General features: G+C 36.8%; 51 protein-coding genes, 9 tRNA genes, 1 riboswitch and 1 other annotated feature (1 of these 62 only partly in view). Of the genes, 12 read left to right on the top strand and 48 right to left on the bottom strand.

Features of this window, described 5'->3' with window-relative positions:
• The 20 genes from IGI65_RS04405 to IGI65_RS04310 form a co-directional block, all read right to left on the bottom strand.
• A protein-coding gene (locus IGI65_RS04405; protein ID WP_438773348.1) for a MarR family winged helix-turn-helix transcriptional regulator crosses the window boundary here: on the bottom strand, nucleotides 1-448 show its 5' portion. The gene continues 383 nt to the left of window position 1, outside the view; only the first 448 of its 831 coding nucleotides appear in the window; it begins with the start codon at nucleotides 446-448; the stop codon falls past the left edge of the window.
• Between the two features lie 397 nt (nucleotides 449-845).
• Nucleotides 846-2,255: a YfcC family protein gene (locus IGI65_RS04400; protein ID WP_071864598.1), complete on the bottom strand. Its 1,410-nt coding sequence runs from the start codon at nucleotides 2,253-2,255 to the stop codon at nucleotides 846-848.
• Between the two features lie 59 nt (nucleotides 2,256-2,314).
• Nucleotides 2,315-3,808, bottom strand: a complete 1,494-nt coding sequence (locus IGI65_RS04395) for an amidohydrolase family protein (protein ID WP_438773347.1) — start codon at nucleotides 3,806-3,808, stop codon at nucleotides 2,315-2,317.
• 34 nt (nucleotides 3,809-3,842) lie between these two features.
• Nucleotides 3,843-4,553 (bottom strand): GntR family transcriptional regulator, encoded by a 711-nt coding sequence (locus IGI65_RS04390; RefSeq protein ID WP_438773346.1) that lies wholly within the window; start codon nucleotides 4,551-4,553, stop codon nucleotides 3,843-3,845.
• A gap of 75 nt (nucleotides 4,554-4,628) precedes the next feature.
• A complete protein-coding gene (locus IGI65_RS04385; protein ID WP_438773345.1) occupies nucleotides 4,629-5,444 on the bottom strand; it encodes a fructoselysine 6-kinase in 816 nt (271 codons plus the stop codon).
• Between the two features lie 109 nt (nucleotides 5,445-5,553).
• Complete coding sequence (locus IGI65_RS04380) at nucleotides 5,554-6,522, bottom strand: SIS domain-containing protein (protein ID WP_438773344.1); 969 nt, start codon at nucleotides 6,520-6,522, stop codon at nucleotides 5,554-5,556.
• Between the two features lie 330 nt (nucleotides 6,523-6,852).
• On the bottom strand, nucleotides 6,853-7,572 hold the full coding sequence (locus IGI65_RS04375) for a GNAT family N-acetyltransferase (protein ID WP_438773343.1): 720 nt from the start codon (nucleotides 7,570-7,572) through the stop codon (nucleotides 6,853-6,855).
• Nucleotides 7,573-7,661: 89 nt separating this feature from the next.
• Nucleotides 7,662-8,843 (bottom strand): acetate/propionate family kinase, encoded by a 1,182-nt coding sequence (locus tag IGI65_RS04370; protein WP_071864591.1) that lies wholly within the window; start codon nucleotides 8,841-8,843, stop codon nucleotides 7,662-7,664.
• Between the two features lie 20 nt (nucleotides 8,844-8,863).
• Complete coding sequence (locus tag IGI65_RS04365; protein WP_438773342.1) at nucleotides 8,864-9,865, bottom strand: class I SAM-dependent methyltransferase; 1,002 nt, start codon at nucleotides 9,863-9,865, stop codon at nucleotides 8,864-8,866.
• Nucleotides 9,866-10,052: 187 nt separating this feature from the next.
• A complete protein-coding gene (comGG, locus tag IGI65_RS04360; protein ID WP_438773341.1) occupies nucleotides 10,053-10,436 on the bottom strand; it encodes a competence type IV pilus minor pilin ComGG in 384 nt (127 codons plus the stop codon).
• Entirely contained in the window at nucleotides 10,414-10,833 is a 420-nt protein-coding gene (comGF, locus tag IGI65_RS04355; RefSeq protein ID WP_438773340.1) for a competence type IV pilus minor pilin ComGF, read from the bottom strand. Before comGF ends, comGG begins: the two co-directional genes overlap by 23 nt.
• Nucleotides 10,823-11,143 (bottom strand): hypothetical protein, encoded by a 321-nt coding sequence (locus IGI65_RS04350; RefSeq protein WP_438773339.1) that lies wholly within the window; start codon nucleotides 11,141-11,143, stop codon nucleotides 10,823-10,825. The genes comGF and IGI65_RS04350 overlap by 11 nt, the downstream gene beginning before the upstream one ends.
• Nucleotides 11,115-11,573: a competence type IV pilus minor pilin ComGD gene (gene comGD / locus IGI65_RS04345; protein WP_438773338.1), complete on the bottom strand. Its 459-nt coding sequence runs from the start codon at nucleotides 11,571-11,573 to the stop codon at nucleotides 11,115-11,117. Before comGD ends, IGI65_RS04350 begins: the two co-directional genes overlap by 29 nt.
• On the bottom strand, nucleotides 11,542-11,859 hold the full coding sequence (gene comGC / locus IGI65_RS04340) for a competence type IV pilus major pilin ComGC (protein WP_438773337.1): 318 nt from the start codon (nucleotides 11,857-11,859) through the stop codon (nucleotides 11,542-11,544). Before comGC ends, comGD begins: the two co-directional genes overlap by 32 nt.
• Before the next feature lie 15 nt (nucleotides 11,860-11,874).
• A complete protein-coding gene (comGB, locus tag IGI65_RS04335; RefSeq protein ID WP_438773336.1) occupies nucleotides 11,875-12,888 on the bottom strand; it encodes a competence type IV pilus assembly protein ComGB in 1,014 nt (337 codons plus the stop codon).
• Complete coding sequence (gene comGA, locus IGI65_RS04330; protein WP_438773335.1) at nucleotides 12,860-13,798, bottom strand: competence type IV pilus ATPase ComGA; 939 nt, start codon at nucleotides 13,796-13,798, stop codon at nucleotides 12,860-12,862. Before comGA ends, comGB begins: the two co-directional genes overlap by 29 nt.
• Before the next feature lie 372 nt (nucleotides 13,799-14,170).
• A complete protein-coding gene (trmB, locus tag IGI65_RS04325; RefSeq protein ID WP_412256090.1) occupies nucleotides 14,171-14,830 on the bottom strand; it encodes a tRNA (guanosine(46)-N7)-methyltransferase TrmB in 660 nt (219 codons plus the stop codon).
• Nucleotides 14,831-14,908: 78 nt separating this feature from the next.
• On the bottom strand, nucleotides 14,909-15,688 hold the full coding sequence (locus tag IGI65_RS04320) for a phosphotransferase family protein (RefSeq protein WP_071864581.1): 780 nt from the start codon (nucleotides 15,686-15,688) through the stop codon (nucleotides 14,909-14,911).
• A 117-nt stretch (nucleotides 15,689-15,805) separates the two neighbouring features.
• Nucleotides 15,806-17,017 carry an ABC transporter permease gene (locus IGI65_RS04315; RefSeq protein WP_438773334.1) on the bottom strand — a complete coding sequence of 404 codons (1,212 nt, stop codon included), beginning with the start codon at nucleotides 17,015-17,017 and terminating at the stop codon, nucleotides 15,806-15,808.
• Nucleotides 17,010-17,753 carry an ABC transporter ATP-binding protein gene (locus IGI65_RS04310; RefSeq protein WP_071864579.1) on the bottom strand — a complete coding sequence of 248 codons (744 nt, stop codon included), beginning with the start codon at nucleotides 17,751-17,753 and terminating at the stop codon, nucleotides 17,010-17,012. Before IGI65_RS04310 ends, IGI65_RS04315 begins: the two co-directional genes overlap by 8 nt.
• Nucleotides 17,754-17,923: 170 nt before the next feature.
• On the opposite strand from IGI65_RS04310, the gene IGI65_RS04305 reads away from it, so the two are divergent.
• The 3 genes from IGI65_RS04305 (at nucleotide 17,924) to IGI65_RS04295 (ending at nucleotide 19,872) form a co-directional block, all read left to right on the top strand.
• A complete protein-coding gene (locus IGI65_RS04305; protein WP_071864578.1) occupies nucleotides 17,924-18,349 on the top strand; it encodes an HIT family protein in 426 nt (141 codons plus the stop codon).
• Nucleotides 18,350-18,733, top strand: a complete 384-nt coding sequence (locus IGI65_RS04300; protein ID WP_438773333.1) for a YtxH domain-containing protein — start codon at nucleotides 18,350-18,352, stop codon at nucleotides 18,731-18,733.
• A 122-nt stretch (nucleotides 18,734-18,855) separates the two neighbouring features.
• Entirely contained in the window at nucleotides 18,856-19,872 is a 1,017-nt protein-coding gene (locus IGI65_RS04295; RefSeq protein WP_071864576.1) for a peptidylprolyl isomerase, read from the top strand.
• Nucleotides 19,873-19,956: 84 nt separating this feature from the next.
• Here IGI65_RS04295 and IGI65_RS04290 read toward each other — a convergent pair whose 3' ends face one another.
• The 5 genes from IGI65_RS04290 to IGI65_RS04270 form a co-directional block, all read right to left on the bottom strand.
• On the bottom strand, nucleotides 19,957-22,251 hold the full coding sequence (locus IGI65_RS04290; RefSeq protein ID WP_438773332.1) for a cation-translocating P-type ATPase: 2,295 nt from the start codon (nucleotides 22,249-22,251) through the stop codon (nucleotides 19,957-19,959).
• Nucleotides 22,252-22,474: 223 nt separating this feature from the next.
• Nucleotides 22,475-23,419: a 3'-5' exoribonuclease YhaM family protein gene (locus tag IGI65_RS04285; protein WP_071864574.1), complete on the bottom strand. Its 945-nt coding sequence runs from the start codon at nucleotides 23,417-23,419 to the stop codon at nucleotides 22,475-22,477.
• 56 nt (nucleotides 23,420-23,475) lie between these two features.
• The gene (locus IGI65_RS04280; protein ID WP_438773331.1) at nucleotides 23,476-26,088 is read right to left on the bottom strand and encodes an ATP-binding protein; all 2,613 of its coding nucleotides are present in this window, start codon (nucleotides 26,086-26,088) and stop codon (nucleotides 23,476-23,478) included.
• Nucleotides 26,088-27,272, bottom strand: coding sequence for a metallophosphoesterase family protein (locus IGI65_RS04275; RefSeq protein WP_438773330.1), 1,185 nt, complete (start codon nucleotides 27,270-27,272; stop codon nucleotides 26,088-26,090). Before IGI65_RS04275 ends, IGI65_RS04280 begins: the two co-directional genes overlap by 1 nt.
• Nucleotides 27,273-27,552: 280 nt before the next feature.
• The gene (locus tag IGI65_RS04270; protein ID WP_438773329.1) at nucleotides 27,553-28,419 is read right to left on the bottom strand and encodes an ROK family protein; all 867 of its coding nucleotides are present in this window, start codon (nucleotides 28,417-28,419) and stop codon (nucleotides 27,553-27,555) included.
• A 236-nt stretch (nucleotides 28,420-28,655) separates the two neighbouring features.
• Here IGI65_RS04270 and IGI65_RS04265 point away from each other — a divergent pair, with 236 nt between their 5' ends.
• Nucleotides 28,656-29,711 carry a GntR family transcriptional regulator gene (locus IGI65_RS04265; protein WP_438773328.1) on the top strand — a complete coding sequence of 352 codons (1,056 nt, stop codon included), beginning with the start codon at nucleotides 28,656-28,658 and terminating at the stop codon, nucleotides 29,709-29,711.
• Nucleotides 29,712-29,893: 182 nt separating this feature from the next.
• On the opposite strand, the gene IGI65_RS04260 is transcribed toward IGI65_RS04265, so the two are convergent.
• Both IGI65_RS04260 and IGI65_RS04255 read right to left on the bottom strand, forming a co-directional pair.
• Nucleotides 29,894-30,232, bottom strand: coding sequence for a YlbF family regulator (locus tag IGI65_RS04260; RefSeq protein ID WP_071864569.1), 339 nt, complete (start codon nucleotides 30,230-30,232; stop codon nucleotides 29,894-29,896).
• 50 nt (nucleotides 30,233-30,282) lie between these two features.
• On the bottom strand, nucleotides 30,283-32,436 hold the full coding sequence (locus IGI65_RS04255; protein WP_438773327.1) for a PBP1A family penicillin-binding protein: 2,154 nt from the start codon (nucleotides 32,434-32,436) through the stop codon (nucleotides 30,283-30,285).
• A 216-nt stretch (nucleotides 32,437-32,652) separates the two neighbouring features.
• Here IGI65_RS04255 and IGI65_RS04250 point away from each other — a divergent pair, with 216 nt between their 5' ends.
• Nucleotides 32,653-33,507, top strand: coding sequence for an RluA family pseudouridine synthase (locus IGI65_RS04250; protein WP_438773326.1), 855 nt, complete (start codon nucleotides 32,653-32,655; stop codon nucleotides 33,505-33,507).
• Between the two features lie 313 nt (nucleotides 33,508-33,820).
• On the opposite strand, the gene IGI65_RS04245 is transcribed toward IGI65_RS04250, so the two are convergent.
• Together IGI65_RS04245 and IGI65_RS04240 are read right to left on the bottom strand one after the other, a co-directional pair.
• Nucleotides 33,821-34,810 carry a M23 family metallopeptidase gene (locus tag IGI65_RS04245; RefSeq protein ID WP_071864566.1) on the bottom strand — a complete coding sequence of 330 codons (990 nt, stop codon included), beginning with the start codon at nucleotides 34,808-34,810 and terminating at the stop codon, nucleotides 33,821-33,823.
• Between the two features lie 269 nt (nucleotides 34,811-35,079).
• Nucleotides 35,080-35,799 (bottom strand): pseudouridine synthase, encoded by a 720-nt coding sequence (locus tag IGI65_RS04240; protein ID WP_438773325.1) that lies wholly within the window; start codon nucleotides 35,797-35,799, stop codon nucleotides 35,080-35,082.
• Nucleotides 35,800-35,972: 173 nt separating this feature from the next.
• On the opposite strand from IGI65_RS04240, the gene IGI65_RS04235 reads away from it, so the two are divergent.
• Complete coding sequence (locus IGI65_RS04235) at nucleotides 35,973-36,398, top strand: 8-oxo-dGTP diphosphatase (RefSeq protein ID WP_438773323.1); 426 nt, start codon at nucleotides 35,973-35,975, stop codon at nucleotides 36,396-36,398.
• A gap of 104 nt (nucleotides 36,399-36,502) precedes the next feature.
• Here IGI65_RS04235 and IGI65_RS04230 read toward each other — a convergent pair whose 3' ends face one another.
• The 4 genes from IGI65_RS04230 to IGI65_RS04215 all read right to left on the bottom strand — a co-directional run bounded on the left by IGI65_RS04230 (nucleotide 36,503) and on the right by IGI65_RS04215 (nucleotide 40,307).
• Nucleotides 36,503-37,234 (bottom strand): hypothetical protein, encoded by a 732-nt coding sequence (locus IGI65_RS04230; protein WP_438773322.1) that lies wholly within the window; start codon nucleotides 37,232-37,234, stop codon nucleotides 36,503-36,505.
• A 1-nt stretch (nucleotide 37,235) separates the two neighbouring features.
• Nucleotides 37,236-38,090, bottom strand: coding sequence for an ATP-binding cassette domain-containing protein (locus IGI65_RS04225; RefSeq protein ID WP_438773321.1), 855 nt, complete (start codon nucleotides 38,088-38,090; stop codon nucleotides 37,236-37,238).
• Nucleotides 38,087-38,455 carry a GntR family transcriptional regulator gene (locus IGI65_RS04220; protein WP_071865708.1) on the bottom strand — a complete coding sequence of 123 codons (369 nt, stop codon included), beginning with the start codon at nucleotides 38,453-38,455 and terminating at the stop codon, nucleotides 38,087-38,089. The genes IGI65_RS04225 and IGI65_RS04220 overlap by 4 nt, the downstream gene beginning before the upstream one ends.
• 211 nt (nucleotides 38,456-38,666) lie before the next feature.
• Entirely contained in the window at nucleotides 38,667-40,307 is a 1,641-nt protein-coding gene (locus IGI65_RS04215) for a putative polysaccharide biosynthesis protein (RefSeq protein WP_438773320.1), read from the bottom strand.
• Nucleotides 40,308-40,517: 210 nt separating this feature from the next.
• On the opposite strand from IGI65_RS04215, the gene IGI65_RS04210 reads away from it, so the two are divergent.
• From IGI65_RS04210 to IGI65_RS04200, 3 genes are all read left to right on the top strand, one after another.
• Nucleotides 40,518-42,029 carry a UDP-N-acetylmuramoyl-L-alanyl-D-glutamate--L-lysine ligase gene (locus IGI65_RS04210; protein ID WP_438773319.1) on the top strand — a complete coding sequence of 504 codons (1,512 nt, stop codon included), beginning with the start codon at nucleotides 40,518-40,520 and terminating at the stop codon, nucleotides 42,027-42,029.
• Nucleotides 42,030-42,211: 182 nt separating this feature from the next.
• Nucleotides 42,212-43,072 (top strand): sialate O-acetylesterase, encoded by an 861-nt coding sequence (locus IGI65_RS04205; protein ID WP_438773318.1) that lies wholly within the window; start codon nucleotides 42,212-42,214, stop codon nucleotides 43,070-43,072.
• A 19-nt stretch (nucleotides 43,073-43,091) separates the two neighbouring features.
• Nucleotides 43,092-43,331 (top strand): hypothetical protein, encoded by a 240-nt coding sequence (locus IGI65_RS04200; RefSeq protein WP_438773317.1) that lies wholly within the window; start codon nucleotides 43,092-43,094, stop codon nucleotides 43,329-43,331.
• Nucleotides 43,332-43,400: 69 nt separating this feature from the next.
• On the opposite strand, the gene IGI65_RS04195 is transcribed toward IGI65_RS04200, so the two are convergent.
• From IGI65_RS04195 to IGI65_RS04185, 3 genes are all read right to left on the bottom strand, one after another.
• Nucleotides 43,401-44,933 (bottom strand): WD40/YVTN/BNR-like repeat-containing protein, encoded by a 1,533-nt coding sequence (locus IGI65_RS04195; RefSeq protein ID WP_438773316.1) that lies wholly within the window; start codon nucleotides 44,931-44,933, stop codon nucleotides 43,401-43,403.
• Nucleotides 44,934-45,252: 319 nt separating this feature from the next.
• Nucleotides 45,253-47,664 carry a leucine--tRNA ligase gene (leuS, locus tag IGI65_RS04190; protein ID WP_438773315.1) on the bottom strand — a complete coding sequence of 804 codons (2,412 nt, stop codon included), beginning with the start codon at nucleotides 47,662-47,664 and terminating at the stop codon, nucleotides 45,253-45,255.
• Between the two features lie 73 nt (nucleotides 47,665-47,737).
• Nucleotides 47,738-47,947: a binding site (T-box leader), on the bottom strand.
• A 47-nt stretch (nucleotides 47,948-47,994) separates the two neighbouring features.
• Entirely contained in the window at nucleotides 47,995-49,770 is a 1,776-nt protein-coding gene (locus IGI65_RS04185; protein ID WP_438774409.1) for a LysM peptidoglycan-binding domain-containing protein, read from the bottom strand.
• Nucleotides 49,771-50,230: 460 nt separating this feature from the next.
• On the opposite strand from IGI65_RS04185, the gene IGI65_RS04180 reads away from it, so the two are divergent.
• The 3 genes from IGI65_RS04180 to IGI65_RS04170 are packed head-to-tail and all read left to right on the top strand — an operon-like array spanning nucleotide 50,231 to nucleotide 52,414.
• Nucleotides 50,231-50,881: a phosphatase PAP2 family protein gene (locus IGI65_RS04180; RefSeq protein ID WP_438773314.1), complete on the top strand. Its 651-nt coding sequence runs from the start codon at nucleotides 50,231-50,233 to the stop codon at nucleotides 50,879-50,881.
• A gap of 14 nt (nucleotides 50,882-50,895) precedes the next feature.
• A complete protein-coding gene (locus IGI65_RS04175; protein WP_438773313.1) occupies nucleotides 50,896-51,861 on the top strand; it encodes a TIGR01212 family radical SAM protein in 966 nt (321 codons plus the stop codon).
• Nucleotides 51,854-52,414, top strand: coding sequence for a class I SAM-dependent methyltransferase (locus IGI65_RS04170; RefSeq protein WP_438773312.1), 561 nt, complete (start codon nucleotides 51,854-51,856; stop codon nucleotides 52,412-52,414). Before IGI65_RS04175 ends, IGI65_RS04170 begins: the two co-directional genes overlap by 8 nt.
• A gap of 470 nt (nucleotides 52,415-52,884) precedes the next feature.
• Here IGI65_RS04170 and IGI65_RS04165 read toward each other — a convergent pair whose 3' ends face one another.
• The 12 genes from IGI65_RS04165 to IGI65_RS04110 all read right to left on the bottom strand — a co-directional run bounded on the left by IGI65_RS04165 (nucleotide 52,885) and on the right by IGI65_RS04110 (nucleotide 57,667).
• The gene (locus tag IGI65_RS04165; protein ID WP_438773311.1) at nucleotides 52,885-53,655 is read right to left on the bottom strand and encodes an alpha/beta hydrolase; all 771 of its coding nucleotides are present in this window, start codon (nucleotides 53,653-53,655) and stop codon (nucleotides 52,885-52,887) included.
• 19 nt (nucleotides 53,656-53,674) lie between these two features.
• Nucleotides 53,675-55,138 (bottom strand): MDR family MFS transporter, encoded by a 1,464-nt coding sequence (locus IGI65_RS04160; RefSeq protein WP_438773310.1) that lies wholly within the window; start codon nucleotides 55,136-55,138, stop codon nucleotides 53,675-53,677.
• Between the two features lie 148 nt (nucleotides 55,139-55,286).
• A complete protein-coding gene (gene metK, locus IGI65_RS04155; RefSeq protein WP_095005826.1) occupies nucleotides 55,287-56,477 on the bottom strand; it encodes a methionine adenosyltransferase in 1,191 nt (396 codons plus the stop codon).
• A riboswitch (SMK box riboswitch) is annotated at nucleotides 56,475-56,551 on the bottom strand. (Overlaps the previous gene by 3 nt.)
• Nucleotides 56,552-56,803: 252 nt before the next feature.
• A tRNA-Glu gene (locus tag IGI65_RS04150) sits at nucleotides 56,804-56,875 on the bottom strand.
• Between the two features lie 9 nt (nucleotides 56,876-56,884).
• Nucleotides 56,885-56,958, bottom strand: a tRNA-Ile gene (locus IGI65_RS04145).
• A 46-nt stretch (nucleotides 56,959-57,004) separates the two neighbouring features.
• A tRNA-Phe gene (locus IGI65_RS04140) sits at nucleotides 57,005-57,077 on the bottom strand.
• Nucleotides 57,078-57,081: 4 nt separating this feature from the next.
• Nucleotides 57,082-57,154: transfer RNA gene (locus IGI65_RS04135), tRNA-Asp, on the bottom strand.
• A 17-nt stretch (nucleotides 57,155-57,171) separates the two neighbouring features.
• Nucleotides 57,172-57,245: transfer RNA gene (locus tag IGI65_RS04130), tRNA-Met, on the bottom strand.
• 52 nt (nucleotides 57,246-57,297) lie between these two features.
• A tRNA-Ser gene (locus IGI65_RS04125) sits at nucleotides 57,298-57,387 on the bottom strand.
• 10 nt (nucleotides 57,388-57,397) lie between these two features.
• A tRNA-Glu gene (locus IGI65_RS04120) sits at nucleotides 57,398-57,469 on the bottom strand.
• 8 nt (nucleotides 57,470-57,477) lie between these two features.
• Nucleotides 57,478-57,565: transfer RNA gene (locus IGI65_RS04115), tRNA-Ser, on the bottom strand.
• A gap of 28 nt (nucleotides 57,566-57,593) precedes the next feature.
• Nucleotides 57,594-57,667: transfer RNA gene (locus IGI65_RS04110), tRNA-Ile, on the bottom strand.
• Nucleotides 57,668-57,671: the final 4 nt, after the last annotated feature.

Genomic DNA, 57,671 nt, shown 5'->3' with positions numbered 1-57,671 from the left:
GATCGACAAAAGCCTCTGCTTTTTGCTTCATTTCATCACTCCAACCGTCCATTATTTTTTGCAACAAAGTAGCTAATTCTGCCATTTCAGCTTCTGTTAAGCCATCAAAAAAATGTTCACTTACAATAGTATCTGCCACTTGTGCTGATGCTTCAGCTTGCTTCTTGCCTTCAGCGGTTAAAAATACCATTTTAATTCGTTTATCCTGCTCGTCTTCAACGCGCTTAATCGCACCGCTGTTTTCCAATTTTTTCAACAATTCTGCTAAAGAACTTGGACTCAACCCCAAAATATCCGCTAGATAGCCCTGTGTTAAACCATCTTCTAGACGCAATACTGCCAGTACACGTTGTTGCCCAGTTAATTTCTGACGCTTACTCATAAATGCATTACCAGCATCACTGATGAAACGAATTTGTTTTAATAATTGATCACTTAATTTACTCATTCAAATTACCTCGCTTTTATTACGGTGCCGAATATTTCGGTACCGAACTTTATTTCGTTGATGATTATATTTCGGTACCGAACAATTGTCAATACTTTTACCTCAAAAAATTCAACTGATTTTTAAATGACTAAAAAAAGTAGCAAAAAGATTGAAATTTCAACCTTTCTGCTACTAAAAATTTTATTTAAAAAAAAGCAGTATATAATTATCCATTTGGCGTAGATAATCACATTCTGCTTCTTTTTAGTGTTGCAAAAATGATTCTAACGAATTGAAGTTGAACGCTAGACTCACACAACTATTATACCTGATTTATCACTAATTTGGGTGAATCTTACATTTCCCTTATCTTTAAACTAGGAAAAAGGCTAATTATTGACATTCTATCTTATAACTAAAATAAAGTAGCAATATAAAGTAAAATCGCCGCAGTCACTGCTAGTATACCAAAAGCTTTTAAACCAACTTTAAACCATTTCGAAAAATTAATTTCGGCAATCGCTAGACCAGCTAATAAAACGCCACCTGTTGGCGAAATAATGTTCATCAAACCATTTCCAAACTGATTGCTTAAAACAATGACATCTCGATTTATACCAAGTAAATCTCCTAAAGGTGCCATAACAGGCATCGTTAAAGCCGCAGCACCTGAAGACGAAGGTACAAAAAATGTCACTAAAACTTGAGCACCTAATAAAATGGTAGAGAATAAGGCTTTAGGCAGTCCACCCAAAAGAGTTGCCAAACTATTCAAAATTGTATCGATAATCATGCCATTTTCTAAAATTACTAAAACGCCTCGTGCCAAACCGATAATGACCGCAGCATAAGCAAAATCAGCGCAACCTTCCACAAAAGCTTCCGCAATTTTTTTTTGCCCAAATTTTGCCACAACTCCAGCAAACAACGCTAAAGCTACAAATAGCGCCGAGATTTCGACCATATACCAGCCTTGTGCAATAATGCCCCAAATCATTACACCTAAACCACCGATAAAACCAGCCACAATCAACTTGTCACCGCCAGAAAAAGGTTTATCTTGTTCAAAATTTTGAAATTTGCTTTTAACTAATTGATCACTTGCGTAAACCACAGAACTTTTCGGATTAGCTTTTACTTTACGAGCGTAGTTCATAGTAAAAATAATCGCAATCACCGTTAAAATCAACCAACAAATAACCCGATACCATAATAATGGATTACCATGTACACCGGCTACACCTTGAGCAATTAAGACATTAAAAGGATTAATGGTTGAACCAACATAACCTACTTGTGTTCCCAAAAATAAAATTAAAATAGCTGTCATTGAATCATATCCTAATGAGAACATCAGCGAAATAAATACTGCGAATAGCGGAATCACCTCTTCACTCATGCCAAAGGTAGAACCACCTAAACTAAACAAAATCATAGATAAAGGAATCACTAGAATTCCTTTGTCTCCAAGCGACGTAGCCAAAGAGAACAAAGCGCGGTCTACCGCTCCTGTTTTTAGAATCACCCCAAACGCGCCACCTACTACCAATACAAAAGCAACTACTTCAACCGCTGATATAATTCCCGCTGCTGGCGCTTCTAAAATAGCACCTATTCCCTGACCATAACCTGATTTAGCAATTTGGTGATAGGTGCCAGGAATCACGGTCGTTTTTTCTGTGCCATTAATATTTTCTATTACTGTTTCAAACTGACCACTAGGAATAATCCAAGTTAGAATTGCCGCTGCGACAATCAAACAAAAAATTAGAGTATAACTATGGGGAAAGGTAAATTTCTTTTTAGTTTTTTCTGTTACTTCCATATCTTTTCCTCCTTTAATACACACATATACGTTTTATAACGTTATATAAAACTTGAAACTTATACTTGATAGACTAGCTGACCGTCAATATACGTAGCAATCACTTTTGCTTGCTCTAGTCGCGTAATATCTTGTGTCGTTAAATCTTCATTGAAAATCGCTAAATGCGCTTTTTGTCCTTTCAAAAGCGTGCCACAATCTTTTATTCCATTAGCTAGAAAAGCATTTTTCGTAAAACTTTGGAGTAAACTAAGGCAATTAAGTCCGTTTTCTTCTTGCCAACGTTTTTTACCTTGTGGAAATCTCCGCCAAACGCTGCGCATAATTGCTTCTGGTAAATTCGTTATAAAAAGTGGTAAGTCCGTTCCGCTAGTAAGCAAGATATTCGCATCCTCCAAAGCACGATAATTAAAAAATCGTGATGCGTACTTGTAAGGCAAAACATTTTCCATATAACTTTCTTCATAGCTTTTATTTAAGCCTAATACTTGGGGATAAATTTCTGCGACAATTTTCCCTTCTGCCATTTGTTTGGCAGTTTCTTTAGTGATCATTTCCAAATCACTAATTGAATTATAAATCCCACTTGGTAAACGCTTACTATTTTGAACTAAAATTTCAGCAGCTTTTGCTGCTGCTTTATCTCCTTCTGTTGTTAAACAACAGGGGATATTTTGACTATTGCAAGCTTTAACCAAGTAGGCAATTTTATTATAATCAATTTGTGGCTGGTCTATTCCAGAACTATAAGCACCATAAGTATCCCCCGTTTCCTCTGCCACGACGCCATCTACCATAATTTTAGCGCCACCAAATGTTACATTTTTAGGAAAAGTAGTTTGTTTGTAATTTATCAGCCGTGGGATATCCAAAGACTCAGCTACGGCTTGAATATAAAAACGCGTCTGAAATTTCCCTTCTGGTCGCCAGGTGAAATAATCGGCACTATCAAAAACAATCTCTTTTGTTGCTACAACACCACAAGCAAGCAGCGTCTTTTCATACTGCTGATAAGCTGCGGTTAGCTCTTTTTTATCTGCCAATAATTCATTAATTAATTTTACAGCAGCCTCTGCACTAGTACCTGTCTCATCCAAATCATAACGTGCTTTAGCATGGTTATTTAGCCAACAGTAAGAACGCTTTTGATCGATGCCACTAATGGCACCTGAATAATTTAAGTCATCTAAGTCTTGGCTGGTCGGTTTTTCTGGCCATATTTCACAATCAAAACCATGAAAATAAATGGGATCACCCTGTTTTTTTATTGCTACAGCTTTGATTTTCGCTAAGGCTTCGGCTTTGGTGTGACAATCACTTAAATCAATTCCCGCCTGCATGCGTAAATAGCCGCTAAAAAAGACATGATTATCCATTAAACCTGGCATAACAAAACAATCATCATAGCAAACTAGTTTGCGTTTATCCGAAACTGATCCATACTCCCAATTAAATTCTTTGGCAATGATTTTGTCATCTTTCATCACAATATGACCCTTTTGCACAGGATGAATTCCATCAAAAAGGTAATTTGTGCGAATAATTTTTTCCATGATTCCTCCTTTTAGCACATAGCTTTGCGGTGAATCAAATACTAAAAGTGTACGCATCCCCTAAATAAAACTGTTTGCCAAAATGAATGGGCCGCATATTTTGGTCTTTCACTACTGTCTGCATGTAAAAAAACGGTGTCCCAATCGCAACCGCCATTGTTTTGGCCATAAAATCATCTGCTGTTACAATTTCCAAAGTCGTTTCACCTGGATTGATGGGTAAAATATCGTGTTTGCGTAAGATTTCATACAAAGAACCAGTTAAATCTTCCTCTTGTAAAAAAGCAAAACGGGCATAATCAAAATAATTATTTTCTAATAGTAGAGGCGTCCCATTACCCAAACGCTTTCTTTGGGTATATAAAACTTTAGCGCCAACGGGAATTTCCAATTTTTCAGCTAGTTCATGATTTGCTGTTAAGATTTCTTCTTTTAATAGACTACTTGTCGTCTTTAACTGGCTGCTTTTACCACTATCACTAAATCCTGTAACATACTCAATTTTTCGCAAGACCTTGTGCCCACTGATAAAAGTCCCTTTACCTTGTTTTTTTACCAAGTAGCCTTCAGCAACTAACTCTTCAATCGCTTTACGAACGGTAATACGACTTACACCGTAGTTTTTAATAAATTCTGGTTCTGTCGGGATACGTTTATTTTCGGTATATTCACCGGTATTTATTTTTGTTTTGATAACTTCTTTTAACTGTTTATATAATGGCAATTGTGCATTTGCATCAAGCATATTCGTCCCTCACTTAGTTTTTGATCAAAAGATCTCTCCTAAAGTAGAGTACCAAATGCCCTAGCTGAACACAAGTTACTCGTAGCTAACTCCATAGCCAAAAGATCCTTCTATCAGACAAGAATCGCCGGCAAAATCATTTCCTTTTTTCATGGCGGTAGAAATATCATCTCCACTTAAATAATTAATTAAAAAGGCAGTCAAAAAAGAATCTCCCGCAGCCATTGTATCCACAGGTTCTTTTAACACAGGAACCACCTCATAAAAACGTTGGCCATCATAGGCGATAGCAGAATTGGCACCTCTTGTTATAACCAAGACTTCATTGTTGCCAGTAAAATGTTCATGTAAAAATTGTTTTGCATCTTCATCGTTTTCATCACTCATAGAGAAAAAGCCAAAATTTACCGCAGCAATCGCCTTTTGAACTTCAGCTTCTGTAAAATCGTCAGAAAAATCATAAGAAATTTTGCCAGGCAATTCTTTTAATACCGGCAACAGGTGATTGACATGACTATAAAGTCCCATATGAATCAGATCAAAGGTTTTAAGATAGTCTTTATCTTCTGCACTTAAACGAATTGGATTGGTTTGGGTCACGCCGCCTTCATTACTGCCTAAAAAAATGCGATCCCCGTCTTTAATTTCTACGCGAGCACAGCCATTTTCACCTTCAACTAGCCGAGAATGACTATTGTCTAAACCAATTTCTTCTACCACTTTTTTAACATACTGTCCTTCTTTATCTGTACCAAAGACACCCATAAAACTACTGTCTACACCCAATTTTTTGGAAAAAACGGCAAAATTCAGTGCATTGCCTCCTGGATACATCAGTTTATAATTGACATACTTATCCACTACATTATCGCCTAATCCAAGAACTTTCATAAAACTGCCCCTTTCTTTTTGTCCATTCAAAAATGAAATAACAATTGCATTTTTTTGATTAAGGAGAAGACAGTTAGGTTATCTTCTAACTGCCTCACACATAATGATTTTAATAAGCAACTTTTCCCATATAACGACGCACATCTAAATCATGATTACGTACTTTAGACAAAGCCAAACGATACTCAGCTAAAACACTATAAAATAAAATCGGATTGAAAAATTCATTTACTTCAGTGGGAATTAAATCCAACCCTAACTCTTTGGCATCGACGTATTCGACATTTTTGGCATATTCTTGTAAAAATGTTTTTGCCCGCTCGTCTAGAGGCCGAGTGCGTCCTTCACTCATTAACATAATGTAATTGCGATCTTGATCGGTCACTTCAAAAGGCCCATGGAAATATTCACCAGAATGGACTGATGTGGAATCAAGCCACTGCATCTCCATTAATGAACAAATAGAAAAGCCATAAGCATGGCCATAGCTAGGGCCACTTCCCATAATATAGAACATCGTGTCATTTTGATATTTATCAGCAAAAACTTTTACCCGCTCTTGTACTTGGGCAATGGCGTTTTTTACAACTGTATCAATAATCCCCATACCTTCTTTAAATTTGTCGTAGTGATCATAGCCTTCTGTTTGCGCAACTAATGAAACAGTTAAATCTAAAATAATAGCCATTGGATTATTTTTCACTTCAGCATCTGCGCCCCAATCATACAAAAAGCTATAGTTTGAAACTTCAAATAAGTCCGCTTCTTTGTTATGGGTTAATCCTACTGTTTGAGCCCCGAAACTTTGGGCAACTCGACCAGCTTGAACTGTTTCTTTTGTATTGCCACCATGAGAACATAAAATTACCACTGCATGCTCATCTAAAGCTTTTGGTGGCACATGGCAAAATTCATTTGCAGTATACCAACCGGTAAAACATTTGCTTGACTCAGCTTTCATAAAATATTCGGCTACATACATATCCACTAAAGAGCCACCACAAGCAACAAAGTAAATACCGGAAAGCTGTCCTTCATTTTTAGCCAAAATGTTCTTAACTGTTTTTGTTACATCCATTTTTTGTCCTCCTAAATTTTGCAGACTTTTTAAATTACGTACAGGTGCATCCCTGTTTTTCGAATAAAACGGTGCGATTTTATCTTATATAACGTTATATGACGTTTTATAAGATGAGTGTAATCGATTTCTATGTAAAGGTCAATAACTTATTAGAATTTTTGACTAAAAAAGCAAACATAAAAAAATGTTTGCCTACTCTTTACTTCATCACTAATCAGTATATGTTTGTGCAGTCAGCTGATAAATAGTGAATTATAGCTCATTTTTTACTGAAACAACTAAAGAAGAGAAAATAAGCAACTATTTTCTATCGCACAAGTGAACTATTTACTCTTCTTTTTCAAAACTAATGGCCGTCCAGCCTAATTTGTATCCTGCGTTTATAAAAGCATTTAAAGATTCGGTGTGGGAAAATTCTGTTCTAGCGACAGGAATTCTGTCCATATCTGCCCTCATAATCTCAGCTGTCAGTTTCTGAATTAATTTTGTAGCCAAACCTTGCTTACGATAATTTGGCAAAATATTTATTCCAATTTCACAACAGTACTTACCGTTTTCATTACACCCCGCCATGCCAATAATTTTATTATTTATTTGATAGGCTACACCTAGCTTATCCGGGTCTTCCTTGCTATACATAAAACATTGGTCAAAATCTTTTTGATTTCTAAATTGTTTGATATCGTCTCCATAAAAAAATTGAAAAGCCTCCTCTTCACTGTTAACTATTTTTTGTGGCAATAAAAAAGTTCCCCATTCTTTTAGACGATAGCCATTTTTTATTAAAATTGCTTGAAAAGCTTGAATATTTTGTAGGTCGAAAAACCATTGATTATTTTTGCCTTGATACTGTTTTTTTAATTGTGACACTAAGGACACGTTATTTGCACGTATATAGAGCTTTCCCTGATACACAATCGCAACACCGGCAAATCGATGATAAGAAAACATAGCTTTGGTAGGTTGTCCATAACAAAAAGTATCCGTAGTTAAGTCTGTGGGCAAACAGCCGATATCAAGCGCAAATTGTTCTGTTATTGTTCGCATATACACTCCAATCGTAAAAAATAACAAAAAAAAACATCCTACACTATTATAGGCATAGGATGTTTGCAAATGACAATCTATTCTTTAAATTAACGTAAACGTTCAACGTCGCGGGCAATCATTAATTCTTCATCAGTTGGAATTAACAACACTTTGACTTTTGATTCTGGTGTTGAAATTTCTAATTCTTCACCACGTACTTTATTTTTCTCTGGATCAATTTCACAACCAAACCAAGTCATGCCTTTAATGACTTCATTACGAACATGAGCATCGTTTTCGCCGATACCAGCTGTGAAGACGATTGCGTCAACGCCATTCATAGTGGTTACGTAACCACCAATGTATTTACGGATACGGTCAGTGAATACATCGTACGCAACTTTTACTTCTTCTTTGTCGTAGTTTGCTTCAAGGTCGCGCATGTCGCTTGAAAGGCCAGTTAAACCAAGTAAGCCAGATTTTTTATTTAAAATATCAACCATCGCTTCAATGTTAATGTTTAATTTGTCCATTAAGTATGGTAAAACAGCAGGATCAATATCACCAGAACGTGTTCCCATTGTCACCCCAGCAAGTGGTGTGAAGCCCATTGAAGTATCCACTGATTTTCCGCCATCAACAGCTGTAATAGAAGCCCCATTACCTAAATGGCAAGTGATGATTTTTAATTCTTCAATTGGTTTTCCTAACATTTCAGCCGCACGTTGGGAAACATAGCGATGGCTTGTGCCATGGAAACCGTATTTACGGACTTTAAAGTCAGTATAGTATTCCATTGGTAAGCTGTATAAATAGTTATGTTTAGGCATTGTGGCGTGGAATGAAGTATCAAAAACTGCCACACTGATAATATCAGGTAAGATTTTTTTGAATGCTTTAATGCCCATTAAATTGGCTGGGTTATGCAGTGGTGCAAATTCAGCTAAAGCTTCAATATTATTCATGACTTCATCATCAATTACAACAGAATCTTTGTACGTTTCACCACCATGTACAACGCGATGACCAACGCCTGTGATTTCATCGTAGTTTGCTAAGATTTCTAATTCAATTAATTTGTCTAATAGCATTTTAACTGCGACTTCATGGTCGTTAATATCTACAACTTCATTATATTTTTGACCTTCGCCGTATTTAATCGTGAAAATAGAATCTTTTAGACCAATTCTTTCGACGATTCCTTTAGCGACAACACTTTCTTCTGGCATTTGGTACAATTGCCATTTTAAACTTGAACTTCCTGCATTGATTGCGATTGTTTTAGACATGTTACTCTCCTTTTAAATAATTAATTGGCTGATTTCCAGTCTTCAAATTGTTTAAAGAATTTAGCGATTACTTTTTCATCAGTTAGTGAAGCAAGTTTCGCTAAAAAGACCTCTTTTTGAATAGCAGACTCTCCACGATTTTGGACAATCAAAATACTTTTACGGGATTGTTCGGATTGGAAAAGTTGATCTGGCAATTGAATTAGCCCTTGTAAAAAGACTTTTTCTGCCATCCACTTTTTAAAATAAGCTGATTGTTCAGACTCTAGTAGATTACTTGGTACTAAGAACAAGCCATAACCTGCTTCTTTAACGTAATTCATCGCTTGTTCCATCAGTAAATGATGCGCATAAGAATGACCGTCTTTTACACCGGTAATAAATTCTTGTGCTTTTTGATCATTAGGATAATAGCCAATTGGTAAATCAGAAATAGCTACATCAGTTGGATCTAATAATAAATCTTGTAAACTGTCTTGGTGGAAAAGTTGTAAATCGCCTTTGGTCCACTCGGTATCAGCTGCGGCAACTGCAAGTAATGTATCATCAATATCCACACCGAATCCTTTTGCCTGATAACCAGCAGTTTGCAGATTTAATAGCGCTGTCAATAATAAATTGCCCATTCCCACCGCAGGATCAAAAATAGTCACTGTTTGTTTTTTATCGGGATAAAACTGTTCTAGTAAATAGACAAATAAAAATCCGAGCCCATCTGGTGTTAATTGATGATTAGCTTGTAATTGTTCTGTTTTACTGCCCTTTAGTAAAAGTAATTGGGATAATTTCCGTAAATCTTCACCTGCTAAAGAGATTTCCATTAGTTTTGTGTACAGTGTGTCGATTTTAGCAACTGTTTTGTCGTCTGGCACGCCATCTAGTACTCGTACACTAAATCCGTCCAATTGGTTTTCCACATTCTCGATGTATGCATCCAGAAATGAGGACCCCAAAGCATTTTGCAGCAATTGGATGGCTTCAAGATTCAATGAAAAAGCTTCTTCAAATTGATCAGGAAACATAAGACACCTTCTTTCTGGAGATTATAACACCTTTTATACCTGTTTAATGATAGCCGATTCCCTAAAATTTATCAATCAAAAATTCACATTTTTGTTTGTGAAACAACGAACATACACCTTTTTTGATAAGGATACCAAAAAGCTGAGAAACACAAATGATAAGGTTTTCTCAGCAACTGTTATATTCTTAATAAGAAACAGATTTTTTGTTATCTTTAAATCGTTGGGATAACTTAGTTAATTCTGTTTCACTGACGGTAAAATGAAAATTTTGTTTCTCTAGTTCAATCAATAATTTTAAGTTTTTTTGTTCTTTTTCAAATTGACAAGACCCGCTAGAGAACTCCACTGTTCCTTTTTGTTGTTTTTCATCTGACAATGTGAAGTAGTAAACTAAAAATAACTCTCTCATTGTTTTAGCCCGATATAAGCGCTCTGTTTTAATCGCAGCAGTCGCAGTTATGAAATGATGCGTTAAGACACTGTAACTTAGTAAGCTAATTAGGGCAACTAAGAGTAATGTTGATAATAAAATACCGGCCTTATGCTCAGTTTTCCACCCATTTCCCATAACAAACATCTCCTGATTGAAAAAAGACTTGTAAAGTAACGGTTTTGGTCATCAAGTTTTTAGAAAAGCGGAGATGATAAACATCCATTAAAAGTGGCTGATGTCCTTCTTTATCTACTCTTTTACGAATCATATTATCTCCTTTTTCAATTGAAATTGTCTTATCTTCAGTAGTTTTGCACTTTAAAACTGCTGGAGTGCAAGAAAGTAACGTTGTATCTTGCAGTTCATTTTCTAATTGGAGCATAAAAGTCGCAAACTCCTGCTCTTGTCTTTTGGTAACAATTTCTTTTAAATGTATCGTCCGTAAAAAAAGACCGCTAATTAACAACAAACACAAATTAAAAATGAAGAGCGCCACTAAACATTCTAAAAGTGTAAACCCATTAATTTTCAAGTTTAACCTCCATGAGATGATTATCTCTTTGACAATAAAAATAGTAGGTTCGTGGATTATAATGAATAACGTAATCTTGCTTTTCATAACTTACAGTATGGAAATTTACCCCGTCATGTCGCAAGATGATCCGTGCTTCTTCATACATAATCCGGCTTTGCAATAACTGTGCTTTGGCGTTTTCACTTCTGATTAATAGTTGTTGTTGCTGGTGAATTAAAATTAAAGCACAGCCGGTTAAAATGCTCAACGACACCAAAGCCTCTAACAAAATAAAACCTTTAGGTAATTGTTTTGACAAAGCGACCACTTCCTAATTGAAATTGATACGTAATTTTTGTCTTTTCCCATTGAAAAATGACAGATTCCATCCCCGAATAATTACCACTATCCGCCTTTATCACAATAGTTTGTGGCATCTTGCAACTTAACTCCTCTGGTAGCGGTAAATCAGGATAGCTTTCTTGTTCTAAAATTTCATACTGCAATACTCTTTTTTCTTGATCAAATCTCAATGTTGTCTCAATTTGTTGGGTAATTGCGGTTTGTTGTAACAACAAAAAATTTTGTTCAAATTGTGCTAAAAATAATTCGACTTTAGTTTTTGCGATTAATGGCTGTAACGTTAATGTTGGTATAAAAAGAAAAATAGAAATCACAAACAAAGTTATTAAAGATTCTACAATGGTAAAACCAGCATTTTTACGATTACTCGGTTGAATTTTGATTATATTTTTCATAGATTGCCCATTGTTCACTTGTAACATATTCTGGTACCATACTTTCTTCATTGGCTACACCACTGGGATTATTTAATTTGAATAGTTCAATTTGTGTTTCGACAGTCTTCACAACCGCAGTCTCGCCACCTTTTTCAGCTTCATCTTTTTGTTTTGAGAGATTAGGTACAAACAGCAATAACAAAATACTAATAATAAATAATACGACTAGCATTTCGATAATCGTGAACGCAGAATAGTTCTTTTTTTCCTTTATTTTTTTTATTTTATTGATATTAAACCACACGAGCTTACTCCCCTTTCAGTTATTCAGCTGTATATTTTCATACAACGGCAAAAATAAGGCGCCATAAACACTAATAATCAAAATCGCAATAACGACAAAAACTACTGGCTGAATCAGACTAATGCCTCTTTCCACTTTGTCATTCAATTTTTGACTACATAATTTACTGTATAAAATCAACTCCGTTCCCATTTTTCCTGTTGCTTGGCCTTGAAATACAATCAGACTAAATTCTGGTGGCAAAAACGGATAGGTTTGCAACTTTTTGCTAAGCGGTTCTCCTTGTTGCAATGCACCATCCAGTTCACAAGCAAGCTGGCACAATAAAGAATTCGGAGCAGTCTTTTGCATTACCTGAATAATTTGGTTGATTTCTAGTCCCTGACAAAATAGTTTGCCCCACTCTAGTGCAAAATAACTACCGATGAATAAGCGATAAAAATGATTAACTAATGGTAAATGACTAAAAAATGTAGCTTGTTTCAAAGCAGATATTTTATTGAAATAGCATTTTAACAAAATAGACGTTCCTAAAATTCCAATCACAAAAATAAGGAATACATAAGGACTATAGCGTAGGAATAAAAGCCCCCAATGGTTTTTAGGCAACATATCTGAAGCTAATAACTGCGGCAGCAAAAAGTGATGCAAACTGCCCATGACACCACTTACAAAAAGCAGTAGTAACAAGGGATAACTTAAAACTTGCTGCAAAGCTCTTTTTTGTTTAGTGACTAACTCCAGTTGTTCAGCAATTTGACGCAATGTTTCTGCTAATAAACCTTGCTCTGCAGCTAATTGAACTTGTGCAATCTCAGCGGCTGTAAAATCAATTGTCACAAAAACTTCACTTAGCGTTGTCCCTGCAGCCAATGCTTTACGAAATGCCGCCAGTTTCAGCTCATCAAATTCATGACTACGTTGGAGCACTTCAATTGCTTGTAATAAGGTAAAGCCACTTAATAATAAATCTGCCAATGTTTTCACTAAACGTTGTTTATCATTGCTCTTGTTGAAAAATTTCTTCATGAATTCGCCCTTCTTCAACTAATTGCCTCAAATTTTGCTGCCAATTGGATAAAGGAACTTCTTTTTCAAATTGATAAGCGAGTAATCCGGCTGTCTTTTGATTAATATCGGTCAATAAGCGCTGGTAGATAATTCCCCCTAGACAATAGTCCAATTCATTTTCACTGGGCAATAAATCACGTAGGCGACTTTTCGTTTGGACTAAATTGGCCGCATGGACGGTAGCAAAAACTTTGTGACCGGTTAATGCTGCACGAATTGCGGCTTTTGCAGTTAAGGAATCTCTGATTTCACCAATAATAAGGCAGTCCGGTCGATGACGTAGCGCCAGTTGAATCAAAGTATCATAGGTTTGACCAATTACAGTATTGGTTTGTAGCTGTAAAAAAGTATCCTCTTCAATTTCAACCGGATCTTCAATTGTAATCACTTGTCCTACGCTATGTTTTGCCAAGCGATACATTAACGTGGTTTTACCAGAACCAGTCGGACCACTAAATAAATACAAACGCCGTCTATTTGTCATCTGACGGATAATTTCCAACTGTTCTGGAAAATAAAAATGAGCTGATTTGGCTAGAGGTTGTAAAAAACGCAAAACTAAACTTTCTTTACCTTCATAATTGCCCACAATCGAAAGACGCAAGCGCTGTTTGCCAACCGCAGTTTCATAAGTGATTGCCCCAAGTTGTACCTTCCGCTTTTCTCCGACATCCATTTGGCCTAAGTATTTAAACCGCGCAATTAATTTTTCCGCATGCTCTTTTTTGAGACTGTCAAAAACAATCCGCTTATTTCCTTGTCTAAATTGAAGCTGCCATTGGTCTTTTTGCGGGGTAATGTATAAGTCCTCCATCTGATGTGTCATACCATATCTGATCAATTTTTCTGACAAACAAGTAACATCCATTCTCCTTCCTCCTCACAATGAGATACGCTAAATTTATAATTTTCGTTTTAAGCCATAAATTTTTTTAACAAGAAAAGCTAAAGGTAGCGGGTAACTTCAAAGCAATAAGTTAAAATAAACTTATCTATTATCAAAACGTTATAATCTCTTTAACTAAAAAAATGAGGTTGTGACAAGATTCTTGTCACAACCTCATTTTCCGAATAAACGGTATGGCAGAAGCAGCTTCTTCGGAAATAAGACGAAATTCCCCAAAATTTAAAAAACAATTTTCGGAAATTCCGTCTTATTTCTTGAAACTGGTCGCTTTTGTCACAACCTCATCTGAGTTTATTGAAATTTTCTTCAAAACAAATTAGAAAACTTCAGCTGTTATGATACTTTTTTTGTTTTATCAGCAAACTGAGCTTCTACACGGTAAATTGGTTGACCTTTTCCACTGAACTTTTCTTCATATTCTGTCATCACATTACCAGAAAAATCACTATGATGTAAATCTAACCAAACTTGTTTTAACGTCATCCCATATTGAGAAAAACTAGCTAAAGAATATTCAAATAAGCCTTGGTTATCTGTTTTAAAATGAATTTCACCTTTTGGCTTCAAGATTGCTTCATCTACCGCTAAAAAGTCTGGAGAAGTTAAGCGTCGTTTAATATGGCGTTTTTTGGGCCATGGGTCAGAAAAGTTCAAATAGATTTGATCGACTTCACTTTCAGCAAAGTACTCTGTCAATGCCGAGCCATCAACATGTAACAGTTTCAAATTATCCACTTCTGCCGCTAAAGCTTTATCTAGCGCATGAGAAACTACACTGACTTGCATATCGATTCCGATATAGTTAATCGTTGGATTTTGTTTTGCCATTCCACTAATAAACCGGCCTTTTCCCATTCCGATTTCAATTTGAATCGGTTGGTTATTGCCAAAAACTTCATGCCAACGCCCTTTATGAGCAGTTGGTTCAGCAATTACAATTTCTGGATGTGCCGCTAACATTTCTTCGGCACCGTTTCTTTTTCTTACCCGCATAATTTCTTCCTTTCTTCTTCCTAAAAATATAACCGTAAAAAAAGAGCAAAGTCTAAAGCTTTTGCAAAAGACATCGCCCTACTCACTAAAAATTCGTTTTAACTGAATGATCACTTCATTCATCGTTTCAAAATCGCCACGAACATAATATTTTTTTACTTCTTGTAGTAGTGACATTAACGCATACCAGTAAACTTTTTCCAAGTTGGTTCCATTTGGCATCATGCCATAACTCATTAACCACCGACTCCAAGAAGACTTGGGTAGATAATGCCCCAAAAAAGTACCAATATCTACAGCTGGATCACTAAAACAAATAGAATCCCAATCAACTAAATATAAATAATTGCGACAAACTAGCCAGTTACGGTGATTGACATCGCCATGAACAACTACCGCATCGGCTGCGGTAAATTCTGGTATATTATGTTTTAAATAATGCAAGACTAACTGCAAAAAACGATTTTCACCAATTGGGTTAGCGAGCGCACTTTCGTATTGTTCCAACATCATTTTAGGCGTTAAAAGTTCACCGCCAATTTTTTGTAACATCCGCTTTAACGACTGCGAGTGATGCAACTGATATAAAACATCCACCACATCGTTTCTTTTCCCAATCTCTTCTGCCGTTAAAATCGTACCTTCTAGCCATTCTTGTGCAGAAAACGTATCCCCGTTTCCTGTCCTTTTGGTCCAAATTAGACGAGGAGTAATTCCTTCTTTTGAAAGAGCAGCAAGCATTGGCGTCGTATTCCGTTTCACAAAAACTTTATCATTTTCCCGCGAACCGATATAGGCTTTTCCGGTATCGCCTTTAATAGGACTTAAATTCCATTCTTGGCCTAACTGAATATCCATCTGCTCTTCCTCCTTCAAAACAAAAGTACCACCATTCTAGCGGTCTTAGGCCATAACGTCAAGCGCATATACGTTCCCCCGCTCCCTTTTTTAAGAGCTTTTTTATTTTAATTTGCGTTAGGACGCCATCTTCTTTAATCGACTTGGCACATACCATTTGGTAAAGAAAAATACCATGAGAAAATACGCAATGGTTACTAAGAAACGATCTGTCCAATTAGATAAGGCAATGTTTGCTGTAAGAGCAAAGATAAAAGCGGCAACTGCTAATAAAATAAATAGCAAAAATTGCAGTGCTTTTGCTTTTTGTAAGCTTGCAACTGGATAAAGTTGTGTCAAAATCATATAACGAAATTGGTTGTATAAAGGAATTAGCTGAAAGCCAATCATATAAATAAATAAAATCCCTAGTCCCAAACTAAAGTAAAGATCATGAACAAAATATAACAGTAAGCTACCAATAACCACTAAGCGGAGAAAAAGTCCACTGTACTCTGAACCTCTAACAAAACGTCTAGCATATAAATAAAGATAAGTATTGCGTTGGATTGGTTTAATCTGCCGCAAGATACCATCTAAATAAGCTCGCCGTTTGACAGTAGCTGTGATTTCTGGCACGTCCGTAAAAAGATTAATAAACTGATAAATGCGATGCAAGCGACTCTTTTCTAAGTGGATCATTTTTTCCCAGTCCAAGTTATCTTCACGTTTGGTTACAAACTGTTGTGCACCAATGGCTGTCACCAGCGCTAAAAGTACTCCGATAAAAGCATTCAAGAAAATACTTACCCCTAGACAAATTGCAGCAGCAATAAACCAGACTACTTCCACCTGTCTTAAAAATTGCCAGGAGACTTGATAAATTTTTAATGTCGCTAATTTTAATTGGGCAAACTTCAAAGACCATAGACTGATTAATAAAAGAAAAAAAGCCGAAAAATCAAGTGAACTTGTTGCCACCAGTAATGGCATCAAAAAACCTAAAATTAATAATTCGATAAAAAAAGGCAGTAGTAAAGAATAATAAAATGCACCTTTAAAATAAGCTTTTAACGCGCTTTCTTTCGGAAGTAAAAAAACAATATCAGCCTCTTGGGTGAGGGTGGCAAAATTACCAAGCGGTAAAATTGCCAACAAAACAAAAAGTACCACAATTGATGCCGGCCAAAAATGACTCGGTAATGTTTTGATAAATTCAGAGTAGTAAAGTCCGACTCCACCTAGTAAAAAGACACAAATTAAAACAAAATGATCATTAAATACATAACGTAAATATTTTTGAATATGGCGTTGGTGATTGCCTAGTCGTTTTTTAAATAGCTCACGCATTTTCAGTCACCTGCGCTTTAGTTAAGTGCAAATAGATTTCATCCAAATCGGCCCCTTGTAAACCAAAAGTTTCTTGCAAGTGAGCTAAACTACCTTGAGCAATGATTTTTCCTTCATGTAAAACGATAAAACGATCGCAATACTTTTCGGCTGTCGCTAAAATATGCGTAGACATCAATATCGCAGCACCATTATTTTTCATTTGTTCCATTAATTCTAGTAGCGCATTAATGGCTAATGGATCTAAGCCTAAAAAAGGCTCGTCAATAATATAAAGACTTGGTTCAATTAAAAAGGCACACAACACCATAACCTTTTGCTTCATCCCTTTAGAGAATTTAGCTGGAAACCAATCCAACTTATTTTCTAAGCGAAATGTTTTTAAGAGCGGCTCTGCTCGCTTCAATGCCTCTTCTTGCTTAATATCATACGCCATGGCTGTTATTTCAATATGCTCTTTTAAAGTCAATTCTTCATACAAAGATGGCGTTTCTGGAATATAGCCAATTTGTTTGCGATAATTTTCCGGATCTTTTTTTAAGGTTAAATCATTTAAAGTGATACTCCCTTTTTGCGGTTGTAATAAACCGATAATTTCTTTAATGGTTGTACTTTTCCCTGCACCATTTAAACCAATTAATCCAACTAATTCACCAGGTGCAATAGTGAAATTCAAATCTTTTAAAACCGGAAACTGGCCATAGCCACCGGTTAAGTCTTTGACTATTAAACTCATTTTATAAGCTCCTTTAGCTTGGTAGTAACATTTCATTGCTAACAAGCCCCATTATACCAAAAAACAGTCTTTCGCTGAAAAAAACTAGCTGATTGTGGTAAAGTAAGGATAATAAAACTTGGCAAAAATGCAACATTAATAGTCGCAGCCAACTAGAGAGGATGAATTTCATGGAAAATTGTATTTTTTGTAAAATTGCAGCTGGTGATGTTCCTAGCTATAAAGTATACGAAGATGAAGTCGTCTACGCTTTTTTAGACCTTTCGCAAGTTACAAAAGGACATACACTGATTATCCCGAAAAAACATGTTACGGATATTTTTGAATATGACGAAGAATTAGCTAGCGCCGTTTTTGCCCGCATTCCTAAAATTGCCCGGGCACTAGAAGCAGCATTTCCTGATATGGAAGGTTTAAATATTTTAAACAACAATAAAGAATTAGCGTACCAATCTGTCTTCCATTCCCATATTCATTTGATTCCACGTTATGAAAAAACAGATGATTTTTCCGTTCATTTTGGTGATCATGAAGGTTTGCACAACCCAGATGAAATGCAAGCTATCGCCGATGCGATTGCAAAGCAGGTGAACTAAATGATAAAAAGCTTTCTAAAAGGATTAGTGGTAGGTTCTATCGCCGGTGGTGTAGGAACGTTATTAACCGTGCCAAGAAGCGGGAATGAAACTCGTGAAAAACTAACCAAAGAATTGGAAGTGGCCACTAAAACCACGCAAGATTTAAATGCTAGTTTAAATAATTTTAAAAAAGCACTTTTAACGACCCAACAAACAGCACAAGAAATTATTCCTGCTTTTACTGCTGGTCTAGAACAAGATATCACGGATTTTAAATTTCAGGCAGAACCGCGCATCACCCAAATTAAAGATCAAGTCACAACCCTTACAAATCATGCGAATGCATTGGCTGCAATTGATCCTACAACAGATAATACGGCAGCAAACTCTAAGGAAAAATAAAGAAAAGCGACCATTGTGTGAATTTTGTTTGAAACTTAACACCAGTGATTTTTTTTAAAAACAGAATGTGCTATAGTAATATTTGTGAAAATTAAATTGAAAATACAGGAGTGCTCGACTAAATGAAGAAAAAAATGTTATTAGCCGCTATCAGCGCCATGGCTGTTTTATCCCTTGCTGCATGTGGCACTAAAGATCAAGACATCGCCACTATGAAAGGGGCAAAAATCACGGTTTCAGATTTCTACGATCAAGCAAAATATGAGTCTACTAACCAACAAACAATCCGTAACATGATTATTTTAAAAGTTTTCGGTGACAAATACGGTGATAAAGTAGACCAAAAAGAAATCGACAAACAATACAATGAACAAGCAAAAATTTACGGTGATAGCTTTGAACAACAATTGGAACAATCTGGCTTCACTAAAAAAACCTTCAAAGAATATTTAACACAACAAGCTGCCCTTGAAAAAGGAATCAAATCTCACGTTAAAGTAACCGATAAAGATTTGAAAACTGCTTGGGATTCATTCCATCCAGAAGTAGATGCCCACATCATTGCAGCTGCCAGTGAAGATGAAGCGAAAAAATTAAAAGAAGAAGTAAGTAAAAAAGATGCTGACTTTGAAAAAATTGCTAAGAAGAGTTCAACTGACTCTGCCACTAAAGAAAAAGGTGGTAAAGTTTCATTTGATTCAGAAACAGCAAGTGTCCCAGCTGATGTAAAAACAGCTGCCTTTAAACTTAAAGATGGTGAAATTTCTGACGTAATTCCTGTTACTGACCAATCTACAATGATGACAAGCTACTATGTTGTACGGATGGACAAAAACAAAGCTAAAGGTAACGACATGGAACCTTACAAAAAACAATTAAAAGAAATTGCGATTAACACCAAAGCATCTGACTCTACTTTCTCTGCTAAAGTAATCGGGCAAGAATTAAAAGATGCTAACGTGAAAGTTAAAGATCAAGCATTACAAAATATCTTAAGCGACTTTATTGAAGCTGCTGAAACAAAAGATTCTACAAAAGAAACTTCAAGCTCAACCAAAGAATCTGAAAATTCATCAACAACTGCTTCTGAAACAAAGAGTTCTGAAACAGCAGAAAGTTCAACTGCTGAATCAAATTAATAACAGTATCCAATTGTTTGACTCTTTTAAGTTCAAGATTAAAAAACCTCGTAGCCTAAGGCTACGAGGTTTTTTTTGATTTTACTAACTTTTTTTCTTTTTCAACAACGTCACGATACTATATAAAACACCATTAACTAACATGCCAATTGCAAATAATGGTAACGTCGTAGCCGTCAACCAGCCAATTTCTAAAATGTGAGAAAAGAGCATTGCCGCCACATAAATCCCACCAATTGTCGTGATAATTAAAAAGAGACGTAAAAAATTAAGTGGTAAACAGGCTTTAATAACTGCCAAGCAACTAATCCCAATTAATAAATAATACATTAAAGTAGTTGCCTCTAATTGTGACAAATTCAACTGACTAGCTAAAACGGTAACAGCTAAGACATTGAGTACCACAAGTAAAGCGTTTGGTAAGGCAGCTTTTAGCGCGGTGGGTAAAAATTTACCGGTAACTTTTTGTTTATTACTTTCAAAAGATAAAAAGAAAGAAGGATAGCCTTCAATTGCCAAATCAATCAATGTGATTTGAATCGGTATAAAAGGAAATGCTTGCACACTTAGTAAACAAATAATGGATAACAAGAAAGAATAAATCGTTTTAATGAAAAATATTCCGGAAACTTTAGTGACATTATTTACTACTCGGCGACCTTCAAATAAAACCGCGGGAAGTGTAGTAAAATCAGAATCCAGTAAGACTAAATTGGAAATTTGACGTGTAGCCGCATCTCCATCTGCCATGGCAATACTGACATCTGCTGCCCGCAAAGCTAAAACATCATTGACGCCATCACCAGTCATCGCCACAGTAGAACCCGCTTGTTTTAATGCTTGGACTAATAATTTCTTTTGATGAGGTGCTACGCGACCAAAAACTGTATACTGCAATGCTGCAGCTTTCACGTCCTCATCTGTTTGACACGTGGTTAAATCAATATATTTATCATAATTCGGCAAGCCAGCACGTTTGGCGATATTTGACACCGTGACCGGATTATCACCGGAAATGACTTTTAATGCGACACCTTCTTGATCCAAGTAGGCCAATGTTTCTTGGGCATTATTTCGAATGATGTCTTCAAGTTCAATAACAGCAATTGCCTTACGCTTAAGTATATTAGTTTCTGAGGTTTCAGCTACCGCAATCACCAATACGCGTAAGCCATTTTCTTGGGCGTTAAAAACCACTGGAGGAATATTATCGTCTGCCAAGACGCGCTCTGGTGCACCTAAATATACTGTTCCAATTGTTTCTAAATTCATTTTGCTCCATTTACGCTCTGAAGAAAATGGTGTGATGTCACTGGCACTATAATTTGTAGTTTCAGGAAAATAATCCCGTAAGGCCTGCATGGTTACATTACTATCGGTACTATTTTTTAAATAACTGCCAATAATTGCCGGCAGTTGCTCTTTATAATTCTCATCCACATTATGAAGTTTATAGACCCGCATATTTCCTTCAGTAATCGTTCCAGTCTTATCTAAACAAAGGGTATCGACATGTGCTAATGTTTCAATTGCATACATGTCTTGCACCAAAATTCTTTTTTTGGCTAATTTGGTTACCCCAGTTGTCAGCGCGATACTAATTAATAAAACAAGTCCTTTGGGTAACATGCCTAAAACCGCTGCTGCTGAAACCACTACCGCTTCTTTTACACCACTAGAACGTAAAACAAACGCTTCTAAAAATAATAAAATACCAAAAGGAATAATGACAAAACTCGTGAATTTAGACACTTGTCGAATCGCTCTAATCAATTCCGAATTCAACGGTTTATGGGTTTTTGCTTCATTGGTTAATTTTACGGCATAATTGTCTTTTCCCACATGGATCACTCGAGCGAAAACTTCGCCACTAACTAAAAAGCTCCCCGATAACAATGCTGCTCCTGCTTGTTTACCAATTAAATCTGACTCTCCTGTCAGCATCGCTTCATTGACCTCAGCAAAGCCCGAAATTACCTCCATATCAGAAGGAACTTGTTCACCTGCAGCTAGTTTGACTAAATCATCCATTACTAATTCCGTAGAGTCTAACGCCAATTCAATCCCATCGCGTATAACACGAACTTGCTTTTTATTTACAATGGAAAGTTTCTGTACCAGATTGCGGGCATGAATTTCTTGATAGATTCCAATTGTAATATTGACGAAAATAATCAGCAAATAAAACATATTGCTATAAGCGCCAACTAAAAACAAACAAATACCAATTAATAGATTTAAAAAATTGAATAACGTAAACAAATTATCATAAAAAATTGCTCCTGTTGATTTGGTGGCACTTTCTGTAAAATTATTTTGTAAGCCTCGTTCTTTTCGTAACTCTACTTCAGCTAAACTTAAGCCGGTTTTATTTTCCACAACACTAAATCTCCTTTACCAATCCTCTATCAAAAAAGATAACATAGTAATTTTTGATTTACTGAAATTACCAGAAAATTTTCTATTCCCTTATAAAAAGTTTAAGAAAGCTAACGTTATTTTCTACAGAACATGACTATATAAAAATATAAAAAGCTTGTTTTAAACAGCATCTTTTTTAAAAGACACCATCAAAACAAGCTTTTTCATTGCTCCAAGTACATTAAACATCTTTTGGAAGATAAAAACTGCGATTATCCATTCCGAAGATCCGATCAGAATAATTTCCCGGTTGCGTTTGGCGTAAAGAAGTCAACATCATCTGCATGGAAGCATCCAAATTATCAATTTGATGTAAAATTTCCGCTTCCATAATTCGCGGGCGCACAGGAGAGCCATACTCCAACAGGCCATGATGAGCTAACACCATATGACGTAAAACGACAATATCTTCTTCATTTTCATCAAATTTCAATGCAATACATGCTTTAGTGATTTCCTCGTCTACTAAAACCAAATGACCCACTAGATTTCCGACTAATGTATATTCAGTTGACATAGGACCAGATAATTCAATTACTTTACCTAAATCATGTAAAATAACCCCCGCATATAATAAAGACGGATTTAATTCAGGGTATTCTTTTACAATTGCTTTAGCTAAACGTAACATGGAAACCGTGTGATAAGCCAACCCGCCAGCAAAAGCGTGGTGGTTGCGCTTAGCTGCTGGAAAATCAAAAAATTCTTTTTGATATTTATTTAATAAAAAGCGCACAATGCGATTCCAATGGGGATTAATGATTTCAAATAATGTTTGATTGATTTCTTCTTCCATCTCTTCTTTTTTCAAAGGCGCTCTTTCCATATACTGCGTTGGTTCACTTGGCTCATCTGGGCGCGCTAGACGCATGTGTATAATTTTAACTTGTGGATTGCCATTATATAATTCTCGTTTACCTTGTAATGCAACGACTTTTCCCGCTTCAAATTTATTAATTTCTTCTTCAGAAGCATCCCAAAATTTACCATCAATAGTACCTGTTGTGTCTTGGAAAGTAAAAGCGATGAATTTTTTGCCATTTTTGGCTAAACGAACATCAGCATTTTTGATTAATAGAAAAGCTTGAAATTCTTCATCCACTGCTAAATCTCTTAATTTTTTCATAGCGATCTCCTTTACTGCTTTTTTCTAGTTGGCTAGCATTAAAAATTGGTACAAATTTATTTTATAACCACAACTTTTTGTTGTAACTTCTCATAATAGCTTACCATTTCTACGTCAGAAGACAAACAAATCACTTGATACTGTTGCGCAAATTCTTTTAACAGTACAGCTAATTGCTCTTTGCGGCTACTATCATAATGTAACCAACCATCATCAATAATTAACGGACATAAGATTCTTGCTTGTAGTGCCAAATAACCAAAACGGATTGCCATAATGACCTGATCTTTCGTGCCGGTTGAAAGTTCATAAATCTTCCAAGCTTTATTTTCTGTTTTAACAGTTAGTTCTTCTGCTACAAAATCTAGCGCTTTATAATTTCCGCCAGTTAAAATTGCTAAATAGTGACTACTTTTTTGCAGTAATTGCGGCAGTTGTTTATCCGAAAGCTCTGTGGCTAAATCCCCAAGTAACGTAGCGGTTAATTTATTTTTGCTCCATTGTAAAGCCAAGTCATAGACTTTACTATTGGCTTGAGCTAGTCGTTGGCGTAATTCATCTAGCGTACCATCTCGTTGCATCTGCTCAATTTTTAACTGCGTTTTTTGGAGGCTACGATTTAACTGACGATCTAGTCGCTGAATTTCTTGGACTTTCTCTTTTGCGTTAGATAATTCTACTGCTAATTGACTTGCCGTTATTTTTTTAGGGAAAAGTTTGGTTAAGCGTTTGGCTAGTTCTTGTTTACGGGCTAAATCACCAGCCTTTTGATGCATTTGCGCAATCCACAGTGGAATCTCGGTAGGTTGCGTAATTCCAACACTTTGCAGTAATGTCTGATTTTCGGCTAACAATTTATCTAGCTGTTCTTGTAATTGTTGATTTTGACGAATAAGTAAGGCTGCAGTCGGCTGTTCTTGTTGCAGTTTTACTTCTTGCATTTCATCGGCAAAGTTTTGTAAGAGCCGTAAACGCTGCACAATATCTCGCCCTTCTTGTGGTAGCCACTTTTCTAAAAAGTTAAACCGTTGTAAAAGCGCACCGTATGCTTGATCCAATTGCGCTAATTTTTGATCAGCTAGCATCAATGCATTATTTTTTTCGACATAATCTTCTGCGGCCTTATCTAGTTGAACTAATGCAACAGCTAAATCTTGCGGGTTTGTCAGATTGGGTAGTTCTTGTTGCAATTTAGACCATATTACTTCTTGCTCTTTACTTTTTTTAGCTACTAGAGTTTGGAGATTATTTTTTTGCAACTCGGGTTCTTTTAAATTAGCCTCTTTTACAGTCTCAGATTTATTTTGGATCAGACTGTAAAAACCAAAAGCGACTGCCAAAAAACTTACAAACCACAATATAACCCGCAGATTCCCTATCAAAAAGCCACCAATAAATAAAAGGAGCGCTAGCCCAAAACTAAACAGCGTACTAAGACCAAACCTTGGCTCTTGTTGTTTTTGTCGTCGGGGAATTGCGATCAGTTCTTCTTGTTTACTTTGCCATTTGGCTTCTTGTTTTGCCTCTGTGATTTCTGTTGTGAGTTGTTGGTAATGTTGGGCCAATTTTTTGGTCGTCTGAACTTTTTTTTGTGCATCTTCTTCCACACGAAAATGATACGTATCTTCTAAAAGTGTAACCTCTTCAATTAAACGTTGTTGTTCTTCCAGTTGTTTTTGAAAATCATCTGTCAAACGCACCGCTGCTACTTGTTCTTGTAACAAACCTTTAATTTGCGCTTCGTGTTCCAAATAAAAACGATAGCGATCGGTTAGTCCTTGGGTTTCATTTAAGGCAATAAGTTCTTGTTTGCCCTGAGCTAAGCGGGTATTTAGTTGATTATATTGATTGTAAAATTCTTGTAGTTTTTCTGGTTCTGCTCCCAAATCATCGCGGGGATATTTTTTTTGGAGTGCTTGCCATTCTTCGTATTGCGAAAAGCTACGTTCTTGTTCTTTTAAAGTAAGGTACTCTTGCTGCGCTTTTTGCAGTTGTGCTGTCAGTTGCTGTTGTTGTTGCTCATCTTGTTGTTTTCTGGCCATTAATTCCGTCATCGCAGCTTCTTTTGCTTCTTGTTGATAAACTTGTTGCGCAATTTGTTCTTGTTCTTTTAACGCTTTATTTAACGCTTGTCGTTGTCCTCTTACTTTAAATAGTCTTTGTTCATTATCAACATACTCTTGTTGCTTGCCTAATAATTTTTTACTTCCTGTGATTCCTAATGAGATTAGAGCATCATGGAGTGGTTTTTCTTGCAAACGATCCAACTGCGACAGCTGTTCTTGTTGAAAGGTGAAAACCTCTTCAAATAATTCGCGATTTAAAGGTGCAATCAATTGCGTTAATAGCTGTTCACCACCGGTCTGTTGTCCAAAGTAGACTTTAGCTTTCCCGCGATTGACTTGTTTAAAACGTTCAATCGTTACTTCTCCATGTTGGGGTAAGACAATAACTAAACGTCCACCATAGCTAGTTCCATCTAAAGGCTCAAAATCACGTTTTCGTCCTCTTTTGATGGGAAAGCCAAATAGCATTGCTAAAATAAAGTGGTAAAGGGTCGATTTTCCCGCTTCGTTTTTGCCATAAAACAATTGGTTGCCGTCAGTAAAATTAAATTGCTGTTGGCGATACTTACCAAAACCCGTAATTTCAGCTCTTAAAATTCGCATTAGCTTTGCCCCCATTCAAATTGCTGATTTAACTCCTCAGCTACTTGTGCCAATACTTCTTGACGAAAGGTAGGATCTGCTAATAATCTTGTTGTATTTTTATTGGCCGCCAATTCTGCTAGCACCTCATTAAAAATTTCCTCATGGCTAAATTCTTGTAATAACTGCGTTTTTAAAGCCTCACTAGCAGGCAATGAAATTTTCTCCTTTACTTCTTCAAGTTTTAAAGTATGCACAAAGACCAAGTCAGGCCACTGCTGATTCAACAGATCTTGTAGCTGTCCATTTGTTATCATGGCAGTAAAATTTTGTAAATGGGCTGTATTGGCTAAAGTAATTTCGTACAACATTGCGGTATTTTCTGTCAGAGGCGTAAGTTGCTTTGTTAAATAGCTTACTACCGCCGCGTTATTTTCACAGTCGGCTAAAGAAATCGTCTTTTTTTGCCAACGTAAAGCTGCAACAGGGATTCTTGTAACAGTTAGCTCATTTTTTGCTAGCTCCACCAACAATACATTTCCTAAATCTCGTTCTTTTTTCGTATGACCTTGAGGGGTACCGGGATAAATTATTTCATCACTCAACTTTGTCGGTTGATGAATATGCCCTAACGCCCAATAATCATAATTTTTACTTTTTAATTCGTTTAAACTAAAAGGTGCAAAGTTGGCATCATTTATATCCCCATGATAAAGACCTAGATGATAGTCAACTTCTAAATTACGCGCGGGAAAATGTTTAACCATTTCTGCTTTTAAATATTGATGACGGTAACTAAAGCCTGAAATAGCATATTTTTCCTCATTTTTGGTGGTGGCGACAATATTTTTGACTGTTTCTGTTTCAAATAAAACGACATTTTCAGGAAAAGAAAACCAGTAACGACTCTCTTCATAATAGTCATGATTGCCAAAAATTAAATAAACTGGAATTTCAGCGTGGGCTAATTGTTGAAATTGAGTCATTAAAAGCTGTTGATTTTTCAAAGAAGGGTTCATTTGGTGAAACGTATCGCCCGCAAAAATGACAAAATCTACCTGTTGCGCTATCGCTGTGGTAACAATATTTTTTAATGTTTTTTCATTGGCTTGATTTAATTTTTTTAAAAAATCCACCGGTATTTCTTCGGACAATCCTTCAAAGGTCCGATCAAAATGTAAATCGGCGACGTGGATAAAGCGCATGGTCACGCCCTCCTTATTTCTATAATTTCAAAACAGTAGTGAACTGCTATTGCGTAGATTAAAAAATGGAATCTACCTTTAAAACAAACTTTTTTAATCCTGATAAAGTTGCTAGATTCCTTTATATCATAACATTTCTTACTTATCTCGTCACCTTAAATACGAAAATTTGTTCGCCTTTTAATTGAGCCAGCTCCTAAAAAAAAGCAATCAAAAAGCCAAACAATTCTCCGCAGCAACTAATATGCTAATTAGAAAGAAAATTGTTTGACTTGGTGTTTTATTTTGCTTTCACAGCATCTTCAGCCAATAACAAACAGCCGATGATACCACTTTCGTTTGGTAAGCCCCAACGAACAATATATTCACTGACAGGCGGTGTTTCCACGTAACCTGCAACTTGTTCTACAAAACTTTGGCGGATTTTCATTAATAGATGATCTTGATTCATTACACCTCCCCCTAAAATAATCCGTTCTGGAGCTAATGTTAGGACATACGCCATTAATGCTTGGGCAATATAATAAGCTTGAATTTCCCAAATCGGATGGTCTTCAGGTAAGTCTTGACCTTTAATGCCAGTGCGACCTTCAAGACTAGGCCCTGCGGCTAACCCTTCTAAGCAGTCTTTATGATACGGACAAGTCCCTTCATAATCGTCATCTGGATGACGTTTTACATGAATATGCCCCATTTCAGGATGATTGATGCCAGAGAAAATTTTACCATCTATGACCACACCACCACCAATACCCGTTCCAACCGTTAAATAGATACAGCTCTTTTTCCCTTGTGCTGCGCCTTTTTTCAACTCGCCAAAAGCTGCCGCATTGACATCTGTCGTCCACACAAAAGGAATATCATACTTTTCTTTCATTTGTCCTAAGAAATCAAATTCAGACCAACCTGGTTTGGGCGTCGCCAGAATATAGCCGTAATTGTCTTTGCTTTCGTCAATTCCAATCGGTCCAAATGAACCAATCCCCATTGCACTAATCTCGTATTGATCAAAAAATTCAAATGTTTTTTGCAAAGTTTCCTCAGGTGTTGTCGTTGGTACACTTGTTTTGGCTACAATATTTTGTTTTTCATCACTGACAGCACAAATAAATTTTGTCCCACCAGCTTCAATACCACCGTAATACATATCGTTCCTCCTTAATAATGAACGCTACTTACTTTCTGTATTTTCTAAAGCGTTTTAGCAGCGTATACTATAACTATCGTTAAATTTGATATATCAATTTATATTTTGATTATACTTGGATAGTTCAATTATGTCTACGCTTTCAGAATATTTTTTTATTATCCTGCTTCAAAAAAAATATGCTATTATGGCAATAGAATATATCAAAAATTCAAAGTTATTAGGAGGTGCCTAAAATGACGCAGCCTTTATATCAAAAAATAAAAAAAGATTTAAAAGCAAAAATTCTAGCCGGAATGATGCCGCCTGGAAGTAAATTACCCACTGAAAAAGCCCTCTCCGCTGATTATCACGTCAGCCGGATTACCGCCAAACGAGCGCTGACAGATTTAGAACAAGAGGGATTCATTACCCGCATTCAAGGAAGTGGTAGCTTTGTAAACGAATTAAATCAAAAACAACCCCAGCGTATTTTACTAGTTTTACCTTTAGAAGAAAGTACTGAACTATCAGTTGCTCCTTTAAGTGAAGGCGTCATGGCGGTTTTTCAAGCCGAAAAAATTGATGTTTTTTTGACAAATTATGATTTTTTAACTGAACGTAGTGCCACTGCTATCATGGCCGAATTTGATGGCCTTTTGTACTATCCACGAGATGAAGAAGCCCATCTGGATTTATTACTTTCTTTAGCTGCCCAAAATTTTGCTACGATTATTTTAGACAAAAAAGTTCACGATTTACCTTTTCCAGCAGTCACAGCTGATAATGAACGCGGCGGCTATTTAGCGACTAATTATTTAATTCAGTTAGGTCATAAAAAAATTGGTTATTATTTTGGTAGCAAACACCACCCGCAATCTACCCGCCAGCGCTACTTTGGCTATTTGCGTGCTTTAGCAGAAGTAAATATTCCCTTTCACAGTCACTTAGAAGATACTTATTTGAACGCTTCTGATTTAAGCCATTATCTGTTACAAAATGAAGTCACTGCCCTTGTCTGTGAGAATGATCTTTTTGCTTTAGGTGCGATTCAACAGTTACGTCAGCAAAATTGGCAAATTCCAGCGAACCTAGCTGTAGTCGGCTTTGATGATACCCAAGCGGCTCGTTTTTTTGATCCGGCGCTAACGACTATTTTGCAAGATTTTAAAATGATTGGAACCACTGCGGCCCAATTGTTGTTAAAATGGTTACAAACCGGAATAAAACCTGTCGATAAGCAAATTTCTGTTAAATTGATTAAACGTTCTTCTACAAAACCACTAAAAAAAGGCATAGCTTATGAAAATTGATTGGCGTAAAAACAAAAAAGAACTATATTTTTCCTGTAAACCAACATTACTGACTATCCCGTCACAGTCAACTTAAAAAATTTTTTCTCTGGTCTAGAAGGTAAAGAAATTGCTGCTTTAACACCATTTATTTGCAAAAAAAGAGGTATGACAAAATATTTTGTCACACCTCTTCTTCGTTTTTAGTTATATAATTCGTGAACAGGGCCCATGATAATGCGGTTTAAATCATTAACAACTGCACTAAACGCTTGTTCTTTTTGCATTAATTCGTTAATTAAATCTTCTTTTTGCACCCGTTCAGCTAATTCTTGGGCTTTTTTTGCATCTTCTTCTGAAATTTCTTCGCCTGACATCATTTTTTCATGCAGACCTTGTTGTAATTGTTGAAATTCTTGGAATAAAGCATGGGCTTCTTGGTTTTCTTTTAAGCGCTCAAAAGATGCTTTTAAATCACCAAATTGTTGTGATTCTCTAATTTCACGTTCTAATTGATTTGCTGTGTCATAAATGTTCGCCATATCTTGTAACCTCACTTTTATTTGATATGATTTATTGTAACATAAAAACTTTAGTTACCATTTAATCTGCCCCAAATATCTTGAAAGACTCGTTTTGCGCCTTCTTTGACTTTACCACCAATTTCGCTTAGACCATCTTTGGCTTTTTCAGCAAAATCATCCATCGTTTTATTCCAATCCGTTTCACTATTTTGATCGCGGTTAACTTCATCTGCGGCGACTACTTTACCGTTAGTTTGATAGGCATCTGCTACGGCAAAGCCAGATTCTTTTACATAAGGTAAAATATTAGCAGCTTCGGCTTGGAAAATTTTTCCGACTACATCCCCACTAGTTCCTGATAGATAATGCTCTTTACTACTTTTTTCAAAACCTAACCACGTAGCAATTACCACGTTTGGTGTGTATCCTACAATCCATTGGTCATTGGCTTTACTGGAATCAAAGTTTGTTTCAGTAGTACCAGTTTTTCCAGCCATCGTATAACCTGGATTGGCTTGTGCTGCTGTCCCGTTTGAAAATGTTCCTAACAGCATACTGGTCATTTGATTAGCAGTTTCTTCTGAGATAATTCGTTTTCCTTTTGGTTTGGTATTATCGACAATCACCGTTCCTTTTGAATCGACAATTTTAGTAATTACATGGGGCGTATACAATTGGCCACCATTGGCAAAAACGCCATAAGCTGCGGCCATCGTCATTGGTGATTCGCCTTTTTCTAAACCACCTAGTGCTACCCCACCCCAATATTTATCTTTTTCAGTTAAAGAAAGACCAAATTCTTGGGCTTTTTTATAGCCTTTGTCAATGCCAATTTCATGTAGTAACCAGACTGCCGGTGCATTTAAACTCCAAGCGACAGATTGATACATAGGAACTTCGCCAGAATACGTGCCATCGTAGTTTTTCACATCATAAAAGCTCATTTTTTCATCTTTTAAAATACTATCTGGCTTATAACCTGCTTCAAGAGCTGGCGTATAGACACTAATTGGTTTAATCGTTGAACCTGGTGAACGTTTCATTTGTGTTGCAAAACTAAAACCTCGGAAAGTATGCTCACCGCGGCGACCGACTAACGCGCGAATTCCGCCGGTATTAGGATCCATAGAAACTGAACCTGATTGTGGCATTGCGCCGTCAGCTGCATTACTAGGGAAATTATTATTGTTGTCATAAACATTTTGCATCTGAATTTGTTGTTGCTGATCTAAAGTTGTATATACTTTGTAGCCTTTGGTTAAAATGTCAGAGTCGTCAATATCGTATTTTTGCTCTGCTTCATCTAATACCGCATCAATAAAATACGGGTATTTATTGCCAGTATCTTCATTATCATAAGCATCGTAAAGCGAATCGGCGATATTGGTCTGTTCCACTTGTTTTTCCTGCTCTTTGGTAATTTTACCGTTATCCACCATAACACTTAAAACGACATTACGCCGTTCATTGGCTAAATCAGGATGGTCAATCGGATTATAAATACTTGGTCCTTTTAACATCCCCGCCAAAGTAGCTGCTTCACTTAACTCTACTTCACTTGCGTTCACACCAAAATATTTCTTCGAGGCATCTTGTACCCCCCAAACGCCATTACCAAAATAAGCATTATTTAAATACATCGTCAAAATTTGATCTTTGGTGTATTTTTTTTCAATTTCAATCGCTAAAAACAGTTCTTTGGCCTTACGACTAAACGTTTGGTCTAAAGTAAGATAGGCATTTTTGGCCAACTGTTGGGTAATGGTACTCCCACCACCACCAGAAGTATTGCGATTAATTACCGCTCTTACCGCTGCACGGGCAATCCCTTTAATATCAAACCCATGGTGATTATAAAAATTGCGGTCTTCTGTTGAAACGACAGCATTGACGATATTAGGAGAAATCTTATCCATCTCCACATACGTCCCCTTGCCTGAATTCAATTTACCAGCTGTATCGCCGTCTTTATCATAAATGACCGTGGTGTTCTTCAAGTCTGATTGCAAGCGATCCACATCGACTTGTTTGGATAAATAAAATAAATAACTGCTAGTAACCAGTACGACAATCAAGCCTAATAAAATGATAATTTTATTGACGTGATATTTTTTCCAAACTCGTTTGCGCCATTGATGAAATTGCTGTAAATAAGGCTTTAACCATTGCCAAAAAGTGCGCAAAGCCTCTTTTATTTTTGTCCAAATTTCTTTTATATCCATAACAATCTCCACTCATTTAATTTGTGTCAGTTTAACAGGAAAATTACAAACTAACCTGCGTCTTTAGACTGAAAATAGCATATTAAACTAAATCTAGCACATTTTAGCAAAGAAAATGCAGTAATTCGTTACATTTTTCTTAAATATCTTTTAAAATAAAGCTGTATTTAAGAAATATAATAAAAGTTAGCATGTAAAAAAGAATTGAGGGTTACTATGGAATACACAATCACACTCCCTAACGCTCAAAAAGAAATGACTATTCGTGAACTACTTGAAAAAGAGTGGTTAGTTCCTCGTAAAGTACGTCATTTTTTGCGCGTTCGTAAAAATGTCCGTAAAAACGGTGAGCACGTCATGTTTCATGAGCTTTGTCACGCTGGCGATCGTATTACACTTAAGATTGAACCAGAAGATTATACGTATCAAGAAGTTGCTTTGGGAAAGGCAAAAAAAGTGGATGTTTTATACGAAGATGAACATCTGCTGGTTGCAAATAAAGCTGCCGGAATTAAAACACACCCTAATCAGCCGACAGAAAAAGATACGCTACTAAATGACGTGGCTGCTTATCTTGCCCCAAAAGGACAACGCCCTTATGTGGTGCACCGTTTAGATAAAGAAACCAGTGGTGCTATTTTATTTGCTAAAAATCCATTGGTCTTACCAATTTTAGGTCGCCTCTTAGAACAAAAACATATTTACCGTCAGTATCAAGCAATCGTTAGTGGCAATTTGGCCCATGCGACTACAATTAACAAAAAAATTGGGCGCGATCGTCACGATCGGCGCAAACGAATTATCGATGAAAAAAATGGTCAGACAGCTATTACTCACGTCACCATTTTCAAAAGTGGGAAACACAGTCAAATCTATTGCCAACTTGAAACAGGTCGCACGCATCAAATCAGAGTCCATTTAAAAAGCATCGGCCATCCTATTATCGGAGATCCTCTATATGGTAAAGAAAATGCGCCACGTTTAATGCTTCATGCGCAAAAAATGCATCTCGAACATCCCTTTACTAAAGAAAAATTAGTCATTACCGCATCTCCAGGCTTATGGACATAAGAAAAGCGAAATGAACTCGTTCAGCTCTCAAGCAATAAGATAGAATTTTAATAAATTGTTTTTCAAATTTCTTAAAATTTTAGCTTATTGTCGCTGAGAGCTAGTTCATTTTGCTAGACATCTAGAAAAGCTGAAGGCAGCGCTTAACTCTTTAGCATTAAGGCGGAATAATATGAAATTGCTCCTCAAATTTCTTCAAATTACAACTAAAAAAGCACGAAAGTTTCGCATCGTTTTCCCAATAACTGCTTTTTGGGAAAATGATTGCCATAACTTTCGTACTTTTAATTTTTATGCTAATTCTATAACTTTATTACGCACCAATCAAAGGAGCAGGATCAACAAAGCCTTCCCACAGACCAGTTGCTACACCAAAGTGCAGATGAACACCAGTTGAATTCCCTGTGGTTCCCATGCCACCAATGCGTTGGCCGACACTAACGCTGGCACCGTTACTGACTTCAATAGTTGTTAAGTGGAAATAATAAGTATAGTAACCATTGTCATGTTTGACGATAACATGATTACCACAACTTGCATCAAATCCCGCTTCCACTACCACGCCATCTCGTGCTGCCATTACTGTTTGACCCGTAGAACCAGTTAAGTCAATACCGTCATGATGTTCTGTTCCACCACCAAGAGGCATTTGGCGCCAACCAAAAGGACTACTAATGTTTAAACTACCTTCTAACGGTGCGGCAAAACCAGTTTGAGCTACTTTAGCAGCTTTTTCTTCTTCTGCTTTCACTTTTGCTGTTAAAGTGACAATCGTCGCCTTTTTTTCCGCAACATTTTTTTCTGCCGTAGCTTGTGTTTGTTGCAACTTTGCGATTTTATCTGTTAGCTCTTGGTTCATTTGTTCCACTTGGGTAATTTTACCTTGTAAAGTGGCAACTTCGATACGTTGATTACTTTGTTTTTCTTTTAGCTTTGTAACTTGCGCTTTAATTTGCTCTTTTCCTTGGAGACCTTGGAATAAGTCAAGGGAAGTACCTAAAAATGATGCTTCTACTTCTTCTTGTTGCGCTTGTTTTTCAGTTAATTCTGCTTTAATTGTAGCCAATGTCGCGATTTCTTCATCCAACTCTTCACTATAAGTTGCTTTTGTTGTTTCATTATTTTCAATTTCAGCATGTAACTGTTGAATTTGTGATTTATAATCGTTAATTTTAGCCTCAGTTTGTGTTACATCAGTTTTTACAGTTGCTAATTTATCAGTATTTTCTGAGGCAAAAGCTGTGGCTGAAAAGAATAAACTTCCGAGAAGTGAAATTGTTAAAATTGTTTTTTTGAGTTTCAATTAATGACCCCTTTTCGTTTTTTTGACTTGCTTAATTTAGCACGTTTTTTCATGAAAAGGATGACAACAAACTTACAGTTTATTTTCAGCAACTACTGTCTTTTGTAATGAAAACACTTTTATTTACAACTAGATTGCAACATTTCACTTAGATTACATAAATACTAACTTTTTCATAAAAAGATTAGAAATTACTATAGAATTTTCTTTTTTGACAATAAAAAAAGTGCTGTATTTGCCGACAGCACTTCCATTTAGTAGTTTATTTTTTAACTTTTACTTAAGGCAATAATTTCTTTTTCTGTCAGCGGACGATAAGTGCCCAGTTTTAAAGCAGGATCTAACCAAACTGCCCCAATACGATCACGTCTTAAATAAGTTACCTTTTTACCAACAGCTTGCACCATCCGCTTGACTTGGTGAAATTTCCCTTCAGAAATCACTAAAGAAATTTCCGAAGTTTTGTTTACTTCATCTACTTTTAAAATTTGCAATTTCCCTGGTAATGCCTTCTCCCCCTGATCCAATGTTAATCCTTTTGCAAAAGCGATCACATCTTCTTTGGTCATTACACCAGCAACTTCAGCAAAATATTCTTTTTCAACATGCTTTTTAGGGGATAAAAGTTCATGAGCTAACTCACCATCGTTACTTAACAACACAAAACCTTCCGTATCCTTATCTAACCGCCCAACTGGAAAAAGATCTGGTCTAAAATCAGCCGGTTGCAATAAATCAATCACTGTTTTTTGTTGTTTATCTGTTGTGGCAGAAATCACACCCGCTGGCTTATTTAGCATATAGTAAAAATATTTTTGATATAAAATTTTCACTCCTTGGTACAAAATCGTATCTTCATCAGGGTTCACCTGAAACTTGTCTTGTTTGATTATGGCACCATTAACCTGTACCAAACCTTTTTTAATATACCCTTTTACTTCTTTACGGCTACCAATCTGCATATCGGCTAAATACTTATCTAAACGCATCAGTTCCTCCACTTATCTTTTTAAGTCTTATTTTTACTTCATTTACTTCAATCGACTTTCCCCAAAAAAGCAGCATAGCTTTAAAGAGGGAGCCTCCTTAAAAATAGCATCTTCGTATTTTCTTTATTCACAAGTTGTCAAAACTATTATACAGTAAAAGTCGAGGTGAGAAGATGACAAGAAGTTTTCCAGTCCAATTAACGTGTATGTGTCTGATTCGTAATCAGCGTAATGAAGTTTTAATCCAAGATCGCCAGAAAAAAGATTGGCCCGGATGGACATTTCCCGGTGGTCATGTCGAAGCGACAGAATCCATGACTGAAGCTGTCATAAGAGAAATTAAAGAAGAGACAGGTCTCATCATCGTACCAAAACTAATGGGAATTGCAGAATGGCTAAATAAATCAGATGGTAGTCGTGAATTGTGTGGTATTTTTTCGTCCCAAGTTACAACCGAGCCTACAGTGATGACAGAAGGAAGGGTATTTTGGTTACCGGAAAAAGAACTTTCTCAGGTAAAGTTAGCGGGGACTTTATCAGATTTATTACCGGTATTTTATGGTGAAAAAACACAATATTTTCAAGATAATCGCTTTTAAAAATGTTGTGACAGAAGCGACCAACTTCAAAAAAAAATACGGAATTCCCGAAAATTGTTTTTCAAATTTTTGGGGAATTCCGTCTTATTTCCAAAAAAGCTGCCTTACGCATTCAATCGTTTTACTTCTTGGCGCCGATTTAAAACATAGACCACTGCCAACAAGATTAAACTAATACTAAAAATAAAAATTATAAATTGCCAAACATTAAAACCATTTGCGCTCAAACCAATTAGCTTTTTAACAAAATTAATAACCGCTAGTGCACGAGCAGCCGGCAATAGTTGAAATAAAATGGCACCTAAAATTACAATACCTAAAGACACAGCGCCAATCGCTAAACGGAAATAGCCGTCAAAACGGGCTAGAATAGCACCAACCACTAGACCTAAAACACTCGCTAAAAATAGAAATACCACTAATAAAAATTGCGTTGGTAAAAATTCATTTTGCGTTAACATGGAAATAACTGGGTAACCCAAATGAAAATTGGGTAATAAGCGACCGTCAAACAACCAAAATAGTAATCGTAAAACAATACTCATACCAACAGTCAAAATTAAACTAGCAATTAGATTAGCCAAAAAAATATGAATGCGAGCTGTACCACATTGAATAAGCAACTTGAAATCCTGCCCGACACTAGTAACCGATAAAAGCATCATATAAATCATAGAAGGAATCATTAAATCGACTTGAACATTTGTAATACCATCTGATAATAGTAAAGGAATTAAGGGAAAAATTACCGCAAACAAAAGGAAAAAACCTAAATAAATCAACATCGAACGCCATTGAACCGATAATTTGTATTGAATTGCTGCTTTTAATTTCATCTTAAGCCACATCCTTTTTGGTTAATTGAACAAAATACGTTTGCAAATTTAAAGGTGCTACCGTTACATCTAATGGTAAATTCTTAGGTATCTCACCTTCAACGTAGACACTTGTCATACCACCCAACTCTTCTTGCCCAATAACATGTAGCTCTTTAATAAGAGCTGCAATAGCCTCTTTTGGACCTTTAAGTACTTTACCTGCTAATTGAATATCTTCTGTAGTAGCTTTTCTTAACACTTTGCCACCATCTAAAATAATAACTTCTTCTAATAAGTTAGCTACCTCTTCAATCAAATGTGTTGAAATCACAAACGTCCGCGGACGTTTGGCGTAGGCTGTTAATAAATAATGATAAAATAAATCCCGATGATTTGCATCTAGACCTAAGACAGGTTCATCTAAAAAGATATAGTCTGCTGGCACACAAAGCGCCATAATCAGCTTGGCAATACTTCTATAACCAGTGGATAATCTCCGTAAGCTTATATTTTGATTCAGTTCAAAAGCTACTGTCATTTCTTGTGCCAAATTCCAATCAAAACTCCCATAAAAAGCTGCTGTAAGTTGAAAACATTTTTTTACTTTTAAATTACCAGGATACAAGTTATCTTCAGACATTAAATAAATTTTATTTAATGCTCCTTCATTATCGGTAATAACTGTTCCGTCTAATGTCACTGTACCTTCACTTTGAAAGCTGCGGTTGGCAACTATATTTAGTAATGTGCTTTTACCAGCACCATTACGGCCTAATAATCCATAAATTTTTTCCGGTTCAATTTTCCAACTGATTTGATCTAATGCTTTTTTTTCTTTATATGTCTTACTAACTTGATTTATTACTAAACTCATGCCTCATACCCTCTTTCAATCAGTTCTTTTAACTGTTCAGCTGTAATACCTAATTTTTTTGCTTCTGCCACAATTTGTCCAACTTCATTTGTCAAAAAAAGTTCGCGACGATATTCTTTTACTTTCTGTTGGGCACCACTTAACACAAACATGCCAATTCCTCTTTTCTTTTCAATCAATTCCCGTTCAACCAAAACATTCATCCCTTTTAAAACTGTCGCAGGATTAATTGCAAAACTTTTTGAAATTTCCGTTGTAGAAGGAATTTGTTCTCCTTCTTTAAAGGAACCATTTAAAATACCTTCTTCAATTTGTTCGGCAATTTGTTGGAATAAGGGGGTTGTGCCGGAATAGTCAAATTCCATTCCTTTCACCTCTACTTTACATCAACTTAACTAGTTAGTTACTTGTGTAACTAACTATATATCCATTGTTTATAAAAGTCAATAAAAAAATAACCCGCCTGAAAAGACGGGTTAAAAATTAGTAAAAAATATCCTCTCCAGTAAAAATGCCCCTTAAAGCCATTTGTTATTAAGAAACTTTTTGACTGGGAAAGGATATTTTCATTATTTATTACATATGCAGGCGCCGGCGAATTTTTTCGGCAGTCGCACCTAAGAGTTTATCAGCTAGTCGAACGCGTAACACCATAAAAATATAACTAGCTCCACCCACTGCGGCTACGCCTAAAATCATCACAAACGATTGTAGTTTACTGTCAGGACTTAAGACTAAGCCCATTAATTGGCGCATAATAAAAGCAATTACCGTCATCACAAGGGTCATAATAAAAATGAGCACTGTCCGGCGGAATGTCAAAATCCGGTTAAAACGAGAAATTTTGTGTAGCTTATATAGATTTAAACCACATGTCACACCAAAACCAATCATTGTGGCTAATAGTGGCCCATAGACTTCAAAAACCATAATCAAAGGAATCTGTACAAGTATTTTGATTAAAAGACCAATCAGAAAATAGCCAATGGCCGATAAATTCTCATACATCCCTTGTAACATATTAGAGGTCATCATATATAAGCCAAGAAAAAGTCCGGAGACACTCGCTTCAATTAAAACACTGGCCCCTAAATGACTTGGCGCATAAAATAAAGTGTTTAAAGGATAAGCTAAAACAATCATCCCAAATGTGGCCGGAAACATAACAAAAGCAAATAATTGTAAATTATTGCTGATTAATTTGGCTAGTCCTTTATGATCCCCTCTTGTTTTGGCTTCTGTGATTAACGGCAAGCCGGCTAATGCCATCGAAGTCGCTAGACCGATAACAACCATCGTTAATTTATCAGGATTGGCACTAAAAATAGAGAATAAAGAAGTTAGCTGATTTTGAGAATAAGCGGTAAAAGAGCCCATCACCCGTACAAAAGTAACTTGGTCAACTAATTTGAAAATAGTAATCCCAGAACCAATAATAATAAATGGAATCGCTTCTTTAACTGTTTCAATTAGTAAATCTTTGGCATCTAAATTTACATTATTGGCACTGTGTTCAATTAGATAGTCCATACGTACTTTATCTTTTCTCAAGTAATAGACTAGGACTAAAATACTGATAATAGCCCCGATAAAAGCAGCAAAGGTTGATTGCGTTACGGCGGTAGTATATTCACCTTTGGCAACTTTCATAATGATAAAGGTCGCTAGTAGCATATAAAATACCCGCGCCACTTGTTCCAGCACTTGCGAAATTGCAAAAGGTTTCATTTCATTTTGGCCTTGGAAATAGCCGCGAATGACACTCATACATGGAATAACTAAAATTGCTACACTCAAAGAGCGAATGGTTGGAATTAATTCTTTGCCGCCACCGGAAATACCCGCAAGCCAAGGAGACAAAAAGTACATTGTAGCGGCCGCAACAACACCAAAAACAGCCATCACTTGTAAGGCGCGATGCAATAATTTTCGACTCGTTGCATATTCATTTAAAGAATTATAGTAGGCCGTTTGTTTTCCAATTGCAGCGGGAATCCCGGCAGTGGAAAGCATCATAAACAAGGCATAAAAATTATACCCCATGTTAAATAAAGCATTAGCTTGATTGGCATGTTCGCCCATCCAATAGTACCAAGGCATAATGTAGATGGCGCCTAAAAGCCGCGAACCGATATTACCAATCGTTAACCACGTGGAACCTTTAGCCATTTTTTCTTCAGTGGATAGTTCCGTTTGTGCCACGAATTTTTCACTCATTTATTTTCTCTACTTTCTATTGGTTTCAAGACATATGTTCTATTTTACTTACAAAAGCAACCATGAGCAATCTTTTTTGCTGATTTTTAATGGTTTTACAACACCTCAGAAAATCTCGTCATAATAGTTCCTTTTTTTCCTGAAGTTTGGTACCCACTTTATTTAATGCTATAATACAACCGAAGAAAAATGTAAAGTGAGGCTTGAGCCATGACATTAACATTAGAAAAAGTCAGTGAAATTTTACTGCAAAATGACTTATTAAAAGAAATGATTACGCCAACTGGTTGGCATTTAACAAGTAAAAATTTACCTAAAAAAGAATTTAAGACTGTAACCTACGATTCCCGTAAAGTAGATAATAATAGCTTGTTTTTTTGTAAGGGTCTAAATTTTAAAGTGGAATATTTAATAAGTGCACTTGAAAATGGCTTAGAGGTTTATGTTGCCGAAGAACCTTTTGAAGTCAATGCTCAGTGTGCCATTATTGTTACGGATATCAAAAAAGCAATGGCGCTTTTAGGGATGGCTTTTTATGGCTACCCGCAAAAAGAATTACAGCTTGTTGCTTTTACAGGTACAAAAGGTAAAACAACTGCCTCTTATTTCACCCACGCATTACTAGCAAAAGCTACTGGAAATAAGACAGCTTTATTGTCGACAATGAATACCTCATTAGATGGTAAAACTTATTTTAAATCCCATTTAACCACGCCGGAATCTTTAGATTTATATCAAATGATGCGGCAAGCTGTCACAAACGGCATGACGCATTTGGTGATGGAAGTTTCTTCCCAAGCATATAAAACAGAGCGTGTTTTTGGTTTAACTTTTGATGTGGGTGTCTTTTTAAATATTTCACCAGACCACATTAGTCCGATTGAACATCCGACTTTTGATGACTATTTTTATTGCAAACGCCAATTGTTGCGTCATTCAAAAAAAATGATTTTAAATGCCGGCAGTGACTATTTTGAGCTGTTAAAAGAAAACTGTGAACTGTGGCAAACACCTTACCTTTCTTACGGGCGTAAAAATGCCGATTACTTAGTGACTAGTGGCAAAAATAAACACTTTACTGTTGTAAGTGCAAAAGATGAATTGCAAATTTCAGATGAATACAGTATTCAATTAGCAGGTGATTTCAACCAAGAAAATGCGACTGCAGCCCTTTTAGCCGCAGCAACTGTAGGCGCAAATGTCAAAGAGACAAAAGACGCTTTAGCGAGTGCTCGTGTTCCTGGGCGTATGGATCATCTACTAAATACAAATGGCGCTAGTGTTTATGTTGATTACGCCCATAATTATTTAAGTTTAAAAACATTACTGGAATTTGCCCAAGGAGAACACCCAACTGGACGCGTCATCGTGGTTTTAGGTAGTACCGGCGGCAAAGCAATTTCACGTCGTGCCGACTTTGGTAAAGCATTGTCAGAACATGCAAATATCGTCTTTTTAACTGCCGATGATCCGGCGTTTGAAGATCCAAAAAAAATTGCAGAAGAAATCAATGCTCATATCACGAATGCGCAATTAGAAGTCCACTTTGAAATGGATCGCGTCAAAGCAATAGCTGCTGCGCTACAAGTAAGTCAACCAGAGGATGCCGTTGTAATCGCAGGCAAAGGGGTAGATGAATACCAAAAAATCAATGGCGAAGATACACCTTATGAAGGGGACTACTTTATCGCCAAACGTTTGATTACAGAAGGTAACGAATAACAAAATCCATTATTTGCAGTGACTTTCTTTCAATCGGCAAAAAACTTATTCAAAGGATCGTGACTTGCGACTACTTTGAATAAGTTTTTTATTTTACCACAAATGATGCTTTAAACTTTGTCAGCGCTTTTAATCTGCGGTACCATTTAGGTAGTAACCCACATAAATTAGGAGTGATTTTCTTGCAAAATTTAACTGTGCACCGCCCTACTGCTATTACCGAATTTCGAGGCTTATTAGAAAACGAAAGAGCGGCCTTAAAAGCCCAGTACCCTCAACCTTTAGAACCCGATGAAGATGGCGTTGACTTAATTCTTTTTGCCGGTCAAAGTAATATGGCAGGTCGCGGCACAGCTCATTTAGCTCCTTACGTTAAAGAAGGCTACGAATTTCGCGCTGTAAGTCAGCCCACCAAACTTTTTCATTTACAAGAACCCTTTGGCAAAACTGAAGATAATGCTACTGGCATTAATGATGAAAATAAAAAGACTGGCTCGCTAGTTAGTAGTCTCGTCAACGCTTATTACGATTGTACCCGGCGCATGGTAGTCGGTGTTTCAGCATCAAAAGGCGGTAGTAGCATTCTAGAATGGCAACCCGGTACTGCTTATTGTACGGATATTTTAGAACGTTTAAATCGAGCTGAAAACTTTTTAAGTGCACAAAATATTCCCATTAAAAATCGTTTTTTGATTTGGTGCCAAGGAGAAACCGACGGCGATCACGGCATGAGCAGTCATGAATATAAAATGCATTTTACTGCACTGCAAGATGTCTTATCTAAAGCTGGAATCACGCAAACTTTTCTCATTCAAATTGGTAATAAGAAGGATGACCCTGAAAAATTCCAGCAAATTATTCATGCCCAAAGAGAATTGGTCCAAGCAAAGCAAGTCGTTTTGATTGCCAATGCCTTTGAATGGATATCAGAGTTAGACTTAATGAAAGACAGTTATCACTACACTCAAACTGGTTATAATTTATGCGGCGATCAAGCGGGCCTAAATTTAGCAGCATATGTTTTAAATTCACAAATGCTTTAAATCTAAATGAGGTGAAAAAATGAAAATTGAAGAATGTAAATCAAAAATCGTGCATTGGGATAAAAATTTTGGTCTTTTAATTCCTGAAAAAATGTTAAAAGCAGCCGGTTTTCCCCTTGATGATAACCTTTTAGTAACTTTAGAACAAGATACAACAGGTAAAACCCGTCTGATTGTCACCGCACCTGATGAAGCGATTATTCATTTACCCATCAAAGAAAATCAGCACTATCAGCGCAGTTCAGATGGCAAATACTAACAAAAAAGCAAAACACGACTGCACTTTTTCCTCGTGTTTTGCTTTTAATTTTAGACTAAAAATTAACACTTAATCTGCAGAGGTGACTTCTGAAAGTTGGCGTACAAAAGCCCATGTTTGGCCGCCATCATAAGAACGATACAAACAAGCGTACATATGGCCATCTTTTTTGGTGAGATAAAACTTTGCTTCTAAAGTAGTACTATTAGGCTGCGTGACTTCATTAGGTGATTGAAAAAGATCTAGGCCTCCTAACAGATAATCCTCTGGTACATTGACAAGTGCTTCATGGTAAGAACGTCCCCCATTTTGAGTATAGAAGATTCCCTCTCTGGTACTAATAAAACCCATTGAAGCATCGATAAAACTAATATTTTGAATAGGGGCATTAATCGTAGTATTCCCCACCGGATACCAATCTTGACCATGATTTTGGGTGGCAAATAAACAGACCTGCTCACTGCCTGACATTGCTGTCGTTTGTGAAATTGCTGCAATCCCCGTTCCATTTTCAAAAAATTGTACTTTACGATAACGCAAATTCCGCACTTTTTCTCCGACTTGGCTTTTTTGCCACGTTACCCCATTGTCACTTGAAAAAAGCAAGTATAAGTCTAAATAGTCTCCAGAACCCGTGGTGTAAAGATAAAAAGAAAAATCTTTCCCCACCTGATATGTGTAATCCATCCAATAACCAAAAGGAATTTCTCCACTTGTTAACGTATAACTGCCGCCCCTTAGCCACTCCGCTTTTAAAGGAACAAATTGCCAATGTTGACCCCGATCTGTCGTTTGAAACAACTCATGTGTATTTGCTACATAAAGTTCATTTTCTTTTTGTGCAACTTTATTCGGCGTAGCGCCTTGTTGTTTTAATAATCCTGATGCAGTGATTTTGACTTCTTCTGACACATGAGCTGCGGCAGTTGAAGTATTTTCTTTTGTTTCCGTTTTTGTAAAAAGATAAAGAAAACTACCTAGCAACAAACAAAAAAGACCAATAAAAATTGCCAATTTACCTGCACCTTTATGTTTATCTGTCTGCACGTTAGGTAACTGGTGGAAATCGATTTTAGTAGTCCTAAGAAAAATGAATCCCCGTGTGACACCCAAATCCAATTTCTCTACACCAATCATTAACTTATCGCCGTTAATGCGTTCGGTTAAGACCAAGCAATCTTTTTTAGCCAGTCTTACTTCTTTTTGCCTACGTTTAACAAAATAGTGTTCTTCATCTTCCACTACTTTAGAAAAACCAGAAAACTTCTGCAAAATTGGGGTTAACCAACCTTGGAAATTTCTTTTCAGAAAAAACAGATGCACAAGTACAAAGACACACTGAATAAGACAAAGTGTAATGATGATACCACCAAAAATCAGGGCAAAATAATGTAGGCCAACGATTTTCTGGGCAGCAGAAGTTGTCTGAACCCTCGCCATCAAATAACGATAAACTAAAGTATTCAGTCCTAAAAAAAAGCCAGCACTAAATAAGGAGAGACTAATACTCAAGCGTAAACGTTGTCGATAGATTGGCAAAAAAACGGCTGTAATAACCTTTTTACCACTTAATAAATCAATCATTAATAGTTCTTTATCCATTTTCCACTCCTCTAAAATTTTCTTTATTATGCAAGAAAATAACAGAAAATAATAGTAGTTTAATGAAAACATAAAAAACTGAGCTAGCTCCTTCAAGCTTTCAAGCAATAACTTAGATCCACTATGTTGTACTACCAATTTTGGTATTTACTGCCAGTAAAATGATTTAGTATTTTTTTGCTAGTCATATTAAATTAAATAAAAAAACTCCTTTTGAGGCAAAGCGCGCTGAGTGGCTACTTCCCCAAAAAGGAGTTTTTATTTTTCTAAAATCACATGGGATACCAAAAAAGTATCTTAGTTTTTTGTGAATGAATGCTTAATTAGCAACAATGTTAACCAATTTATTTGGTACTGCGATTACTTTACGAACTGTTTTACCGGCAAGATGTTCTTGAATGGTCGCATCTGCTAGCGCAATTTTTTCTAGTTCTTCTTTTGCAATATCGCGTGCTACTTGCGCTTTACTACGTACTTTACCGTTAACTTGGAACACCACTTCAATTTCATCTTCCACTAATTGTGCTTCATCATAAGTTGGCCAAGGAACATAAGAAATGCCATCTTCATTCCCTAAAACTGCCCATAATTCTTCACCAATATGTGGCGCAATTGGTGCTAGTAATTGGACAAATCCTTCAATGTATTCATAAGGTAGGGCGTCGGCTTTATAAGCTTCATTAATGAAAACCATTAATTGCGAAATCGCCGTGTTAAAATGCATATTTTCGTAATCATCGGTAACTTTTTTAACGGTTTGATGGTAAACTTTCGTTAATTTTCCATCGTTAATCGTCGTAATCCGATCCCGCATTTTGCCATCTTCATCTACGATTAAACGCCATACCCGTTCTAAGAATTTGCGGCTGCCTTCTAGACCATTTTCACTCCAAGCAATTGATGCGTCCAAAGGTCCCATAAACATTTCATACATCCTCAATGTATCAGCACCGTATTTTTCTACGACATCATCTGGATTAACCACGTTACCGCGAGATTTCGACATTTTTTCATTGTTTTCTCCCAAAATCATCCCTTGGTTAAATAATTTTTGATACGGTTCTTTAGTTGGAACAACACCGATATCATATAAAAATTTGTGCCAAAAACGCGCATATAACAAGTGTAAGACTGCGTGTTCTGCTCCTCCGATATAAATGTCCACTGGTAACCAGCGTTCTAACTTATCATAATCAGCTAAAGCTGTTTTATTGTGCGGATCGATATAACGTAAATGATACCAAGAACTCCCCGCCCATTGTGGCATTGTATTGGTTTCACGACGTCCTTTTTTGCCAGTTTTTTCATCGACAACATTAATCCACTCTTCAATATTGGCTAAAGGAGATTCACCAGTTCCACTTGGTTTAATATTTTTTGTCACAGGCAAACGCAACGGTAACTCTTCTACTGGCACAGTTGTCGTCGTGCCATCTTCCCAGTGAATAATTGGAATTGGTTCACCCCAATAACGTTGACGGGAGAATAACCAGTCACGTAGACGGTAGCTGACTTCTTTTTTCCCTACACCGTTTTCTTCTAGCCAAGCATTCATTTTTTCAATAGCTTCTTCTTTGTTTAAACCATCTAAAAAGTCAGAGTTGATATGTTTACCATCACCAGTAAAGGCTTCTTTTGTTACGTCGCCACCGGCTAAAACAGGAACGATAGCCAAATCAAACGTTTTGGCAAATTCATAGTCACGTTCATCGTGAGCAGGAACGGCCATAATCGCCCCGGTTCCATAACTTGAAAGTACATAATCGGCAATCCAAATCGGAATTTCTTTGCCGTTGACAGGATTGATTGCATAAGCTCCCGTGAAGACACCTGTTTTTTCTTTTGCTAAGTCTGTCCGAGCTAATTCGGATTTTTTCGCTGCTTGCGCAATATAAGCTGCTACAGCTTCTTTTTGTTCTGACGTAGTAATTTTTTCCACTAAATCAAGTTCAGGTGCTAAAACAGCATACGTTGCTCCAAACAAAGTATCAGGTCTAGTGGTAAAAACAGTGAAGTCTTCTGTTGTATTGGCTACTTTAAAAGTAACATTTGCCCCCACCGAACGACCAATCCAATTGCGTTGCATTTCTTTGATGCTTTCTGGCCAGTCAACTAAATCAAGATCATCTAATAAGCGATCAGCATAAGCAGTAATTTTTAGCATCCATTGACGCATTGGTCGTCTCACCACATCGTAACCACCGCGCTCACTCTTGCCATCAATCACTTCTTCATTGGAAATAACCGTACCTAATTCTGGTACCCAGTTAACCGCAACTTCAGCTTCATAAGCCAAGCCTTTTTCATATAATTTAGTAAAAATCCATTGCGTCCATTTATAATATTCGGGATCAGTCGTGTTGATTTCACGATTCCAATCATAACTAAAGCCTAATGAATTAATTTGACGTTTAAACGTTTCAATATTTTTTTTAGTAAATTCCGCTGGGTCGTTGCCTGTATCTAAAGCATATTGCTCTGCTGGTAAACCAAAAGCATCCCATCCCATTGGATGTAACACGCTGTAACCTTGCGCCCGCTTCATCCGTGATAAAATATCGGTTGCGGTATAACCTTCTGGATGCCCAACATGTAAACCTTGTCCAGAGGGGTAAGGAAACATATCTAAGGCATAAAACTTCGGTTGATCTGTTTTGTCGTGGGTATTAAACGTATTGTGTTTTGCCCAATACTTTTGCCATTTTTTTTCAATTTGCTTATGATCGTACACTGCAAAATCCTCCTAAAAGTTAATTGACTGTTATTCAGCCAGATAAAAAAAGTCCTATAAAAAGCTATGCTTTTTATAGGACGTAATCTACGTGGTACCACCTAATTTTACTCACCAAAAAAGATGAGCCTCAAACGTTGTAACGATCGTCACCGTAACAGCCTACTGCCTACTTCAGCTATTAACGCTAAAAGGCGAGTTCAAAAGGGTACGTACACATTTCCACCAACCATGTGCTCTCTACAACGCGCTACTTTTTACTATTCCTTCTCACAGCGTAATTTTCTACTTGTTAGCTATACTAACAAAGAATATGGCAAAATTCAAATATTATTTTACTTTCAAGGTTTGACCGGGATAAATGAAATTGTTTTGAATTTTATTTAATTGAATTAATTTATCCATGGTGATGCCAAATTTATTGGCAATGCCCCAAACAGAGTCACCACTTTGAACTTTATATGTCTTGCTACTTGAACTAGCAGTATTTTGTGAAGAGTTAGTTTGGGTAGTACTACCTTTTTTGACAATAACTTTTTGACCGGGATAAATAAAATCATTTTTAATATTGTTCCATTGGCGGAACTGATCCATTGAAATTTTATACTTATTCGATACAGACCAAACTGATTCCCCACTTTGAATGGTGTAGTATTGGTTTTGACCACTAGTAGTTGTCGGTTTACTTGTATTCGTATTACTTTGACTAGTCGTATTACTTTGGGCTGGTTTATTCGCAGTTGAACTTGTACTTGCACTTCCATTGCGGACGACTAAACGTTGCCCTGGATAAATAAAGTTATTTTTAATGCCATTCCAGCTAATTAAAGAATTCATGCTAATACCATATTTGTTTGAAATGCCCCAAACAGAATCGCCACTTTTAACTGTGTAATACGTTTTAGCTGTTGTGTTGGCTGTTGTATTCCCACTTGGTTTATTCGTATTTTGGGAAGAATTGCTTGAATTTGAATTCGAGTTAGTGTTAGTAGAACTTGACGCTCCTTTTTTCACGATGAGGCGTTGGCCTGGATAGATAAAATTATTTTTAATATTATTCCAACTTACCAGACTGCTCATACTAATACCATATTTATTAGAAATCCCCCAAACAGAATCGCCACTTTTAACTGTGTAATATTGAGTGGTACTGCTTGATGTGTTGCCACTTGGCTTATTCGTATTTTGAGAAGAGTTACTTGAATTAGAATTCGAGTTGGTATTAGTAGAACTTGACGTCCCTTTTTTAACGATAAGACGTTGACCTGGATAAATAAAATTATTTTTAATATTATTCCAGCTAATTAAATCGTTCATACTAATGCCATATTTGTTTGAGATGCCCCAAACAGAGTCACCACTTTTGACCGTGTAATATTGGCTAGTACTTGCTGAACCACTAGAACTATTATTTGATGAATTCGTACCACCATTTGAGTTTCCAGTTGAAGCACCGCCACCGGCATTGCCACTAGCTGGTGTATCATAACGGGTTAAACCATATGTTTCAATAACATTATTTAAAACTGAAGCGTAATTTGGTGCAGTCGCATAACGACCAGTCAGCCAAGCCGTAGCATCGCGATATGATTTGGTATTGCTTTTCCATGCACCACGATAGTAGTATTGGCCGCCGATGTAAACATTGCGAAGTGTCGCAGCATTATCAGCAAAAGATTCCTTATAGGAAGGATAATCACGGAAAGGTTCTTTCATTGTTACCCATTTGCCGTTTAAATATTCTAATGTATTCATATAAACAGTTTGACCATTATAACTGCCTTTTATCCCAAATAAGTTATAGTAAGGTGCTCGTGATAAGCTACTTGTACCCCAACCACTTTCCACAATCGCTTGGGCAATCATGACAGAAGCGTATAAATCGTTAGCTGCTGCCACCGGTTGTGCGTGGGCCGCCAATTCTGTGATAAGAGCTGTTGAATTACTACGCGTAGCAGTTTGGCTTAAATCTTGTGATACTTGTGCTTGATTAGTATTGGCTGCCTCTGCTGTTACGGGTTTTGCTAAAGGCGCGACGATAGAACAAGCGGTCAATGTCGTTCCAACGATCGCTGCATTCTTTTTAGCATCGCGATAAAACTTGATTTGTTTTTCTTCTTTCCGTCGTACTTTACGAGAAACAAGTTGGGCCAAGTTGCTCGCCTCCTTTTTAAACTTTTCTTAATAATAAGTATACAAGGTATCTTTTTTTATTAAAAGATTAAAATGGTTATTTCCACAATTTGTTAAACTACTGTAACATTATCTTTATTTTGTTATTTTTATTACAGATATTATTTATATATTCAAGATTTTATCACCTTAAAAGTCAAAATTTTACGTTATTAAAAAAGTGCTCGAATATTGCAAAACAATTACAATAATTCGTTTTTATAAAATATTTTTAGATTATTTAACAAAAATGTGAAAAAGCGAATTTTTCGCATTTTTTTAATACCTTCTTAATAACCATGAAATTTCATCAGCAATCATAAAAGAATGAAATCTCATGCTATAATAATCCCATTGTGACGAAATTATTTGCAAGAATTGTAAAGGAGAATTTATGAAACATAAACTTTATTACCAGTTTGCTGGTAGTTGTTCACTATTACTTTTTGTTTTTTTAGGTTATGTCGTGAAGTTTTATCGTCAATGGCTACATGGATTCGATAATTTTGTGACGAATATCATTCGTGCCCCTTATCCTAATTGGAATAATTTTTTTATTTGGATTACAAAATTTGCCAATCCAGTGACGGTCGTCATCTTAGCAGCAGCCTTTTTATTCCTCTTATATCGAGGGAAATACTATGCTGAAGCGTTGTGGTTATTTATAAATGTAGCGCTGGTTTCTGGTTTAGTTAACCCGTTAATTAAATTAGTTTTCCAAAGACCGCGCCCGACTCTTTTGCATTTAGTAAATGAACATAGCTATAGTTTTCCAAGTGGTCATGCTTGTGCCAGTATGATTTTATATGGGACGTTAATTTTTATTTTGCCAGGGCTCATTCAAAACAAAAACCTCCGCCTTGCTTTACAAGTTGGATTAGGCATTTTAATCGTCTTAATCGGGGCAAGTCGAATTTATGTAGGTGTGCATTTTCCTACAGATATTCTTGGTGGTTACAGTTTGGCATTAGGATGGTTATGTTTAACTTATCCGTACTTTAGTGAAAAACGCTTTGTCTGGCGTTTTAAAAATCAACAGAAATAACGAGGTGGCAAGAAATGACTTTTTTATATAGTGACGACGCCAATAAACGTTACCATTCCTGGAATTATGCTTTACGTCAGCAGTTTGGCGGTAAAATTTTTAAAGTGCCAGTAGATGGTGGCTTTGATTGTCCTAATCGCGATGGCACTGTCGCTCGTGGCGGTTGTACTTTTTGTAGTGTTTCTGGGTCTGGTGATATGATTGTCGCTCCAGAAGATCCATTACCCGTCCAATTTCACAAAGAAATTGATATGATGCATCAAAAATGGCCTCAGGTCGATCAATACATCGTTTATTTTCAAAACTTTACCAATACTCATGCACCTTTAGCCGTGATTAAAGAACGATTTGAACAAGTCGTAAATTTACCTGGTGTGGTAGGTTTATCAGTTGGAACCAGACCTGATTGCCTACCAGAAGATGTCGTGGACTATTTAGCTGAATTAAATGAACGTCTCTATTTGTGGGTGGAACTAGGTCTACAAACGACTTACGAAAAAACCAGTAAAATTATTAACCGTGCTCATGATTACCCAACCTATGTGGATGCGGTTGCCCGCTTACGTAAGCATAATATCCGCGTTTGTACACATTTAATAAATGGTTTACCAGAGGAAACACCAGAAATGATGGTAGAAAATGTGCGGCGGACCTTATTAGATAGTGATATTCAAGGGATTAAATTGCATTTGTTGCATTTAATGCGTAATACTCGTATGCTACGAGATTATCACGAAGGACGTTTACAATTGATGAGTCGCAATAGTTATGTCAATGTCATTTGTGATCAATTGGAGTTAATTCCACCAGAAATCATCATTCATCGCTTAACTGGTGATGCTCCTTGGGATTCTTTAATTGGTCCTATGTGGAGTTTAAAAAAATGGGAAGTTTTAAATGCGATTGACGATGAAATGAAGCGGCGTGATACTTACCAAGGCAGTAAAAATGTCCTGTTGGAGGCGGGAATTCATGCTTAAAACAGCCATGCGCTATAGTCACGAACTTTTAAGGGAAGTCGTGGTAACAGGAGATTATGTCGTAGACGCCACGATGGGAAATGGGCATGATACACTTTTTTTAGCTCAATTAGTGGGAGAAAATGGTAAAGTAGATGCTTTTGATATTCAAGAGGCTGCCCTTTTGGCAACCAAAGAAAAACTTGCTCCTTTTCCTGAAAAAAAAGCAGTACACTTACATTTAGACGGTCATGAAAATGTGGCAGAGTACTTGCAGGAAGAAAAAATCAAGGCAGCTATTTTTAATCTCGGTTATCTACCCAAAAGTGATAAACAAGTGATTACACTACCACAGACAACCAAAAAAGCACTTGATGCTCTTTTAGCCCATTTATTACCAAAAGGACGAATTGTGGTGGTCTGTTACTATGGTCATAGTGGCGGACAAGCCGAATTAGATGCCATCAAAACTTATTGCCAACAATTACCTCAAAAGCAATACAATGTTTTAGCTTATCAATTTATCAATCAAAAAAATCAGCCGCCTGTTTTATTTTGTATTGAAGCCAAGTAATGAAATGCTAGCAAGCTAACCAATGAGTAGCAATTTTTAGCGCTTTGACCAATAGAAAAAAGCCCTTTTACATTTTCCCATAGGAAAAGTAAAAGGGCTTTTTTTAATTCCAATTGATATAAATTGAGGATTTCATGATACTCCACTTGGTTGTTGGTTGCTACGAAGAAATTTTCAATTACACTAAGCTGTTTATCCACTGCTACAACAATTCCGCTCTCTTCTAAAAATGTGCCTCTAGCCGCTTCTTTTGACGTCTCACCGGTTTTTGTCGTCTAGGAAACGAAGCCCCGACTAGGGAGCGGGTCTCACAACGCCATCACCTGCGCAATCAACCAACATACATTCTTTGTGAATGAAAATCCCACAGAATCGCACATCAAAAGATCTGTCACAATTTCAGTCCGAATATCTGCCATAGAATACCTATATCAGCTTTTTCACTAAAAATTAGTTGCATTTTCACTTTACTAAATTTCGACTGGTAACCATGATAAAACACGTTGAATCCACTGGTCCCAAAAATCCCAAGTATGCGCTCCTGGTCCTTCTTCATACGTCACATTAAAGCCGGCAGCTTGAGCTTTTTTTACAAAGTAGCGATTACTATCATATAAAAAGTCTTCCGTACCGCAACAGACAAAAATTGCAGGAGCAGTTTCGGGTGCAATTTTTGTTAACAGATGAATTGGATCATTGTCAGATCCTTTCATCTTTTCTATTGGACCAAAAACACCTTCCCAATATTGTTGGCTACCAGATTGCAATAAGATTTCTGGATCACTGGCTAAAGCTAAAGCCCCTGAAAGACTCGCAACAGCTGCGAACTTATCAGGACAGTGCAGTCCCAGTTTTATTGCCCCGTATCCACCCATTGAAAGGCCGGCTGCAAATGTCTTTTCCCGTTTTGTTGTCAATTGGGGAAATAACTCATGTAAAATTGCAGGTAATTCTTCAGCGATGAAAGTCCAATAATTCATGCCATAGCAAGTATCCGTATAAAAGCCTAGTTCTGTAGTTGGCATCACCACTGCAATCTCACTTTCTCGCACATAACGCTCAATACTACTCCGGCGCATCCAGGCAGTTTCATTGCCGCCCATTCCATGTAAAAGATATAAAACCGGCACATCATCTTTTTTATCACGAATCAAACGATTGCTACTTTGAGGTAAGATTAAATTTAATCCTACATCCAAATTCAAAACACTAGAATAAATATTTGCTTGGATAAATGCCATCCTTGCCACCTCCACTTTTCTATATTGTATCAGACTTTTTCAAAAGTAGGGTTAAAACAAAAGCTACAATAATTAATGCCGCCCCAGCTAAATACACACCATGAAGACTAGTAAAAAGCACAGTTCGCAATGTTTCACGTAAGTCAGGTGCCAATAACTTGGCAGTTTGAGGATTTACTAACTGATTCATCAAATCATTTTTATTATGAGCTGTAATATTTTGCAATTTTTCAGCTGTAATACTATTTAATAAAATACCAAAAACAGAAACCATGATTGTTTGGCCAATTGTCCGTGCTAACGTATTAAAAGAAGTTGCAACTCCCATCTGTTCAGCAGGTACACTGCTTTGCGCGCTTACCGTACACGTAACTGTTACTGCACCTAAGCCCACCCCTAAAATCGTTGCAATTCCAAAAAACCACAGCCAATTAGTATGTTGAGGCACTAAAACTAGCCACAGCGCTCCAAATAATGTAATCAAAATTCCACGCAATAAGACACGTTTAATTGCTATAGTCGCCATCCAGCGACCAGCTAAAAAGGAACCTACTAACCATAATAATGACAAAGGCGCTAAAACAAGTCCCCCGATACCAGCAGAAAGTCCCAATACACCTTGCATCCACATTGGAATATAAACGTCTACTCCAATTAAAAAACCACTGGCTAGGGCTGCGACAAGATTTACCACTACAAATAATGGTTGGGTGAACAACTGTAACGAAATGACCGGATCTGCGGCTTTCTTTTCAGCATAAATAAACACGATTCCTGCTAGTAGTGCTAATAAAGTTAAGAAAAGCACTTTTCCAGATAATCCTTCATCTCCTAAAAATTGAAAAGCTAATAAAAGGGCTAATAAAAGTCCCATCAAAGAAAAGCTGCCAAAAATATCCATTTTTTTGGCCTGTCTTGTTGTTTTTTCTTCAACCAAATAAAACCAAATTAAAAAAATCAAAATGATACCAATTGGAACATTAATAAAGAAAATCCAATGCCAACCAATAGTATCGACAATCACGCCACCAGCCAGCGGTCCCACTACAGAAGCAATTCCCCAAGCTGTACTATTTAAACCTAGTACTTTGGCGCGTTTTTCTTTCTCGTATAAATCTCCGATAATCGTTAAAGCGACCGGCATCATCGCCCCTGCACCCATTCCCTGAATGGCTCGTGAGATAATTAAAGTCATCATCGTATTTGATAAACCACAAAGCGCAGAACCGATAATAAAAAGAATTGTACCAACAATAAAAATTGGCTTTCGACCAATTTTATCAGCTAACTTACCATAAATTGGCGTTAACATTGCATTCGTTAATAAATAAATAGAAAAGACCCAGTTCATAATTTCAATTCCATGCAATGATCCAACAATCGTTGGCATAGCCGTTGTCACAATCGTACCTTCCACTGCGGTCATAAAAGTTGCTACAAAAACCGCTACAGTAACTAACGTAACATTTGTTTGTTTCTTCATTTTAACCTCCTTAATGGGCAGCTTATGCTCAAATTTTGATAGTAAATTATTAAGAATAACTCCCTCATTACACTATCTTATATATATAAAATTTTAAAAACCGCTATTACTTGAGTAATAGCGGCAAAAATTAATAAATTGATACAAATTAGGCATTCACACTTGCTAATAATGCATCTACTTTATCTGTATGTTCCCAAGGTAAATCAACATCAGTACGACCAAAATGACCATAAGCTGCCGTTTGTCGATAAATCGGACGACGTAGATCTAACATTTCAATAATTCCGGCTGGACGTAAATCAAAGTTTTCCCGAATTGCTTCAATCAATTTATCGTCACTAACAGTACCAGTACCAAAAGTATTAATTGAAATAGAAACTGGTTGGGCAACACCAATGGCATAAGCTAATTGTACTTCGACTTTACTAGCTAGTTTAGCAGCTACAATGTTTTTAGCAATATAGCGTGCTGCATAACTGGCAGAACGGTCAACCTTTGTCGCGTCTTTACCTGAAAAAGCACCGCCACCGTGACGTGCGTAACCACCGTAAGTGTCAACAATAATCTTACGTCCAGTCAGGCCAGCATCACCTTGAGGACCACCGATTACAAAACGACCAGTTGGGTTAATAAAGTACTTAGTATCTTCATCTAATAATTCACTTGGAATAACTGGCTCAATAACTTGTTTAATCACATCGCCACGAATCGTAGCATTATCGACTGCATCATCGTGTTGTGTACTAATTACAACAGTATCAATTCGTTTTGCTTTACCAGCTTCATCATACTCTACTGTTACTTGTGATTTAGCATCTGGTCTTAAATACGTAAGCTCACCATTTTTACGCAATTCTGCCAAACGACGAACTAACTTATGACTCAAAGAAATAGGTAAAGGCATTAATTCTGGTGTTTCATCACAGGCAAAACCAAACATCAACCCTTGATCTCCGGCACCAATTTCATCGATTACCGCATCTTTATTATCACGACTCTCCAAAGCAGCATCTACACCTTGAGCAATATCTGGTGACTGTTCATCAATAGCCACTAAAACCGCTACTGTATCCCCATCAAATCCGAATTTAGCTCGTGTATAACCAATATCTTTAATAGTATTTCGCACGATTTTTTGAATATCTACATAAGCTGATGTTGAAATTTCACCAAATACTAAAACTAAACCAGTTGTCACTGAAGTTTCACATGCCACTCGGGCAGTTGGATCCTTCGTTAAAATCGCATCCAAAATCGCATCGCTAATTTGATCAGCAACCTTATCTGGATGTCCTTCAGAAACAGATTCTGAAGTAAATAAATGTCTTTCTGTCATGATGATTCCCCCTAATAATATTCGGTTACAAGGCATCTTCGCAGTGCGAATCCTCTCGGGAACTTGCAACGTTTGTAGTATAGCAGATTTGCTCAGATAAAGCTCGCTTATTTTATTATAATTCTTATAAATCTTTGCATAAAAATTTGTAAAAAAAAACAAATGGCTCCTCACCATTTGAATACATAAAAAAAATCTATCAGTAAAACTGCGCAAAATCGTTTTTTGTCATGGCTAATGTAATTATAAAACTAGATACCAATAGTTTTACCCTACCAGCCTTATTAATTGTACAAAAAAAAGAAGATACTGCGCGTATCTTCTCATGATCCGTACGGGATTCGAACCCGTGTTACCGCCGTGAAAGGGCGGTGTCTTAACCACTTGACCAACGGACCAATCATTAATGGGCCTAAATGGACTCGAACCATCGACCTCACGCTTATCAGGCGTGCGCTCTAACCAGCTGAGCTATAGGCCCATATAAAACTAAACAACTTTTTTAATGAAATACATTAAAAAAGAGATGGCGCGGGACAGAATCGAACTGCCGACACATGGAGCTTCAATCCATTGCTCTACCAACTGAGCTACCGAGCCAAAACGGTCCCGACGGGACTCGAACCCGCGATCTCCTGCGTGACAGGCAGGCGTGATAACCACTACACTACGGGACCCTGGTTTAGTTTTATAATTGCGGGAGCAGGATTTGAACCTACGACCTTCGGGTTATGAGCCCGACGAGCTACCAGACTGCTCCATCCCGCGATAATATAAAGTTATTACTATTATCTATACTTAAAATATAGAATTGTAACAAAGGAGGATAAGGGATTCGAACCCTTGCACGGTTTTACCCGCCTGACGGTTTTCAAGACCGTTCCCTTCAGCCGGACTTGGGTAATCCTCCAAAAAAAAAATGACCCGTACGGGATTCGAACCCGTGTTACCGCCGTGAAAGGGCGGTGTCTTAACCACTTGACCAACGGGCCAGCTAGAACGGAGAAGGAGGGATTTGAACCCTCGCGCCGGTTTCCCGACCTACACCCTTAGCAGGGGCGCCTCTTCAGCCACTTGAGTACTTCCCCAAAAACCAAAAATGTTTTGATTTTGTAATGGGCCTAAATGGACTCGAACCATCGACCTCACGCTTATCAGGCGTGCGCTCTAACCAGCTGAGCTATAGGCCCATAT

Origin of the sequence: Enterococcus sp. DIV0755b, assembly GCF_051713765.1 — a bacterium.
In the GTDB taxonomy this organism is placed as follows: domain Bacteria; phylum Bacillota; class Bacilli; order Lactobacillales; family Enterococcaceae; genus Enterococcus_C; species Enterococcus_C canintestini.
This window is presented reverse-complemented; position numbering and strand designations above follow the sequence as displayed.

Excerpts from the sequence above, each read along its gene's own strand:
- IGI65_RS04400 (WP_071864598.1), bottom strand. The coding sequence starts at position 2,255 with ATGGAAGTAACAGAAAAAACTAAAAAGAAATTTACCTTTCCCCATAGT.
- IGI65_RS04395 (WP_438773347.1), bottom strand. The coding sequence starts at position 3,808 with ATGGAAAAAATTATTCGCACAAATTACCTTTTTGATGGAATTCATCCT.
- IGI65_RS04390 (WP_438773346.1), bottom strand. The coding sequence starts at position 4,553 with ATGCTTGATGCAAATGCACAATTGCCATTATATAAACAGTTAAAAGAA.
- IGI65_RS04385 (WP_438773345.1), bottom strand. The coding sequence starts at position 5,444 with ATGAAAGTTCTTGGATTAGGCGATAATGTAGTGGATAAGTATGTCAAT.
- IGI65_RS04380 (WP_438773344.1), bottom strand. The coding sequence starts at position 6,522 with ATGGATGTAACAAAAACAGTTAAGAACATTTTGGCTAAAAATGAAGGA.
- IGI65_RS04375 (WP_438773343.1), bottom strand. The coding sequence starts at position 7,572 with ATGCGAACAATAACAGAACAATTTGCGCTTGATATCGGCTGTTTGCCC.
- IGI65_RS04370 (WP_071864591.1), bottom strand. The coding sequence starts at position 8,843 with ATGTCTAAAACAATCGCAATCAATGCAGGAAGTTCAAGTTTAAAATGG.
- IGI65_RS04365 (WP_438773342.1), bottom strand. The coding sequence starts at position 9,865 with ATGTTTCCTGATCAATTTGAAGAAGCTTTTTCATTGAATCTTGAAGCC.
- comGG (WP_438773341.1), bottom strand. The coding sequence starts at position 10,436 with ATGGGAAATGGGTGGAAAACTGAGCATAAGGCCGGTATTTTATTATCA.
- comGD (WP_438773338.1), bottom strand. The coding sequence starts at position 11,573 with ATGAAAAATATAATCAAAATTCAACCGAGTAATCGTAAAAATGCTGGT.
- comGB (WP_438773336.1), bottom strand. The coding sequence starts at position 12,888 with ATGAAGAAATTTTTCAACAAGAGCAATGATAAACAACGTTTAGTGAAA.
- comGA (WP_438773335.1), bottom strand. The coding sequence starts at position 13,798 with ATGGATGTTACTTGTTTGTCAGAAAAATTGATCAGATATGGTATGACA.
- trmB (WP_412256090.1), bottom strand. The coding sequence starts at position 14,830 with ATGCGGGTAAGAAAAAGAAACGGTGCCGAAGAAATGTTAGCGGCACAT.
- IGI65_RS04320 (WP_071864581.1), bottom strand. The coding sequence starts at position 15,688 with ATGGATATTCAGTTAGGCCAAGAATGGAATTTAAGTCCTATTAAAGGC.
- IGI65_RS04315 (WP_438773334.1), bottom strand. The coding sequence starts at position 17,017 with ATGCGTGAGCTATTTAAAAAACGACTAGGCAATCACCAACGCCATATT.
- IGI65_RS04310 (WP_071864579.1), bottom strand. The coding sequence starts at position 17,753 with ATGAGTTTAATAGTCAAAGACTTAACCGGTGGCTATGGCCAGTTTCCG.
- IGI65_RS04305 (WP_071864578.1), top strand. The coding sequence starts at position 17,924 with ATGGAAAATTGTATTTTTTGTAAAATTGCAGCTGGTGATGTTCCTAGC.
- IGI65_RS04300 (WP_438773333.1), top strand. The coding sequence starts at position 18,350 with ATGATAAAAAGCTTTCTAAAAGGATTAGTGGTAGGTTCTATCGCCGGT.
- IGI65_RS04295 (WP_071864576.1), top strand. The coding sequence starts at position 18,856 with ATGAAGAAAAAAATGTTATTAGCCGCTATCAGCGCCATGGCTGTTTTA.
- IGI65_RS04285 (WP_071864574.1), bottom strand. The coding sequence starts at position 23,419 with ATGAAAAAATTAAGAGATTTAGCAGTGGATGAAGAATTTCAAGCTTTT.
- IGI65_RS04280 (WP_438773331.1), bottom strand. The coding sequence starts at position 26,088 with ATGCGAATTTTAAGAGCTGAAATTACGGGTTTTGGTAAGTATCGCCAA.
- IGI65_RS04275 (WP_438773330.1), bottom strand. The coding sequence starts at position 27,272 with ATGCGCTTTATCCACGTCGCCGATTTACATTTTGATCGGACCTTTGAA.
- IGI65_RS04270 (WP_438773329.1), bottom strand. The coding sequence starts at position 28,419 with ATGTATTACGGTGGTATTGAAGCTGGTGGGACAAAATTTATTTGTGCT.
- IGI65_RS04265 (WP_438773328.1), top strand. The coding sequence starts at position 28,656 with ATGACGCAGCCTTTATATCAAAAAATAAAAAAAGATTTAAAAGCAAAA.
- IGI65_RS04260 (WP_071864569.1), bottom strand. The coding sequence starts at position 30,232 with ATGGCGAACATTTATGACACAGCAAATCAATTAGAACGTGAAATTAGA.
- IGI65_RS04255 (WP_438773327.1), bottom strand. The coding sequence starts at position 32,436 with ATGGATATAAAAGAAATTTGGACAAAAATAAAAGAGGCTTTGCGCACT.
- IGI65_RS04250 (WP_438773326.1), top strand. The coding sequence starts at position 32,653 with ATGGAATACACAATCACACTCCCTAACGCTCAAAAAGAAATGACTATT.
- IGI65_RS04240 (WP_438773325.1), bottom strand. The coding sequence starts at position 35,799 with ATGCGTTTAGATAAGTATTTAGCCGATATGCAGATTGGTAGCCGTAAA.
- IGI65_RS04235 (WP_438773323.1), top strand. The coding sequence starts at position 35,973 with ATGACAAGAAGTTTTCCAGTCCAATTAACGTGTATGTGTCTGATTCGT.
- IGI65_RS04230 (WP_438773322.1), bottom strand. The coding sequence starts at position 37,234 with ATGAAATTAAAAGCAGCAATTCAATACAAATTATCGGTTCAATGGCGT.
- IGI65_RS04225 (WP_438773321.1), bottom strand. The coding sequence starts at position 38,090 with ATGAGTTTAGTAATAAATCAAGTTAGTAAGACATATAAAGAAAAAAAA.
- IGI65_RS04220 (WP_071865708.1), bottom strand. The coding sequence starts at position 38,455 with ATGGAATTTGACTATTCCGGCACAACCCCCTTATTCCAACAAATTGCC.
- IGI65_RS04215 (WP_438773320.1), bottom strand. The coding sequence starts at position 40,307 with ATGAGTGAAAAATTCGTGGCACAAACGGAACTATCCACTGAAGAAAAA.
- IGI65_RS04210 (WP_438773319.1), top strand. The coding sequence starts at position 40,518 with ATGACATTAACATTAGAAAAAGTCAGTGAAATTTTACTGCAAAATGAC.
- IGI65_RS04200 (WP_438773317.1), top strand. The coding sequence starts at position 43,092 with ATGAAAATTGAAGAATGTAAATCAAAAATCGTGCATTGGGATAAAAAT.
- IGI65_RS04195 (WP_438773316.1), bottom strand. The coding sequence starts at position 44,933 with ATGGATAAAGAACTATTAATGATTGATTTATTAAGTGGTAAAAAGGTT.
- IGI65_RS04180 (WP_438773314.1), top strand. The coding sequence starts at position 50,231 with ATGAAACATAAACTTTATTACCAGTTTGCTGGTAGTTGTTCACTATTA.
- IGI65_RS04175 (WP_438773313.1), top strand. The coding sequence starts at position 50,896 with ATGACTTTTTTATATAGTGACGACGCCAATAAACGTTACCATTCCTGG.
- IGI65_RS04170 (WP_438773312.1), top strand. The coding sequence starts at position 51,854 with ATGCTTAAAACAGCCATGCGCTATAGTCACGAACTTTTAAGGGAAGTC.
- IGI65_RS04165 (WP_438773311.1), bottom strand. The coding sequence starts at position 53,655 with ATGGCATTTATCCAAGCAAATATTTATTCTAGTGTTTTGAATTTGGAT.
- IGI65_RS04160 (WP_438773310.1), bottom strand. The coding sequence starts at position 55,138 with ATGAAGAAACAAACAAATGTTACGTTAGTTACTGTAGCGGTTTTTGTA.
- metK (WP_095005826.1), bottom strand. The coding sequence starts at position 56,477 with ATGACAGAAAGACATTTATTTACTTCAGAATCTGTTTCTGAAGGACAT.